Source organism: Rickettsia peacockii str. Rustic (genome assembly GCF_000021525.1).
Taxonomy (GTDB): Bacteria; Pseudomonadota; Alphaproteobacteria; order Rickettsiales; family Rickettsiaceae; genus Rickettsia; species Rickettsia rickettsii.
In genome coordinates this window covers 1-57671 of record NC_012730.1, presented here as the reverse complement: position 1 = coordinate 57671, position 57671 = coordinate 1, and the positions used below count along the sequence as shown (strand labels likewise).

Below are 57671 nucleotides of genomic sequence, written 5' to 3'. Positions count from 1 at the left end.
ATTTACCCCATAATTCTATATTGCCTATTTTAACATGTAAATTTCTTACCTGTGCTTGTAAATCTTCTGATATATCAGGAATATTATTATAGCCAAAAACTAAAGAATTAATATATAAACCCGTTCCACCTATTAATATAGGTAGCTTACCCCTGTCGGTTATTTCTTTTATTTTTTCTGTCGCAAGTTTTAGATATTTTATTACCGAGAAATCTTCTGTCATTGATAAGAAGTTATATAAGTGATACAAGATTTCAGTTTTGTAGCTTTTCGGAGGGGAGGCGGTAATAATAGAAATTTCCTTATAAACCTGCATTGAGTCGATATTAATGATTTCGCCGTTATAAGCTTTAGCCAGTTCATGACCTAAATAAGACTTCCCGCTAGCAGTCGGCCCGCATAATATAATTATACTCTTCTGCTTTGAAGAATTGTTTCTGCAAAACTTCGGATCACCTATTAAATATAAGCTGTGCGTACTCGCTCCTCGTTTTACATTCCCATTCTCCAAATCATTTGAGTATATTTCTTTCTTTGTCACTTGTTTAACTAAAAAATACAAACTTGTATCGCCATTGCAAGCCAGCATTTATGCTGGCGTGGCAAGCTCAGGAGTTTTTTTATATTATCTTATGAGATTGCCGCATCGTTGCTAACGCAACTTCTCGCAATGACGGAAAAACCTATCCATGTAACAACGCCTAGCAGGAATGACCTCATACCCTTAAACGGTTTCATTAGTATTTCCTAAAGTGTCAGTATTAGCATTACTATCTGCTGGTCCACTAAATGTTATTGTACCAAGTTTGTTGTCATAACTAATAGTTGGACCACTAAATAAGCCCGCATCACTGTAGTCAATGGTCAGACTATTTAAACCGTTAGATGCGGCTACGTCACTGTTAAGAGGATTATCATTAGGCTCAAGGTCTTTATGTTTTATTACTAATGGTGCCTCAATGTTAATATTTAATGTATTTACACCTATTGGCGTTATTGTAACTAATTTAGTATCAACAAATGAGTGATTGATATTTGAGATTTTTAACATATTATTTTTCTTTATATTAATTTAATGTAAGAAAAATATATAAAATAATATTTTAGAAAGCAATAATGTGTTAACAATTAATTAATAACCCGTATTTTTCAAGATATTTATTAATTATAGTGATTATTTCCTCTAAACCATTCTTACTATCTGATTCAGCCCTTGCAACTATAATAGATTCGGTATTAGAGCTACGCAAGAGCCACCAACCATGTGCAGTATTTACCCGTACACCGTCTATATCATTAAACTCTATTTTCTCTTCTAATGATTTTTCTTTAATCTCTTTAATAATTTGTAATTTTAACTCTGAAGGAACAACAATTTTAATTTCCGGTGTACTATAGCTTTTCGGTACATCCTCTATTATCTCATCTAGAGTTTTACTTGATCTACTAAGTAAATCTAAAAATCTAAGAGCTGCATAAATTGCATCGTCAAAACCAAAATATTTATCGGCAAAGAATATATGCCCGCTCATTTCGCCAGCGAGTAAAGCCTTTGTCTCAAGCATTTTGCTTTTAATAAAAGGATGACCTGTTCGCCATATGATAGGATGTCCTCCATATGATTTTATTTTAGCGACTATAAATTGGCTGACTTTTACATCAACTATTATAGTTGCGTTTGGATTTTCCTTTAAAATATCCTCAGCAAAAATGCATAAAATTTGATCACCTAATAATATTTTACCGCTTGAGCTTATAATGCCGATTCTATCACCGTCACCGTCAAAAGCTATACCAAGGTCACAATTTTGTTCTTTAACCACTTTTATTAACTCCTGCAAATTAGCAGGATTTGTAGGATCAGGATGATGACTTGGAAAATTCCCGTCAATCTTACTATGTATGATTATATTCTTGTTTGAGAGATGCTTTTTAAGTTCTTCAACAATATCGCCGGTTGCTCCATTGCCGCAATCCCAAGCCACTTTTAATTTTGGATTAATGTTTATTCCATCTAAAATACGTTTTAGGTATTTAGATTGTATATTATGGATTCCTGCTTTCGCAGGAATGACATAAGGGGATGCTGGTGTGGTATTGGAGTAGTTATCCAAAATCTTAGTCAATAACTCCTGTATCTGATCACCGAAAAAAGGTTTACCGTTTTGTAGTATTTTAAAGCCGTTATCGTCACGAGGATTGTGTGACCCCGTGACCATAATACTACCGGCGGGCGTAAAGTGTTTATCGGCAAAATATAAAACTGGTGTTGGAACTACGCCAATATTTATGATTTCAGCCCCTGCATTAGTTAATCCTAGTTCTAAAGCTTTACAAAGGGTAGGGGAGCTAAGCCGACCGTCTAAACCGACACAGATTTTATCGTTATCTTTCGTTATAGTCATCTCGGCAAAACCAAAGCCGATTTTATAAGCTACTTCTTCGGTTAAATCTTTAAGGCTATTGCCTCTTATATCATAAGCCCTAAAAATTTCTTTGTTAATTTGCATAGAAAACTGTTTTGAATATTATTACATGGCTCTTATGTCATTCCTACAAAAGAGCCTTGTTGCATGGCTCGGAAAACCTACTCGATGTTACCCCCGCGTAGGCGGGGATGACATAAAACAATCCATGCAACAACACCTGCAAGTCGCTCGCAATGACGAATTTGCATAGTCTAGAAACTAAAGCTCTCACCTAAATACACTTCCTTAACTTTCTTGCTATTTGCTATTTCCTTAGCACTTCCTTCTAATAATACTTTACCTTCAAAAATAACATAAGCACGGTCGACTATATCTAGAGTATCACGTACATTATGGTCGGTAATTAATATACCTATATTAAATTCACGTAAATAAGTAATTAGATTTTTAATATCGGAAATAGCAAGCGGGTCAATACCGGCAAGCGGTTCATCAAGCATGATAAATTTAGGCTCTATTGCAAGTGCACGTGCAATCTCAAGCCTACGCCTTTCACCGCCTGATAAGCTAGCAGCGGATAAATCTTTTAAATGAACTATCGAAAACTTCTCTAACAAATTATGGGTTTTTTGTTCAATTACTTCTTTATCATTGTTAGATATCTCAACTACAGCCTTAATATTATCTTCAACCGACAATTCCCGAAATATCGAAGGTTCTTGAAGAAGATAGCCGAGTCCAAGCCTTGCTCGTAAATAAATAGGCAAGTTGGTAATATTTATATCATTTAAAAGTAATTGCCCTGAGTCCAGTTTCATTAAACCGATAATAATGTTAAAGCAAGTTGTTTTACCGGCTCCATTCGGACCGAATAAACCAACTATCTCTCCTTGCTTTATATTCAGAGATATATCAGTTAATATATTCCTTTTTTTGTAGGATTTTGATATATTTTTAACGTGTAAGCTGTCCATCTTTTTTATTTGTTAAGATTTTGTTGCGTGGATTAATTTCCAACGTCATTGCGAGAAAATTACGTAAGTAATTGACGAAGCAATCCAGTTAAAAATATTAATCTTTAGCATTTTTTTAATTATTTTCTGGATTGTCACACTTCTTGCAATCGCTTGCAATGACGTACCAACGGTAAATAGCTCTATTTTTTAATAATATCTACATAGTAGATTAGTTTATTAGTTTTTAAAACATTATCGTCACGCTGTAATATTACATTACCAAGTAGAATAAGTTGTTTATTATCGCAAAAATATTTAGCACTATCTGCAAGTAATAATTCATTATTTATTTTTCTTTCTACAGTCAATTTAGTAGGGACAACTATATGATCAATAGTTTGCTTTTCATCTATTGTTTTATAAAAAATATATAATTCTTGCGTTCTAAGTATCGCATTATCGAAGTAAACAATAACATTTCCAAGATATGCTGCTTTTTGTTTGGTTCTATCAATAATTAAACTATCAGATGTGATATGTAAATTTGAAATATTTTTATCATTAGCATATATTATATTACTAATTATAAGAAGTAAAACAAGTTTAATAATAGACATCTTTCCAAACTTTGCTTCTAGAGGTAATTTAGACGTCGAATCGGTACTCGTATCCTCAAGTACTTCTTTGTACGCTGCGGTGCTACATTCCATGTCTCCTTTAAATTCCTCTCTATAAGCTGGTTTGGAAAGATGTCTAATCCGATAAATCGATGATTGTAGAGACATTACCTTTAAAAATTATAATATTATTTTCATCTTTTGTATTAAAACTATCCGAAGTAATTGAAGAGTTTTTGTAAAGTAACTTAGCAGGGGAATGACCGGTTATATTCTTATTTACTAAATCAATCCTTGCATCGTTAGTGTTAAATATGATCTTATCAAAAAAAAGTTTTACATCGTTTTTTAAATCTAATATGCTTGATTCTTCATCTAAAAAGCCTTCTTTCGCATTGATAATAAGAGTTTGGTCTTGATGTACGTTATAAATAGCATTTATTATATCTAGTTTATATTTGTTATTCGACTCTTTTATAGCTCGTTCAGTTTTAATCTTATACGCATTTAAATTTTTACTTACTCCTTCAAAAATTGAATCTTTCAATATAATATTATACTTTAAATCAAAATTTTTATTGTCTTTTAAACTTTTTTTTGTAACGTTAATATCGTTTTTTTCATTAATATAACCGCTTTTAATTAATATATACCCTATATATAAAATTCCAACTGTTATTAAAAGATATACAGATTTCCAAATTTTTTTTCGCCGTTTATAAGAAGAGGGCATAGATTTTAGCTAACCCCTATGCGTAGTAAATCATGAATATGAATAATGCCTATAATAATATTATCATCAACAATCGGTATATTAGTGATATTCTTGGCTTTCATTAAATTTAAAGCCTCTTTTGCAAATATTTCCGATGAGATATGAATAGGGTTTTTGGTCATAATGCTTGATGCTGTTTTTAAGTGGATTTGATCGTTAATATGACGACGTAAATCCCCATCGGTTATAATTCCCACCAAATTTTGGTTTTTATCTGTTACAAGCGTACAACCTAAACGTTTTTTATTCATAATAATTATAGTTTTGGCAAAGGAAGTATCTTCATATACTAAAGGTATTTCATCACCGCTACGCATTAGGTTTTTAATTTTTGTTAAATTAGCGCCGATTGTACCTCCCGGATGATAAATTTTAAAATCATCTTTAGTAAAGCCTCGTTTTTCATGTATAACAGTCATTAAAGCATCACCGAGTGATAGCATGATTAAAGATGATATAGTAGGAACTCCAATTACAGAAGCTTCCTGGTATTCAGGTACTATTAATAAAAAATCGCTTCTTTTAGCTAAAGTAGAATTTTTATTCATTGTCATTGCAGCAATTTTTATGGAAGAGTTCTTGCAATATTCAATTATATTAAATAGTTCTTTAGTTTCGCCGGAATTAGATAACATAATTACTAGATCATTTCTCGTCACCATACCTAAATCGCCGTGACTTGCTTCTGCCGGATGTAAATAAAAAGCAGGCATACCGGTTGAAGAAAAGCTAGCAGCTATTTTTCTTGCAATATAACCGCTTTTGCCTATGCCGGTTAGGATTATCCGTCCTTTGAAAGATAGTAAAAATTCTATAATTCTGTTAAAGTCTTCAGGGATATTTTCGGATAATTTTTCTAAAGCACTTGCTTCACTAGAAATAACCCTCTTTGCGATGATTCGGTAATTATTTGTGTTGGTCATTTATTTACTCATTGTCATACCGTGGCTTGTCCACGGTATCCAGCAAATTATTAGTATTATGAGCTATTTTTGTGGATACCCGAACCGTCATTGCGAGCAGCCATAGGCTGCACGGCAATCTCATGAAATAATAACAAACTCCTGAGATTGCTTCGTCAATTACTTCGTAATTTCCTCGCAATGACGATTAAGCTTCATATCAATTAAAATACTTACGTTCTGTAATTACTTCAGCAATTTCAGCATTATTATCTTCATTCCAAGCTCGTTTTTTACTAGAATCACGTCGCTGCTCAGGTTCTGAATTGTCCTTAGTATTATTAACATGAGTTTTTGGCTTTGTATTATTTGAAGATTTATCTTTATCGGCATTTTTAATAGTTAATTTTGCTTTGCCTTTATTATCAAAGCCTATTAGCTTAACTTTTACTATATCGCCTTGTTTTAAAACACTGCTAACCGTTTCTATTCTTTCTCCTGATACTTCACTAATATGAACAAAGCCATCTTTATTACCTACATAATTAATAAAAGCACCGGAATCTAAGACTTTCACTACCGTACCGTTAAATATTTCACCGATTTCAGGTTCAACGACAATAGCTTTAATTTTATCTAAGGCAACTTTTAGCTTATCTCTATCTGAAGCATAAACAGACACCGTACCGTCATCGCTTATATCTATTTTAGCACCGCTAGTTTCACAAATTTCCTTTATTACTTTACCGCTCGGTCCTATAATATCTCTAATTTTATCCTTATCTATTTTTATAGTAGTAGTAGAAGGAGCATTTTTACTTAGTTCGTTATTTGGTTTACTAATAACTTTATTCATTTGCTCCAGTATATGCAAACGACCGAGTCGTGCTTGCTCTAAAGCTACTTTCATTATTTTAAAATCTACTCCGGATATTTTGATATCCATTTGTAATGCAGTAATCCCTTCGCTAGTTCCTGCAACCTTAAAGTCCATATCACCGAAATAATCTTCATCGCCGAGAATATCCGATAATACGGCAAAATTTTTACCTTCCTTAACAAGTCCCATAGCAATACCCGCAACCGGTGCTTTTATCGGTACGCCGGCATACATTAAAGCAAGAGAACTACCGCAAACAGTTGCCATTGAAGAAGAACCGTTAGATTCCGTAGTTTCGGCAACTACTCTAATAGAATAAGGAAATTGTACTTTATTAGGTAATATTGGATTAATAGCACGCCATGCGAGTTTACCGTGTCCGACTTCACGACGACTAGGTGCTTTCATTGGCATTGCTTCATTTACAGAGTAGGGCGGAAAGATATAATTGAGCATAAAACGCTCTTTATACTCACCCTCTAAACTATCAACTATCTGCTCATCTAAACTAGTACCGAATGTAGTACTAACTAAGCTTTGCGTTTCACCTCTAGTAAATAAAGCTGAACCATGTGCGGAAGGTAGTAAACCTATTTCACAAGCAATTTGTCTTATATCCGTGGTACTTCTTCCATCGATACGTCTATTTTTTTCTAAAATCTCGTTACGTAATATATCTGATTCAATAGCTTTTAAAGCTGATTCGATTTGATAATTACTATATTTTTTATTTTCTATGTCGCTTACAAAATGTGTAAGAACTTTTTCAGGTATTAAATCTAAATTAGTGCTACGTTCTTGTTTAGATTTAATTGCAAAAGCTTGTTCAATTTCTTTTACAAATAACTTCTCAATTTCTTTCTTTAATGAAGCAGGATATAAAGCTTGCATTTCAAGTTTTGGTTTTTTAGCTTCTTCTGCTAGTTCTTTAATTATCTTTATTACCGGCTGAAAGCTTTCAAATCCAAATTTTACGGCTTCTAACATTTGTTCTTCAGAAAGTAAATGAGCTTCCGATTCAACCATCATTACTGAACCTGATGTTCCTGCAACTACTAAATCAAGCTGACTTGTTTTTAATAATGCAAGTGTCGGATTTAAAACAAATTCACCATTGATTAAACCTACTTTACTTGCCGCAACTATTTCTAGATAAGGAGCAGGGGATAGGCTAAGTGCAGCCGATGCACCGATAATTGCAAGTATATCTACCGGAGTTTCAGGATCATATGAAAGAACACTGCAAGTTACATGCGTTTCATTCACAAAAGCCGGATGAAATAATGGTCTAATCGGTCTATCTATTAAACGAGATACTAAAACTTCTCTATCTGATGCTTTTCCCTCATGTTTAAAAAAACCCCCTGGTATCTTACCGGCAGCATATGCCATTTCTCTATAATTAATTGTTAAAGGCAGCAAACCTATGCCCTCTTTTGCTTTGTTAGCTACTACTGCCGTACATAATAAAACGGAATTACCCATTTTTACCGTAACTGCCCCGTCAGCTTGCCTTGCTATTTTACCTGTACTAAGCTCAAGAACTTGCCCGTTCCATGTAACACTCTTAGTTATTTCGTTAAACATCTATTTATCTCATTTCATAATTTATATTTTATTGTATTCTACCACGTCATTGCGAGGAAAATTACGAAGTAATTCGACGAAGCAATCTCAGGATATTTGACGAGATTGCCACGCATCCTACGGCTGCTCGCAATGACGATTATCCAACTACTTAATCTTTCTAATTCCTAGCTTACTTATTAAATCTAAATATTTGCTAACATTATTCTTTTTAATATAGTTAAGTAATCTGCGGCGGCGCCCGACTAAAATTAATAATCCGCGTCTTGAAGTATGATCTTTATGGTTAGATTTAAAATGCTCGGTTAAATTATTGATTCTTTCAGTTAAGATAGCACATTGCACTGCACTTGAACCGGTATCATTTTCCGTTATAGCATATTCTTTAATTAATTTTTGTTTACGTTCTGTAGTAATCGACATCGATAATTTCTCCTTAAATATATAGACTTCCAGTTTTAAAAGAAGTCTTGTGTTAAATTAAATACTCGTAAAGAATTAAAGCAACTCTTGTTTAAGCTACCTATTGCAAGCAAAGTGCCTTTATAGCGAACCCACACAAGATCAATAGACATCTTGCCAAACTCTACTTCTAGAGGTAATTTGTACGTCAATCCGGTACTCGCATCCTCACGTACTAAAGTGTACGCTGTGGTGCTGCGTTCCGTGTTTCCTTTAAATTCCTCTCTATAAGCAAATTTGGCAAGATGTCTAAAGTCTTTTTCATAATTAAATAAACATTTCTGTCCATATTTAATTTGCTGTGCTTGGCTGTCAGTTGCATCAAGAACCAGGATGTCGTCCAGTATTGCTTCTATCTTTATACTTTTTTCCTCTAGGGCATTTTTGGTAATTTCGTCAGGCGATTTAATTCGGATAGCATTTTCTTCTTTAAATATTCCAACCTGAGTACGGCGTAATTCTATCACAAATCCTAAACTTTGCAAGGACAATGCCAAATCTTCTGCTAAAGTCCTTATATAAGTACCTTTTGAGCATTCCGTATAGTATGTAGCGGTAGCATTTTTCTCATCAAAATTTAAACATTTTAGATCATAAATAGTTGTATTTCGTGGCTTTAATTCTACTTTTTTTTCCTCTCTAGCCAATTTATAAGCTCTTACACCGTTAACTTTAAGAGCTGAAAAAGCCGGCGGTATTTGTGTTACGTTACCGATAAATTTAGAACATACGGCATAAGCTTCTTCTTGAGAAGGGACACAATATTTCGTTGCTATTACTTTACCGGCACAATCGCCGCTATTGGTTTGCATTCCGAATTTTACGGTAAAAATATAGGTTTTCCTAGCATCAATTAGCAGATGTATCAGTTTTGTAGCTTCACCTACGGCAAACGGTAATATTCCTTCCGCTTCTACGTCTAAAGTACCGGCATGTCCTATCTTGGTTCTACCGAGTATTTTTTTTACTATGCTAACAAGTTGAGCAGAACTTATACCTCTTGGTTTATAAATATTTAACCAATAATTACTCATTTTAATGTGATTTTAACTTGACTTAAATTTAGACAATCTTTAATATATAACTCTAGCCAATAGCAAGATAGGTTAGACCAAATAATGACAATTAACCCCAGTAATATAGAAAATTCTTCCTCTAAAATCAATAGCTATTTTTCTAAACTTGCCGATTATATCTGGCCTATAAAACGCCATGAAGTTTCTAAATTTTTATTCATCACTTTATTAATGTTCTGTATTTTATTTATCCAAAATCTAATCAGAGCTTTAAAAGATAGTATTGTTACTACTATGATCGGTGCCGAGATTATCTCGTTTTTGAAGTTTTGGGGAGTGATGCCGTCAGCTTTTTTAATGACTGCTATATATGTAAAGCTTGTTAATAAGATGAAAGCAGAAAATATATTTTATCTTATTATATCAATATTTTTAACATTCTTTGTTCTTTTTGCTTACGTTATTTTTCCAAATCATGAAATGCTGCATTTCAGTCCTGTAACCGTTCAAAATTTAACGGCAAGTTTACCTAATTTAAAATGGTTTATATTGCTTTTATCAAAATGGAGTTTTTCGTTATTTTATATAATAGCCGAATTATGGCCAAACGTAGTTTTCGCATTACTTTTTTGGCAGTTTGTTAATAATATTACTACAGTAGAAGAATCTAAAAGATTTTATCCGTTATTCGGTTTACTTAGTCAAACAGGTATTTATTTAGCAGGGCAGTTTTTAGAAAATCTAAGTAATATTAATGATTACGTAACTAATAAATTTGCATTGCAATCGTCTTTTCATACACTTTCTATACAAATTATACTAACTATAGTATTAATTTTAGGAATAATAGCTATTAAAACTTTTTGGTTGCTTAATCATAAAGTACTAGACAAAGAGCATATGGCGTTACTCAGGTTTAAAGCAAAGAAAAAATCTATGACTATTGCCGAAAGTTTTCAGATGCTTCTATCGTCAAGACATATTAGATTAATTGCAACTTTGCTTATCTGCTATGGCATTGCCATTAATTTAGTAGAAGGTCCTTGGAAAGCAGCAGCTACTAAAATTTATAAAACTCCAACCGAATATGCAGCTTTTATAGGAAGTTATTTGAGCTATACCGGAGTATTTACTATTTTATTTGTAGTACTTGGTTCAAATATAGTTAGAAGACTTGGCTGGTTTACGGCGGCTGTTATCACCCCTTTAATAGTTTTTATTACCGGTATATTATTTTTTGCCGTTAATAATTTTGAAAGATTTGCCGGCTTAATAATAGCAAATTTTATTCTAACCGATCCTGCTTTAATTGCTATAACAATAGGTGCTATTCAAAATGTGCTTAGTAAATCAAGCAAATATACCTTATTTGATTCAACAAAAGAAATGGCCTATGTTCCTTTAGATCCGGAAATAAAAATAAAAGGCAAAGCTGCTGCCGACGTGATAGGTACAAAACTCGGTAAATCTGGTAGTGCATTTTTACAATCATTGGTATTTATAATATTACCTTCCGCTAGTTATCAATCTATTTCCATCTGTTTAATGATTATATTTATAATTACTTGCTTAACCTGGCTTTGGGTAACTAAAGCACTCAATAAAGAATATAAAAATTCTATTAAATTTTCTCAATAATATTAGTTTTTTCTTGATATTACTAAAATCTCTATATACTGTCTTTGACAGTATAACTCAAACTGTGAAAAAAGGATATGTTATGTCATTCCCGCGTAGGCGGGTATCCAGAAAAAAGCGAAATAAATCGAGCTTTTAATTTAAAAATCTAGTGTGCTTAGACTTTTTAGTGACTGGATACCCGCCTACGCGGGAATGACATAAGAGGGTAAAGATCAATGTAACAACATCGGCTTGACTACGCATCACTTACAGTTTATGCTAATTAATTTTTGGTTAAATGAGAGGTTTTATGAGTAAAGACGGTAACCTAGATACAAGTGAATTTGATCCTTTAGCAAATAAGGAATATACAGAAGAACAAAAGCAAACATTAGAACAAGAGCAACAAGAATTTTTATCTCAAACTATAACCCCAGCACTAGAAGCTGACGATGGTTTTATCGTTACTTCTGCATCTTCTGCTCAATCTACCCCTTCAATGAGTGCTTTATCGGGTAATATCTCTCCTGACAGTCAGACATCAGACCCAATAACCAAGGCTGTAAGAGAAACAATTATACAACCGCAAAAAGATAATTTAATAGAACAAATATTAAAAGACCTGGCAGCCCTTACAGACCGTGATTTAGCTGAACAAAAAAGAAAAGAAATAGAAGAAGAAAAAGATAAAACATTAAGTACTTTTTTCGGTAATCCGGCTAATAGAGAATTTATTGATAAGGCTTTAGAAAATCCTGAGCTTAAAAAGAAATTAGAATCAATAGAAATAGCCGGCTATAAAAATGTGCATAATACATTTAGCGCCGCTAGTGGATACCCTGGTGGATTTAAACCGGTACAGTGGGAAAATCACGTAAGTGCAAGCGATCTTAGAGCAACAGTAGTTAAAAATGATGCAGGTGATGAACTCTGTACCTTAAATGAAACAACTGTTAAAACTAAGCCTTTTACTTTAGCTAAACAAGACGGTACTCAGGTTCAGATCAGCTCATATAGGGAAATAGATTTTCCTATAAAACTTGATAAAGCCGATGGGTCAATGCATTTATCGATGGTAGCATTAAAAGCTGATGGCACAAAGCCCTCCAAAGATAAAGCCGTATGTTTCACTGCCCACTACGAAGAAGGACCAAACGGTAAACCTCAACTTAAAGAAATAAGCTCACCAAAACCTTTAAAATTTGCCGGAACCGGAGATGACGCAATAGCTTATATAGAGCATGGTGGAGAAATTTATACACTTGCGGTAACACGCGGTAAATATAAAGAAATGATGAAGGAGGTAGAACTAAACCAAGGGCAGAGCGTTGATTTATCGCAAGCTGAAGATATTATAATAGGACAAGGACAAAGTAAGGAACAACCGCTAATAACTCCACAGCAAACAACAAGTTCATCGGTTGAACCACCTCAGTATAAACAACAAGTACCGCCAATTACTCCTACTAACCAACCACTGCAACCTGAGACTTCACAAATGCCACAGTCGCAACAAGTGAATCCAAATCTTCTTAATGCAGCTACGGCTTTATCAGGCAGCATGCAAGATTTATTAAATTATGTAAATGCAGGTTTAACAAAAGAAATTGATAGCAATAAACAAATTGATTTAATTAAAGAAGCAGCCACGGCAATTCTTAATAATGAGAAAAGTGATATTGCTGAAAAGCAGGCTAATATCATTGCTTTAGCTGAAAATACGGTCAATAATAAAAACCTCAAACCGGATGCAAAAGTAGCTGGAGTCAATGCAGTATTAGAAACCATAAAAAATGATCAGAATACCCCAGACCTAGAAAAATCAAAAATGCTTGAAGCTACAGTAGCTATCGTTTTAAATTCAGAGAATCTTGAGCCGAAGCAAAAACAGCAGATGTTAGAAAAGGCAGTAGATGTCGGTTTAAGTCTTAAAGATGATGCAAGTAGAGCTGCAGCAATTGACGGTATTAAGGATGTTGTAATAAAAAGTAACCTTTCTAATGCAATGCTTATAGCAGTAGGTGATAAGGTTAATGTCTCTGAATTAAGCAATGCGGAAAAACAAAAATTATTAGGTTCTGTATTAAAGAAAGGTGTAGAAGCCCAAGTTCTCAGTCCGGCACAACAACAATTGATGCAGCAGCATTTAGATAAGATTATGGCAGAACAAACTAAAAAAGATACAATAAAAAAAGTAAATGATATTTTGTTTGATCCTCTAAGTAATACTGAATTAAAAACAACAAACATACAAGCCATTATATCTAATGTTTTAGATGGTCCGGCTACAGCAGCAGTCAAAGGCGAAATAATTCAAGAAATTACTAACACAGTTGCAGGAAGCTCGCTTGAAGCTCAAGACAAAGCAGCGATTGTTAAAGGGGTAGGCGAGACTATAGCTACTCATAGTGATACCTCTTTATCCTTACCTAATAAAGCACTTATTATGGCATCAACGGAAAAAGGTATTGCAGAAAGTCAGACCAATTTACCTGATAGAGAGCTAATGACTAAAGGGTTAGTAGACGGTATTTATGAAGACAAAGGAGCTCCTGAAATAACTAAGGCAGTTTCTAGCGGGATCGATAATAGTAATATTAATGACTCTGAGAAAGAGGCACTTAAAAAAGCTAAAGATGCAGCGAGTGAGACAGCTTTAGATAGAGACACTCAAAATTTAACTGAAGGGTTAAAAGGACAGAATATAGAAGAACACAAGCCTCACGATGATATATATAACAAAGCTCGAGAAGTAATTAACGCTGTTAATCCTGTTATAGAAGCATTAGAAAAATCTAAAGAACCGGTAGTGTCGGCAGAAGAAAGAATTGTACAAGAAACTTCTAGTATATTAAATAATATCTCTAAGCTTGCAGTTGAGAAAGTCAATAATTTTCGTGCTATGCTTTCTCCAAATGGTAACCTTAAAACTCTTGAAGAAAAAAAAGAGGAATCAATAAAAAAAGTAGATGAGCTGGTAAAGGCATTTGGTACTAAATCTTCTACTGAAGAACAGCAAAGTTTCATTAAAACTAATTTAATTGATGATAAAACTTTATCTAAAGAGGTACGTTTACAAACTATAGATAAGTTATTACAAGAACAAAAACGAGCAGAAGCAATTGAAAACCCTAGTGTTAAAACGGAAGATGTAAGGGTAGTATCAGGAAAGTCTAAATTAAAACCTATAAGTAAAGATAATCCAGATATTGAAAAAGCTAAAATGGTAGTAGGAAGAGATAGAGTTAATATCAAAGGGAATATAAAAATTATGGGAACATTAATGAATGCAAGAGATATCATTCAGTCGGAAAATTTAAATAAATCAACACCTATTAAAAGAGAGTCTTCCCCTCCACAACGCTGATCAAGATTTGTATTCTGTATATTATCAAGGCAAGCAATGTGATTCCCGCTTCTGCGGGGATGACATAAATTATATCACAACGTAATCAGGATGGCAGCTTGCCGTTATGCATTAGTTTTTAGTTTTTCTTTCCAGCCAAACATTTTACTAAATTATTAACGGCTTGTTGTTCTTCTGTGCTATTAATTTTCATAAAATTTCTTGAAACTTCAATGCACATACGTTGATGTTGAGTATGTACGGGCTGCGGTTTATTAGCTTCTTCTAAACCTTCAAAGAAATAATCAATATTCCTATCTAAAGCTTCTGCGATTAGTACTAGCCTTCCTACAGAAATTCTATTAATTGCTTTTTCGTATTTTTGTAATTGTTGATGCGTAACATCAATTACTTCAGCCAGTTGTTGACGAGACAACCCCTTAGCGAGTCTTAAAGAATAAATTTTCTTGCCGATAAAACTATCGATTTTTTGTATAATATCGTTTTTTCTACCCATTATCCTCTCCTTGGTTACTCATTATATCTATATTTAAAAATTTTCTTTGAACAAAAATGATATTATCCTATATTATTATAAAACATGTGGTTATTAATAATTTAATACCGTTAAACTTATCCAAGTGTAAGTAGAAATAATACCATAATTAATATTATAAGCAACTATAAAATAACATTTTTTAAGTTTTTTGTAATCATTTGGTAAATAATTATTAAAGAATAAAATTATTTCTTATCAAATAAAAATATTATAAGAACTTTAAAATTATTTGTAAAATATGAATACCTTATGTTTTAAAAACTTATTTACTGAAGCATATTATTTACTGAAGAAATTAACAATTTATAAAAAATAAAATTTTGGTGCATTGTAGAAAAATATAAAATTAATGCAAGGAAAAAATTTCATTTCTATATTAATATTTCAAATCAAGGATAAAGTATAGTTTCATTTTAATTATAAATTAATTATTTACAGCGAACTTATTTAAGATTAAATATAAAATTAATAATAACAACTTAGCTTTTATAATGAGAAAAATTTTTAATTGTCTTTACGTAGCCTTATTTAGAACAATAGAAGATGATGGCGTTGAACATTCGGGATATATGTCATTCATGATACTTTTATCTATTTTCCCTTTCCTAGTATTCTTATTAGCTTTAACAAGCTTTTTAGGAGCTTCAGAACTTGGTCAAAATTTTATACAAATTTTTCTAGAGAGTCTTCCGGAACAAGCAACGGAATCAATAGAAAAAAGAATACGCGAATTACTAAGTGCTCCTCCTCAAAGTTTAATGAATCTTGCCATAGTAGGCAGTATTTGGACTGCTTCTTCTTTTGTAGAATGTTTAAGGACTATTTTAAATCGTGTATATCAAATAAAATCTCCACCCCCTTATATAAGAAGAAGATTACTTAGTATTATACAGTTTCTTATAATTAGTGCCTTGATTACCTTTACTATGTTTCTTTTAGTGGTGATTCCAATATTATTTACAAAAATTCCGATAATATTAGAGACCATTGAAAAATATAAGATCATTTTAAATTTTATAAGATATTTTTTAATTTTAATTTTATTATTTTTAGGTGCCTCATCTTTGTATTATATATTACCTAATGTAAAACTAAATTTTATTGATGTATTTCCAGGGGCTTTATTAACTGTGATATTATGGATAATAAGCGGCTATTTGCTTTCAACTTATATAGTCTACTATAATCAATTAAATCTAATGTATGGTTCACTTGGTAGTATAATAGTTACATTAATATTCTTTTATATTATAAATATGATATTTATCTATGGTGCGGAATTTAATTATCTAATGAAAAATTATGAAAATATAGAGTGAAGTGCAGCTTAAAGCACTTCATCAGAAAAATAAAATACTTAATTGAAACAATTTCGGCAGTTTTATATTTAATATTTTATATCAATCTTTATTTTAGTTGTAAAAAACAATTATTGTTTAGTTTTTAGGTTTTGTGAACAAAATACAAATTATTTAAAAAAATCCGGTTTAAATAACATAAAGCTCGCCTGAGATGATGTCGGTAATGGAGTTAAATTATATTGTGGATCGAAAGCATTCCCGTAAATTTTTTCTATTGTTTGGAGCGAACTTGGAGATTTCAAAGCCAACAATATTGACTTTAAAATAGTAAAAATTGCTATATATGGATCGGTTTCGGGGGAAGATAAGCAATGTTCTAAACGTTTGGGAAAAGCATTTGGAGTTCGTACGGCTATGCTTCTATTATTTCCACCGTACGATATATGCGTAGGAGCCATAAATTTTTTATTTATCCGTGAATAATCTAGAGTAGTAGGCATAAAAGCGAGTAGGGTGTCTAACATATAGTGACATAGCCCTTGTGCTGCTAAAATTATATAATAATCATTGAACTCGGAATGAAAATTAATATGAAAATGCATACTATTACCATAATCATCCAAAAACGGCTTAGGCGAAAAATCTATATAACCGTTTAACTGCTGTGCCATTTTTTTTAAAATAGTTTTCTCTAATATATTTTTTATATATTGTATTAAGTTTACAGAAGGGGGAAGATCTATTTCAAATTGGTTATTGCCTTTTTCTTTTTTTATTTTAGCAATTTTAAATCTAGCTAAGTATTTTCTTGAAAGTATTTCAAATTTAGCTATATCAATATTGTGACTTAAATAAAACTCTATTTCTACGCTAATAATAGGGATTAGGTTATAGTCTTGATGAAATTGTGCTATTATTTTTTCTAGCTGTTTATTTTTTTGTAAACGACCGGATAAAGTATTAATAAAACTATTATAATTAATATGGGATATTTTCATGGAAGGATTAATAAACGGATCAGTTTATTATAAAATTTTTGATAAAACATTCAATAATTCTAGTCATAGATATATAAAAAAAAATAACTCTATAAATGAAACAGAAATAGTTGAAAACAAAAAATCTATTACTACTTATTTTAAAGCACAAGATATTTTAATTTTAAACCAAGTACATGGCAATCAAATTGTTAATGCTGATGAGTCCATAATTACCGTACCTGAAGCCGATGGCAGCATTACAACTAAGAAAAATTTAGTATTAGCGGTACAATCAGCAGATTGTGTACCGGTATTACTTGCAAGCGGCGACGGTAAAATAATCGGAGCGGCACATGCAGGTTGGAAAGGAAGTATAAATAATATTATTAGTAATATAGTTACTAAAATAACAGAAAAAGGAGCAAAGAATTTAATAGCAGTGATAGGTCCTGCTATAGCTCAAAGTTCATATGAAGTTGATGATGAATATTATAAAGCTTTCTTAAGTAAGGATATTAACAATAAACAGTTTTTTATAAACTCTATAAAAGAAAATCATTATATGTTTGATTTACCGGCTTTTGTAGAGTTAAAACTTAAAGAAGCAGGCGTCAAAGATATAAAAAATATTGCTGAAGATACTTACACAAATCCGTTAAAATATCCAAGTAAAAGACGCTCATATCATTTGCAAGAACCTTATAATCAGAATATATTATCAGCTATCGTAATGAAATAATGGCATTGCTAAATAAATATTGATGGTTTGAAAAAGCTACACCATTGCAAGGAGGCGTTGTTGCATGGACACTGAGTCATCATTGTGAGCAGCCGTAGGCTGCGTGGCAATCTAGAAAATAATTAAAAAATTCTGTAAATTAGAATTTTTTACTGGATTGCTTCGTCAATTACTTTGTAATTTCCTTGTAATGACGGGAAAACCGGTCTACGCAACAATGCTCGCTCGCAATAACGATATCTATCTTTATTTAGCAATGCAAAAATAACTCTTCATTTATCGGAGTATATTAATGAATCAAGATAAACCTTACTATCAAATAGTTTATACACCAAACGATATTTTTAAAAAACAAGCAGAATATATAGACATTGTTGATGATAATATTCGTACTATTGTCGATAAAATGCTTCAGAATTTACATATAGCAAGGGCAGTGGGCTTGGGTGCTAATATGGTAGGAATATTAAAGCGTATAGCGGTAGTTGACCTACATGAAAATAATAAATCATCGCCTATAGTTTTTATTAATCCGGACATAACTTATTTTTCAGAAGAAAAACAAACTTTTATTGAGGGTTCTTTATCGTTTCCAGGCATTGAAGCATCTATTACACGATCAAAAGCAATCAAGGTAAAATATCTTGATTATAACGGTAATAAGCAAGAACTATCAGCAGAAGGCTTTTTAGCAACTGTAATTCAGCATGAAATAGATTATTTAAACGGCAAAACTTTCTTAGATTATTTATCAAAACTTAAGCGTGATATACTACTTAAAAAGATGCTAAAGCATATAAAACTCCATCCTCCACATATTCACGGTAGCGGTTGTAGGCATTAGATATTTTCTCAAACTGCGCTTCTAGAGGTAATGTATACATCAAGCCTAGACTCGTATCCTCACGTACTAGTTTGTACGCTGCGGTGACAAGTGCTTTCGTGTCTCCTTTAAATTCCTCTCTATAAGTGTTGGGAAAGATGTCTATTAAAGTTTTTGACATTTAAATTTAAAATATGTTATAACTGACTAGTTAATTAACTAGTTCATTATATGAAAAACACAATTACAGCCTTTGATGCTAAAACCCATTTTTCTAAATTATTAGACCGAGTTAGTAAAGGTGAAGAAATTTTAATTACTAAAAGAGGAAAAGCTGCTGCAAAAATTGTTCCTATTGATTCTCATAATAATATTGAAATAGCAAAGATTGCAGCTCTTAGACTTCGAAAACTTGCAAAAGAAATTAATTTACAACCATCGGATTTAGAAGTATGGCTAAATTACAAAAATGAGGGTAAGAAGTAAAAAATGGTCTCTTTTGTTTTAGATTCTTCAATTGCTTTATCATGGCTTATGCCTGATGAAGTAGCAAGCTTGGATATACTAGATAAAACCATAACAGAAGGAGCAATTGTCCCTGCTATTTGGGGGCTTGAGATTGGAAATGTATTATTATGTGCAGAGCGTGCAAAACGTCTTACTGCAAATCAACGTCACCAAGCAATTTATACTTTAAAGGATCTTTACATCAAAATTGATCAAATAACATTGGAACATATATGGTTTGAGACAATGGATTTAGCCGTACAATATGGATTAACACTTTATGATGCTAGCTATTTAGAGCTAGTATTACGCTGTGGGTTACCAATAGCAACACTTGATAAATCCTTAAAACAAGCAAGTAAAGCCGCTGGGGTCGTAGTATTGTGATCACATCTTCACAAGTCGTAGCCAAGCTGCCCAGTCACGCTTGCCTAAATCTTCTTCAAACGATAATAAGTCTTTTACCGTCTGCTTACATATTTCTACGGAAGGGATTATAAGCTCTTGTTCTTTTGTAGAATTTAGTAGGCATTGCGTTTTACAAGCTTGTTCTAAATGGTAAGTATAAAACATAGCTTCATGAATAGTTTTTCCGCAGGTAATAGCACCGTGATTACGAAGTAACATCACATAATTCTGTTTAAGGTCAGTAACAAGTCTACTACTCTGTTTGTCGGCATCTAGTACTAGAGAATTATAATTATAATATGATATTCTGTCGTAAAAATGTAATGCCCATTGACTGATCGGTAAAAGCCCGCATTTTAAAGCAGAAACGGCAATAGCTGCAGGAGTATGATAATGAAAAATAGCAGAAATATCAGGGCGTGTTTTATAAATACTACCATGAATAAAGTAACCGGTTTTATTATATTGATATTCTTCTCCTTCTAAAATTTGTCCGTCTAAACTAACTTTTAAAAGATTCTCTGTAGTTACTTCTTCAAATCTTAGTCCAAAAGGATAAATATAGTAAAAAACGGCATTTTTAGGTCTTGCGGATAGATGCGTATAAGTATGATCATCCAGCGATAAATACGCCATTATTCGGTAAGCGGCAGCTAAATTATATTTTATATCCATAATTGTTAAAATCTATATTGGTTTTATGTTATTCTCGCGTGATGTTGTTGCGTGAATCAGCTTTCCCATCTGAGCTACGGAAATTGCATAGCAATTGATGAAGCAATCTCAGAAGTCTGTTATTATTTTATGAGATTGCCACGCAAGTACTACAACTGCTGGCAATGATGGGGTAATATCTACACAACAAGGCCACACAGGAATGACATAGGAGCTGTGCAACAAATCCTCAACTCTATTTAAAAGGAGCGTATACCGCTTCTTCCTTTGTTTCTATAATCGCTTCTTTAGGAGCTTTTATGCATTCTTGTGAGGATTTCTTACCTAAATACGGTACTAGATTATAATTTAATATATAACATTGTAAATTATCTTTCTTACCGCTAAAGTTAAATTCAATTTTATTGCCTTGCTCCAATAGCTTTTTAACTTCTGTTGTTTGCTGGATAAAATTCTTTTGTTCTAAGTTTAAGTGTTTGATTCTTAGTATATTTTTTACTACGGAAAACGTAGAAACAGCAAGAAGCAGAAGGAATATAAATAACTCTTTATTACTTTGCTTGTGTAAGAAAATACTATTTTTAACATACGAAGCTGCAATCATTCCGATAGCTATAACATAACATCCAAGATATCTAAGTAACGATGCCCCTCTAATTGCCTCTTCATAACTAAAGTTAAAGAAATATAAATATAACCGCCACAAAGCAAAAATTATAAAACACGCAAACGTACTTATCAGGAAAAATTTATATTCTTTCAGCAAATCCGGTTTATATTTACGAATTCCGTACCATGCAGCTATACAAATAGTATATACAACTAAACTTCCTTCTTTTAATAAGAATAACAAGAGAAATTTACCGTAATTTAGTAATAATGATCTATGCTGTTCATTAAAATTTTCAGCAATATATACTAAATTGCTAAAACTATGTTCGCATCTGTCAAAAAAATCATGGGTGTTTTTAAAATAACTCATCCAAATAAAATTACACAAAATAGGTAAAGTAAGTAAAATCAGATACGTAATATAATCACTTGATTTTTTAGGCTTTTTATAAAAAATTGTATAATGAGCTATAAGAATTATCGAAGCAAAACTAGCAAGCCATGTTCCAATTTCTCGGAAAGAGGCAAGTAATATCGTAATAGGTAAAATAAGCAATAATGCTTTTTTCTTGTCTTCCGCAAGGATATAAATTGCAAAAATAGCTCCGAACATTAAGCCAATAGTACTATCGTTATATATTGAACGAATTCCGGTCGTATATAATACTACGCCGCAAAGTAAAAGTGAAAACAACATTCCGGTTTGCCACAATTTCTTATTTGCGGCTAAAGGAGCTAGAAATGCTAAATGTAATAAGAAATGAGCAAATAATACGTTACCGTCTGAATAACCTGAAAGTAGCAGCATAAAATAATGATAAACGGCAACTCCTCTTGGATAATGGGCATGAGTAGTAATAATGGAAGTTAACGAAGACTGATTTTCAAAAACACCGAAATATAATAATTCTTTAGTAAATATTCCCCAATGTGAGAAATCATCATAAGAATGCAGCGATGCATCTCTGGTATAAAGAAAAAACAAAAGAATCAATAAAGTAAATACAATGATTTCAATTATATTTTCTCTAGATTCCTGCTTCCACAGAAATGACATGAAGGAGGTATTATTGCGTAGATCAAGAAATGCGTGCGGTGTCATACCGTGGCTTGACCACGGTATCCAAAAATATAACTTAAAAATACTAAACATTTTTAACTGGATCCCGCGATCAAGTCGCGGGATGACAGGAGCGGAGCCACCCCCTACAACAACGCCTATAAAATGCAGGAATGACATGAAAGCTAAAAATATACCGATGAAATAATATATATATGTTGTAGCCGGTAATAGCTTTAACATAGCAAAACAATATAAAATCGGTACTAATATGCTGATTGTTATGGGAATAGCGAAAGTCAATTTTGTTTTGAAATATTTGGCAAAAAAAGATGAAAACCCAAAAATGCTTAATATTGGTATTATGATCATATTAATTTGTAAATATTGTAAATAATTTTTTGGTCATTGCGTGAACCGGTAAAACCCACTGTGTCACCCCGTGGCTTAACCACGGGGTCCAAAAAACAATAAAAAATACTAATAATTTTAGTATTTTTAACTGGATCCCGTGGTCAAGCCACGGGATGACAGAGGTGCAATTGATTCACGCAACAAGGCCACGCGGAAATGATATAGAACGAAAATGTCCGGTACTATAGGTATCCAATACCCGCTCGCAACAACGCCTTTATCACCCGTGTTTAATTTTAGCTTGTGCTGCGGCGATTCTTGCTATAGGGATACGGTATGGAGAACAAGAAACATAGTTTAAATTCATTCTATGAAAAAATTCTATAGAGGCAGGGTTCCCTGCATGTTCTCCGCAAGCTCCGAGTTTCAAATTAGCATTACTGCTTTTTCCACGTTTTATAGCAATTTCAATTAATTCTCCTACTCCTTCTTCATCGAGAGTAGTAAATGGATCGGATTCAAAAATCTTTTCTTCTAAATAATATGGAAGAAAAGAGGCAATATCATCTCTAGAAATTCCATATGTAGTCTGAGTTAAATCATTAGTACCAAAACTAAAATAGTCAACTTCCTTAGCTATTTTCTTACTGCCGAGTGCTGCCCTGGGTAGTTCTATCATAGTACCGAGCGTAAAGGAAAACTTATAGCTATAACGTTGCTCTAATTCCTCTATTACCGCATAAATATCCATTTTAAGCTTTTTTATTTCACCTACATTGCTAATTAAAGGAATCATTAATTCTAAGTTGCATTCTATATGTTCTTTTTTATGTAGCTCAAAAATAGCTGTAAAAATTGCTTCAATTTGCATTTGGTAAATTTCTGGCGAACATATACCAAGTCTACATCCACGGTGACCGAGCATAGGATTTACTTCATGCATAGCATGAAGACGTTGATTAATCATGGATAAAGGTAGATTTAAGCTATTGGCTAAATTCTTTTTATCTTCTTCGGTGGTAGGTAAAAACTCATGTAACGGCGGATCAAGTAATCTAATATTTACCGGTTTATCTTTCATTACTCTGAATAAAGCTTTAAAATCCTCAGTTTGCAGAGGTAATAATTTCTGCACGGCAAGCTTTCTCCGTTCTATATCAGGAGCAATAATCATGTCTCTTACTAAAGGAATTTTATTTTTATCAAAAAACATATGTTCGCTACGACATAAACCTATACCTTGAGCTCCAAACTTTACAGATACTAAAGCATCGTTAACTGTTTCAGCATTTGCACGAACTTTTAAGCTACTAATCTCGTCTGCCCAATCTAAAATTAATTTTGATTCCTCACTGAAAGTAGGTTGAATTAACGGCATTTCACCTAAGAAGATTTTACCGCTACCTCCGTCAATCGTTATAATATCACCTTGTTTAATAACTATGTCGCCTGCTGTTAATATTTGCTTTTTCTCATCTATAGATAAATTACTTGTACCGCAAACACAAGGCTTCCCCATACCTCTTGCCACAACTGCAGCATGTGAAGTCATTCCCCCTCTAATAGTTAAAATACCTGAAGAAACATGCATTCCGTTAATATCCTCAGGACTAGTATCATGGCGTACTAAAATTACTTTATGATGATGAGATAATTTTTCGGCATCATAAGGTGAGAATACTGCAATACCTGTTGCAGCCCCAGGAGAAGCAGGTAGCCCCTCAGCAATAGAAGTAAGCCCCTTACTGTAATCAATTCTTGTATGTAATAATTGATTTAATGATTCCGGATCGATTCGCATTAAGGCTTGTTCTTTAGAAATAAGCTTTTCTTCTACCATTTGTACGGCAATATTAATAGCAGCGATGGCTGTTCTTTTTGCAGTACGTGTTTGCAAAATATATAGCTTATTATTTTCTATAGTGAATTCTATATCCTGCATATCTAAGTAATGTTCTTCAATCTTTTGTGCAATTTGTGATAACTCCTTAAACACTTCCGGCATCATTGCTTGCATAGAATTTGAATCATTTGCAATAATAGGCATAGGTGTTCTAGTTCCCGATACTATGTCTTCACCTTGAGCATTTATTAAAAACTCTCCAAAGAGCTTTTTTTCTCCTGTAGAAGGTGATCTAGTAAAAGCAACTCCCGTAGCTGAAGTTTTACCTAAATTACCGAAAACCATTGCTTGGATATTAATAGCCGTACCAAAATCCTCCGCAATATTATTGATTTTTCTATATATAACCGCTCTATTACTCATCCAAGAATGTAGCACCGTTTTAATTGCCGATTCTAACTGTTCATAAGGATCATTAATTAGTTGCTTAGTATACTTAATATGCAACCGTTTGAAATCATCAATAATTTTTTCTAATAATTCTACGGTAATATCGCTATCTTTATGAATATCGGCTTGCATCTTATGCTTTTCGTAAATTTGTTCAAATAGATCACTAGGTATAGATAATACCGTTGAACCGTACATTTCTAAAAATCTTTTGTAACTATCAAGAGCAAATCGTTTATCACCGCAGGAATCCGCAAGAGCATTACACACTTCGTTATTCATTCCAAGATTAAGGATAGTATCCATCATTCCAGGCATTGAAACCGTAGAGCCCGAACGCACCGATAACAATAAAGGATTGCTTGTACTGCCGAAAATTTTACCGGTAATTATTTCAAGTTCAGTGATAGCTTTTTTTAACTCGCTTTGAAAGTTTTTAGGAAAGTTATTATTGTGGGTATAAAAATAATTACATAGCTCTGTAGTTATTGTAAAACCATCAGGAATAGGTAGTTTTAGGTTGGACATTTCGGCAAGACCAGCACCTTTGTTACCAAGTATATTTTTCATGCTAGCGTTTCCATCACTACCATTACTGCCAAAATAATAAATTAATTTTTTCATATCATATATCAAAATTTGCTAACAATTTATGTGTTTAGGAGCATTAAATACATATTTATACAGTATGAAAAAAATAGTAGCAACGTTAAATTAAGAATATCTTTAATAAAATAGTTGAAATTTTAAATTTGTTATTATACTTATTAATTTAATTATATTCTGTGTACAAAAGTCAAATTTTCAAAAAAAATCTTATTAATTTTCGCTAAAAAATATCTCAAAATAGCAAATCAATTAGAAACCTTCACAGAACCTAATAAGTTAATTGAACTTATTCTAAATGTTATTGACTAATTTAAGAAAATTGACCATAATTCTAAATGGTCGTGCAGTTACGTGATAATATAGCAAAGCTATAGATCACGAGGAAAGTCCGGACTCTATAGAGGTATGGTGCCGGTTAACCTCCGGCAGAGTATTATTACTTTAGGGACAGTACCACAGAAAATACACCGCCAAGTATGAATACGAAGATCAACTTCAAAAAGAGCTAGGAGTTCACAGGACGAGGAACGGATCGTATACTTAATACGTGAGTACCGTAGTACTTGTGAAATGACGCAGCCAATTTTTGCAGTTGATCGAGTATTTTTGGTAAGGGTGAAAAGGTACGGTAAGAGCGTACCGGTAAGTTGGTAACAAATTACGCATGGTAAACCCCACCAAGAGCAAGATCAAATAGGCGTTACAGAACTTATCAAGTTCCCGGGTTATCTCTAGCCGGCTTGTAATGCGGGTAGATCGCTTGAGGTAAACGGTAACGTTTATCCTAGATAAATAACTGCAATGAATTGATATTCATACAGAATCCGGCTTATAGACCTTATTGTCATCCCGCGACTTGATCGCGGGAGCTTAGAAAATAGCTTAACAAATATTGATAGATCCTGCGATCAAGTCGCGGAATGACTAGGACTGTAACACAATTTAATGAAAAAGTTATATCATAATCCTATTTGTCCTCTTTCAAGACAAGCCCGTGTCTTCTTAAAAGCATTAGATATAGAATTTACTACGATTAAAGAAGATTATTGGCAATTCAATAAAGATTTCTTAAAAATAAATCCTGCCGGAACTTTACCTATTTTAGCAGAATCATACGGCTTATTTGTGGTAGGTATTTATCCTTTTGTTGAATATCTTAATAGCAAATATCCGAATTTTAATTTTTTAGATGAAGATATTGATATTTGTTGCGAAATTAGACGATTATTCTTTTGGTTTAACGATAAATTTTATCGTGAAGTTACTAAGATTATTATCGATGAAAAAGTTATAAGATCAATTGCTAAAATGAGCAGCCCACGAACCGAGTTTTTACGTGTTGCAAAAAATAATTTAAATTATCACTTAGAATATATAACTTCTTTACTAGAAAAAAGAAGTTATCTTGTATCGGATTCACTAACTATTGCCGATATTGCCGCAAGTTGTCACTTATCGGTACTCGATTATTTCGGTGAGATTTATTGGGATAAATGGACGCTTATCAAACATTGGTATTCACTAATTAAATCAAGACCGGCTTTTAGGTTATTACTACAAGATAGAATCCCTGGCTTTACCCCTCCAAACTATTATACAGATTTAGATTTTTGAATAGACTTCTTCGGAAACTCTACTTCTAGAGGTAATTTGTGCGTCAATTCGCTGCTCGCATCCTCTCACGTACTTCTACGTACGCTGCGGTTCTGTTGTGCTGCGTGTTTCCTACAAATTCCTCTCTATAAGCGCGTTTCCGAAGAAGTCTAATATATAATTTAATAATTTGATTCTTTCCGTATCATGAGCTTTTAGTATTTTATGAATATTATTAAGAGATTGATTTTTTATGAGTGCAGGCTCATATTCAAGATGAACTCCACTTAAAATAGCTGTCCCGTCGCCGTAAGTACATTTTATTATTGCAGCCTGAGAATCCTCATAACTTGCTATTATTTCAGTATCTTTGGTATTTTCTGCATCAATAAAATATCCACCGCCATTATAAAAAGCATAACAATCCTTAATATTTAAATTAAGTGTTGGATTTATTTTTAGATAAGCGGCTCTTGCTCCTTTATGTGAGTTGTAATAATAAGGAGCAAGCAATGGTCCTCTAACCGTTCCATTGAAAATCTTTAATTCTCTTTTACTTATAACCTCTATATTTGTTCCTTTAGCAAATTCTACATAGTTACCGCTGTAGTAACTGCCTGCACATATCCCAAGAAAATTACCACCGTTTTTAATATAATTCTTTATATTAGCATTTCCTTTGCCTTGCAATTTTTGTACATAGTATAAATCTCTTCCACCGAGTAAAATAAGTAATAAGGTGTTTTGAACCCACTTTTCGTCTATAATTTCTTGTGCAGTAATATAATCTACGTTATGCTTTGGAGCATAAAGTCTTAAGGTATGCACGCAATGCTTAATACTTTCTTTTGAAACTCCTAGATCATTATAAATTTTTATTTTCATTTTTATATTCTTGACAAGGACATTATATAATTCTATTTAGTGTAATTACTTAAAAATAAATCATGCGGTAATTTTATGCAACTTAATTCAATCTCACTACCGTTAACCACAAGGCAAGCAATAGAAATAGTTTTAGGAGTGGCATTACTTACTATTTGTTCACAAATAGTAATACCTATAAAGCCTATATTTATTTCATTGCAAACCGTTGCAGTGATATTCATCGGACTTACATATAATAAGACTACCGCACCTTTAACAATATTATCTTTCATAACTCTTGGAGCAATGGGAATCCCTGTGTTCGGAGAATTTTCAAACGGTTTACGAATATTATTCGGTCCTACCGGAGGATATCTAGCAGGTTTTGTAATTGCCGTATATGTTATGGCTAGCTTAAAAGATAAAATTTTTACTTCTAATCAATGGTTAATCAGATATCTTTATGTTTGATCGGTAATATAATTATTATGAGTTTAGGCTGGATGTGGCTCTCTACACTCTTAGGAGCAAGCGGTGCCTTTTACGGCGGCGTATTACCTTTTATAATACCGGGAATAATTAAATCAGTGCAGTAAAACCAAAAACTCGATGAACTTCAGTATTGCCTAAAAACAGTTGATCTAAAGTTTCGATGTCATTCCCGCGCAAGCGGGAATCCGCTACTTTTAAGCTTTCTAAAAGCTTGATTTATCTCGCTTTACCCTGTTTCGAGCCATGCAAAAACACCACCTTTGCAGGAATGGCATCGATCTTTAAGTTGACAACAAATATGGTATAACTCTATCATTCATGAAAAAAATCAATAACAATGCTAATTCCGCATTTTCCGGTGCCGACCTGGAAAAATAACATTAAATATGATCTTGAAAATATAGCAAGACTTTTAAGAGCCTTAGGTAACTCTCATTTAAGGCTTCCTCCCGTCATACATATAGCAGGTACAAACGGTAAAGGTTCAAGTAGTGCTATGCTTAAAAGCATCTTTACGCTTGCCGGTTATAAGGTACATTGCTATACATCTCCTCATTTATTAGAATTTAATGAACGAATCGTAGTAGCAGGTGAGAAAATCTCGGATAATGAATTATGGCAGGTTTGTGAGCAGGTGAGGGTAGCAAGCGAAAAATTTAATATTGAACCTAGCTTCTTTGAAGGTACTACGGCAGCAGCGTTTCTAGCATTTGAGAAAACAAAAGCCGATATATTAATTTTAGAGACGGGACTAGGCGGTCGGTTAGACGCAACAAATATAGTAGAACAACCGTTAATTACTTTAATTACACCTATTTCATATGATCATATGCATATGCTGGGTAATACATTACCCCTAATAGCAGTTGAGAAAGCTGGTATTATGAAGTCTTGCGTTCCTTGCGTTATAAGTATGCAAGTTTTGGAAGTTTATGAAACATTATTTGCCAAGGCTGAAGAGTTAGAAGTACCGAGTTTCTGTTATGAATATGATTTCGGTATTAAAAAGACGGACAACGGATTTATTTATTCATCACGAAATTTTACCTATGAGTTTCCGACTCCTTCGCTACTTGGTGATCATCAATTAATAAATGCTGCAAGCGTTATTGCCTTAATAAGCCTTATTAACAAACAATTTAATATTAATAATGAGGTTATTGCTAAAGGATTACAAAATACTATTTGGCCTGCTAGAATCGAAAAAATAGAACCGAAAAAATATTCTAAATTAATAGGTGATAATGTTCAAATTTGGATAGACGTAGCTCACAATAATAGCGGAGCTCAAGTTTTGGCAAATTGGATGCGTGATAATTTAAAATCATCGATATATTTAATACTCGGTATGACTAAAAATAGGAATATTGAGGAATTTTGCTCTTACTTTAAGGATTTGACAATTAAAGGTTACGGCGTTAAAGTTTTATCCGAACCGCTAAGCCATAGTGCAGAAACAATAAATTTGGAAGGCAGAAAGAGTGGTATTGATTTTAGCGAAAGCGACTCACTCGAAGAAGCGATTAGTGATATAAAGAAGATAAACGGCGATAATAAAGCAAATATTATAATAACCGGATCGCTTTATTTAACTTCCGATTTTTATAAGTTACTATGATGTCATGCCTGCGTGGATACTAAATCGTCATTGCAAGCAACTGCAAGGAGCGTGGCAATCTCATAAAGTAGGACTCCTGAGATTGCTTCGTCAAAATTTTCAATTTTTCCTCGCAATGACGTATTGATTCTCGCTATAAATATATAAAAACCAACATAGGAGAAAATAACATGACCTATTGCAACAAATCTAATCAAACCTCATATCCTTTTATCTTACCTGATTTACCTTATGAGAAAGAAAGTTTTAAACCACATTTTACTCTCGAGACTTTTGATTATCATCATGGTAAGCATCATAATACTTATGTACAAAATCTAAACAATTTACTCAAAGATAAAGAAGAATTACAAAAAAAAGATTTAGAAGAAATAATAGAATGGTCATCACAAAACTCAAATGCGGCTATTTTTAATAACGCAGCCCAAATATGGAATCATACCTTTTTTTGGCATTCAATAAAGCCGCAGGGCGGAGGTAAGCCAAGCGGTAAAATATTAGAACAAATTAATAAAGATTTCGGTAGTTTTGAAGAGTTTTGCGAACAGTTTAAGCAAGAGGCAGTAGGGCAATTCGGTAGCGGCTGGGCATGGCTTGTATATCACGATAATAGGTTACAAATTATAAAAACCGCTAATGCCGGTACACCTATAGCACACGGTATGAAGCCGCTTCTTGCATGTGATGTATGGGAACATGCTTATTATATTGATTATCGTAACAAACGACCTGATTATGTTGACATATTTATTAAGCATATGATCAACTGGAAGTTTGTAGAAGATAACTTAATAAAATAAAACTATGGCTGATATAAAGGTAAGAAAACATCCTATTATTAATAATCTGAAGCAAGAGTCACAAACTCCTGTAGTTAATGAGCAATCTGATATATTAGAGGAGTTAAAAGACCTAAAAAAATTCAACAATCTTCTAGCAATCAAACAAAAACATTGCAGGAGTTAGAGCAAGCACAGAAAGCTCCTATCGAATATATAGCTTTTAGTGGAGGAGGAGCTAAGGGAGCAATATATTCCGGAGCTTATGAGACAGCAAAAAAAGCTGGTATTTTAGATAATGTCAAGGCGGTAGCAGGTTCTTCCGCTGGTGCTATAACTGCCACAGTGATAGCTCTTTGGACACCCGCCTGAGCGATTTGAAGAAATTTCTAAAAATACAAATCTGCAAACTTTACTTGGAAAAAAAGGATTTTCTGCGGATATAGTACAGTTAAATAAAGACGGTAAACCTTTATATGCTCTATTAGAACTTGTTATTAAAGAAAATATAGGAAATTTTTTACAGAGATCAGATATAGTAAATGTTAAAGATGATAAAGCTCTTGATGAATTAAGAGAAAGATACAACCAAAAAGACGGTAAAATATATTTTAAGGATATAGCGTTACTGCGAAAATACAATCCAGTGCAGTATAAAGATTTAGTAATTATGGCAACTCAGCAAGAGACAAGTGAACTAACTATTTTCAATAGCTTTGATACGCCAAATGTTGAAATTACTTTAGCTTGCTGTGCTTCTGCTTCTATACCGCTTGTTTTTAAGCCGGTAGAAATTGACAGTAAAAAATATATAGACGGCAGATATAGAGATAATATACCGACAAAATATTTTAAAGGCAATGAACTGGAATTTGATACAAAAGCAATAACTGATAATATGGAGGAGATTACCTTAGCTAAAAAACAAGGTAGAACTCTAGCTATGGCTTTTGGTACGGGTATGGAAGCTGATGCAAATATTGCTATATATAGTGCAAAAAAATTTGAAAGCCCAAGTGATATCGTAAAGTTTTTAGCTGATATATTATTTAAGACACTTGCAAAAGTAGGAGGAAAATTTAAATATACTGAAACTCTAAGAGCAACTAATGAACAGTTACGTGAAAATGCTTTAAACACTGCTGTTTTAGATACTACCGGAATAGATACTTTGGATTTCAAAGATGCACAAAAATATTCTAATTATTTGCATACTAAAGGATATTGTCAAACTAGAGAACATTTGAATAATCATGACCTTGGCAAAGAAGCAGATAAAATATTTGACCATCAAAAATTTCTACTATAATGTTTATGAAGTTTATGATAATAAAAATCTACATAAAACATTTGGCACTAAATTGTTAGAAATGTTTATTCAGTCAAAAGAAAATAATACTTCTAAATGGCAAGAAGGAGTTATTGAAAATCATGATGATCAAGCAAAGATGTTATTATCATTTTGTAAAACCGGAGCATTAAACGAAAAAGAATTAAATGAAAAGCTTAAAGAATATGTAATTATTGCTGCAACTAGTCGTAATAATACACTAAAAGCCGATACAAACTCATTGAACGCTTTATTGTATACCTTAAATGATACTGCTGCTTCAAGTCAAATAAAAGATAGTTTCATTGAGGTACTTGGAATAGATAAAAATAAAGATGCAAGATTTGATAAAACTAAAACCTTTGATGAAAATATTGCTAAGTTTAAATTTACTAAACAAGATTTAGAAAGCTTTATAACTAAGAGTAAAAGCGAAGCACCAAAAATTCAAAGCAAACATAGTGTAGCTACAAGTCATGTCAGTAGGGGGCGAGTTAGGTGTTTTTATGTCATTCCCGCTTTCGCAGGAATGACATCAAGCGGGTTTTTCAAGCCATGCAACAAAGCTCGCCTTTCCTCGCAATGACGGCTACTCAAAAAAATGAATATCGGTAAATTTAAACTAATTGTTTTTGACAAGCTAGACAGTACAAACTCTGAGGCTATGAAAATGGCTCAGAATGCTAAAGTTGATTCAAACTATGCAGTACTTGCCAAATCTCAAACTAATGGACGTGGTAGAAGCGGCAAAAACTGGCAGTCTAGGTCAGGTAACTTACATGTAAGTTTACTAATAAAGCCTGATAAAGAGCTAGAATTATTGCCGCAATTATCTTTTGTTACGGCACTTAGCGTTTATGATAGTATAACCTCTTTATGTCACTCCCATAGTTCTCTATGTCATTCCCGCTTTCGCGGGAATGACATAAGGAACGAAAATAACATTATACAACTAAAATGGCCCAATGATGTATTAATTAACAGTCGGAAAATTGCCGGTATACTTCTTGAATCTGTTAAAGTAGAAAATAATTATTACCTTATTATCGGTATCGGCATTAATATTACCTATCACCCTGATAATATCGACCAGCCTACTACTAGCTTAATAAGCGAAAATCTACCACCTATGGAACCGCAAGCTTTACTTGAGATATTAATAGAAAATTTTGAAGAATATTATCAAATTTGGCATAATAACGGTTTTCCTTTTATTAGAAAAAAATGGTTAGAATATGCTTATAAGTTATATGAAAATATTAGCGTTAAATATCAAAATGATATAGTAACCGGTCTTTTTAAAGATATCGATAATACCGGCAGAATAATATTGCAACTACCGTCCAAAAAAATAATCTCTTTTTCCACTGCCGAACTTTTTTTTAGCAAAAATATTACTAAATTTAAATTGTAGATTTAATTTTTGTTAACTTCTACTTAAGCTCCAATTTAACAAGGTAATAAATATATGCCCCAAGAGAATAACAACCCAAGTTATCTGTCTCAAGCGTTTTTAACAAATGCATATGAGCCATTAAACGAATTTAAAAAACTTTCTTCTAATAACATTCGTACATTAATGCAAGATTTTATAAAATTGAAAAAGCTTTTAAATGTACACTATTTACGGGTAATAATAACGCATGTGAAGGTTTAGTAGAATTATATGACGCAGTAATAAAAAATGCCTAATTAGGAACTTCAAAATATAAATATAACACACTTTAGAGATATTATGGTCTTAGTCGGAAGAGAACTTAAGCATGAACAATGTATAAATACCTCCTTATTGTCAGTAAATATTAATGAAAAATTTCTCAAACCAAGTATTGTTACTCACGTCAAAACTATTGAAATATGTCAACAGCAAAATAGTGAAGATCCTTTCGCAATTAACGAGTCAGAAATATTTAATCAAAAATGCAAGGTTAAGCAGTACGGAATTTGAGCAATTTAATAGCTTTTTTAAAGCAAGATGTGGCAGTAATTTTGCTTTGAGATTTAGGAATTATGCAGATTATAGAGGAATTAACGAAGTTATTGCTAAAGGGGACGGTAATTTAAATAAATTTCAGCTAAGGAAGATATATGGCGATCCTATTGCTCCTTACGAACGAGTTATCACTAAACCGGTTAATAATAGTGTCATTCTATACATTAATAATGTAAGAACTATGGGCATTGTAGATTACAACGATGGTATAGTGACCTTACCAAGTCCCTTAGGTCAAGATGTAATTTTAACTGCTTATTTTACTTTTGACGTAGCAGTTAGATTTAGTATAGATAGTTTTTGTAATGACGGTTCTATAGCGTTATACAACATAGAGTTAGTGGAGGTGATTATATGAGTATTGCGATTGAAGAGGTAATTACAAAGCTTACGAATTTTGTTTATTGTTTTCAAATTAAGCGAGCTAGCGGTGAGGAATTAAACTTAACAAATAGCGATCATGCTATAAAAAGTGAAGAGAGAGTTTTTTTACCGAATTCCAGTTTAGATTTAAAAGAAGCAGAATTTAACGATTCCGCACAAAACCATATAATCATTGAAGGTATTTTTGAGGAAAACGGCTATTATAACGGCGGTCAAATTATATTCAGCAAAATCGTTTTAACAGTAAAGTGCTAAGCAATTTCGGTGATTTGATTATATTAGAGGATATTATACCGGATTATGTTAAAGATGCCGAGGAAGTAAAAATTACTGCCGGATGTGATAAAAATTTTATAACCTGTTGCAATAAATTTAATAATGCTATAAATTTTAGGGGCGAACCGCTAATACCAAAAACAGATTTTATAAATTTAGTATAATCAATGAAACAAAGTTTTATAAAACTAGTATATGCAGAGCTACAGAATATAATAAATATGAAAAGCTCCACACAACAGCAAAAAAAAAGAAACGCAATTAATTGATTATTTTAAAAAAGTTGAAAGTAATATATTATATACATTTCAAAAAATAAAACAGGGATATGAAAGAGACTAAACATTTTTTTAACAAAAATAATAGATTAAATAAAGGTTATGCTAAGACTTTTAGTGTAAACGAACCTGATAATAATTTTTACCGTAAAAAATTTGAACATATATTACCGCCAATTGATTTAATCAGTGAGTATGAGAGTATTTATCCCGGTACTTTACAGGAATTAATGCATATGGCACAACAAGAGCAAGCTCATAAGCATGCTATAGACCTAAAAAACTTGAAAATACAGGCAAGAGTCGCTAAATTAACACGAATCTGTTTATTAATATTTGGAATTTGCCTTGTAGTTTCAATTTTTTTTAAAACTTTCTAAATAAAATTAAAGATAAAATATTTTATTTACTTGTAATTTTAAATAAAATAAGTTAAATGCAATATATATTTATTTATAAACATAATACGGAGACATTTTATTTCTAAAAATAATTTTCCTAAGGCTAATAGAGAAATCAGAGCTAGAGAAGTGCGTTTAGTAGGCGAAAACGGCGAAATGCACGGCGTCGTAAATATTAGAGAAGCATTAGATATGGCGGAAAGAGCCGGTCTTGACTTAGTCGAGATATCACCGAATGCTGTACCCCCTGTCTGTAAAATTCTAGATTTTGGTAAGTTTAAGTACGAAAGCAAAAAACGTTTGCATGAAGCACGCAAAAAACAAAAAATCATCGTACTTAAAGAAATGAAATTTAAACCTAATATTAGTATAGGTGATTTTGAAACTAAGTTAAGAAAAATAAAAGAATTTTTAAAAGACGGAGATAAAGTAAAAATTTCTTTATGGTTTAAGGGACGAGAGATTCTTCATAAAGAGGTCGGTCAAGAACTATTTAAACGTATAGAAGTAGGGCTCGAAGGACTCGTTAAAATCGATCAGCATGCTAAAATGGAAGGTAAACAGATGATAATGATCGTTAGCTCTGATATTAAGGTGCAATAGCTACTCAAATCGTCATTGCGCGTGAACGTAGAGAGTGTGGCAATCTCAGGAATTTTACTGTTTCATGAGGTTGCCGCGTCGAGGCTTGGCCTCTCCTCGCAATGACGTGTAATAACAACAATAAAAAGTCAAATCTAAATAAGTTATGCCGATTAAAATTTTAATGCCTGCTTTATCTCCAACTATGACGGAAGGAAATCTAGCTAGGTGGTTAAAAAAAGAAGGGGACAAAGTTAATCCTGGAGAAGTAATTGCTGAAATTGAAACCGATAAAGCAACGATGGAAGTAGAAGCAGTAGACGAAGGTATACTTGCCAAAATAGTTATCCCACAAAATAGTCAAAATGTACCTGTTAACTCTTTAATTGCCGTGTTAAGTGAAGAGGGAGAAGAAAAAACAGACATTGATGCGTTTATTGCAAAAAATAATAGTGTATCACCGTCACCGAAAACAGATGCTAATCTTCCGAAACCCCACGAGAATATAACTAATGTAGAAGAACAGGTAACAGTTATAAAACATGATGCTAGTAAAATATTCGCCTCACCGCTTGCAAAAAGACTTGCAAAAATGAGAAATATTAGATTTGAGAGCGTGAAAGGTAGCGGTCCGCACGGTAGAATAGTCAAACAAGATATCTTATCATATACTCCTAACACTGCTCATAATAAAATAGTTAGCAGAAATCCTGAAGAATATCGTTTAGTACCAAATAATAATATCCGCAAGATTATAGCCAAGCGTCTGCTTGAATCTAAACAAACAGTTCCACATTTTTATTTATCTATAGAATGTAATGTCGATAAATTGTTAGATATAAGAGAAGACATTAATAAATCTTTTTCTGAAGATAAATCAACAAGGATATCGGTTAATGATTTTATTATTTTAGCAGTAGCCAAAGCTTTACAAGAAGTGCCAAATGCCAATGCTAGCTGGGGAGAAGATGCAATTAGATATTACAATAATGTCGATATTTCAGTAGCGGTAGCGATTGAGAACGGGCTTGTTACACCGATAGTTAAAAATGCCAATCAAAAAAACATTCTAGAACTATCTCGTGAAATGAAAGCATTAATAAAGAAAGCAAAAGATAATAAATTAACCCCTGAAGAATTTCAGGGCGGAGGGTTTACCATTTCTAACCTCGGTATGTACGGTATTAAGAATTTCAATGCTATAATTAACCCACCACAAAGTTGTATAATGGGCGTCGGAGCTAGTGCAAAACGTGCTATAGTCAAGAATGATCAAATAACTATAGCAACAATTATGGACGTAACTCTTTCTGCCGATCACCGAGTAGTAGACGGAGCAGTCGGTGCTGAGTTCTTGGCAGCATTTAAAAAGTTTATAGAGAGTCCCGTTTTGATGTTGATATAAGTCGTCATTACGAGCAGCCATAGGCTGCGTGACAATCTCGTCAAATATCCTGAGATTGCTTCGTCGCAACTTTCAGTTGCTTCTCGCAATAACGTTGAAATCTAACCCATAAACAAATCACAATAAAATAACATGCGTTTTTCAGATAATTTAGCAAAAATTTTAGACAAATACGAAAATTTAGGCAACACACTATCTTCCGGCATTATGGGAGACGAGTTTGTTAAGGCATCTAAAGAATATGCAGAACTTGAAGATGTTGTAGCAAAAATTAAAGAATATAATAAGGCTAAATCTGAGCTTGAAGAAGCAAATAATTTTAAGCTAGAAGTGGGACTTGATAATGCCACTTTAGAAATGATTGAAGACGAAATATACACTCTTGAAAATTCGTTACCAAAACTTGAAAGAGCCGTAAAAATTGCTTTATTACCAAAAGATGATGCGGATAGTAAAAGTGCTATTATTGAAGTTAGAGCAGGAAGCGGCGGAGAAGAAGCGGCACTTTTTGCTGCCGTACTTTTTAATATGTATCAAAGATATGCTGAGTTAAAAGGATGGCGTTTTGAGATATTAGCAATTTCCGATACGGGAATAGGCGGTTATAAAGAAGCATCGGCGTCAATAAAAGGCAAAGATGTATTTTCTAAGCTCAAATTTGAGTCAGGCGTTCATAGAGTACAGAGAGTACCGGAAACGGAATCACAAGGACGTATTCATACTTCGGCAGCAACGGTTGCAGTACTTCCTGAGGCTGAAGAGGTTGATATTAAAATTGAAGATAAAGACTTAAGAATCGATACTTATAGAGCTTCAGGGGCTGGTGGACAGCACGTTAATACTACCGATTCTGCCGTACGTATAACTCATATCCCTACCGGTATTACCGTAGCCTTGCAAGATGAGAAGTCACAGCATAAAAATAAAGCAAAGGCGTTAAAAATTCTACGTGCTAGAATTTATGAAGAAGAACGACGTAAAAAGGAACAAGAAAGAGCCGATAGCAGAAGAGGGCAGGTAGGTTCGGGAGATCGTTCGGAGCGGATACGTACTTATAATTTCCCACAGGGAAGAGTATCCGACCATAGAATAAACTTAACACTTTATAAGATAGACGAAGTAGTTAAAAACGGACAATTAGATGAGTTTGTTGAAGCTTTAATTGCAGATGATGAAGCTAAAAAACTTTTGGAGATATAAGTGTATATCGTCATTGTGAGTAGGCATTGTTGCGTGGATCAATTTCACCTCTGTTCACCCCGTGGCTTGACCACGGGGTGAACAGAGGTGAAATTGATCCACGCAACAATGCCTACTCACAATGACGATATACAGCAAAAATACAGCCTAATAAACAAATGAAACCACAAGCATCTATAAACGGTAAAATCTGGCAGCAAAAACTGATTAACGAAGATATAGTCACCGAGTTATGTCGTAGTTTCAAAATTAGTGATTTACTTGCTAGGATAGTATCATTAAGAGTAAATAATCTAGAGGAAGTAGAAAATTTCTTGAGACCGAAAATCAAAAATTTATTACCTGATCCTTTTCATCTACTTGACATGGAAAAGGCTGTAGATAGAACTGTTACAGCTATTTTAAATAACCAAAAAATATGTATCTTTGCCGATTATGATGTAGACGGTGCTACTTCAGCCGCTTTACTTAAAAATATTTTTAGAGATTTAAATATACTATGTGATATTTATGTTCCTGATCGTATAGCTGAAGGATACGGTCCAACTCCTTTTGCTATGCAAAAAATTAAAGATAACGGCACAGAATTATTAATTACGGTTGATTGCGGTGCTATGGCACATGAAGCCCTAAAATACGCAAAAGACGTTAACCTTGATGTTATAGTAATCGATCATCATATAGCTACGGAAATATTACCGGATGCAGTAGCTATAGTAAATCCAAATCGTATTGATGAAAAAAGCGAATATAAACATTTGGCAGCCGTAGGAGTTGCTTTCTTATTTGCAACTGCAATATTATCGAATTTAAAGAAGCAAAATTATTTCACGCAAACAATGCTTCAGCCTAATCTAATGCAATATCTAGATTTAGTGGCTCTTGGTACTGTTTGCGATATGATGAAATTAACAGGCTTAAATCGTGCATTTGTTGCAAGCGGATTGAAAGTAATACAACAAAGGCAAAATATAGGGATTAAAACATTATATGATATGGCAGGGCTTCATGAAATACCAAAATGTTATCATTTAGGGTTTATTCTAGGTCCGCGTATCAATGCAGGCGGTAGAGTAGGAAAGTCAAGTTTAGGGGCTCATCTCCTATCTACTAGTTGTTCTAATGAAGCAAATAAATTAGCTAAAGAACTTGAAAAACACAATAATGAGCGTAAAGTAATTGAGTTATTAATGATAGAAGAAGCGATGGAAATTGCTTTGACACAACAAGATAGTAGTTTATTATTTATCGTAAAAGAAGGATGGCATCCAGGCGTTATAGGAATCGTTGCCGGCAAATTAAAAGAAAAATTTGATAAGCCGGTGGCAGTTATAGCTTTAAATGACGGGATTGGTAAAGCTTCATGCCGTTCTATTTTAGGTATTGATTTTGGTGCTGAAATTATCAATGCTAAAAGCAAAGATTTGCTAATAGCAGGCGGAGGTCATGCTATGGCGGCAGGTTTTACCGTAACGGCTGAAAAATTACAAGAATTACAGAATTTTTTTAATAATGCTTTTAGAATTAGTATAACTAAACTAGAAAATTATAAGCATGCGGAATATGATATTGATTTAACGGTTAATAGTGTGAATTTCCCTTTAATGGAGGAATTAAACACTTTAGAGCCTTTCGGTCAAGAAAATCATGAGCCTATATTTAAATTTGATGATTTATTTGTATTAAAAGCGGATATCGTTGGAAGTAAGCATATTAAATGTATGCTTGTTCCAAATAAGCGAGGCTTTGGTAATAAAGCCTTATCTGCTATTGCTTTTAATTCGGTAGGAACTGCATTTGAAGATGTTTTATTAAGCCCTAAAGCAAAAAATATTGCCGCAATAGGAACGTTAAAAACTAATAATTGGCAAGATAATTATACTATTCAATTAATTATAAAAGATATACTTCTAAAAGAGTAGATAGACTAAGTATATATAATAACAACTTAAAAAATAATAATTTATGAGAAATTTAAAGAAAACAAAAAATACTACAATTTCTAAAGACTTAGCAGAAGTACAAGAGCATTATCAAGATTATCCTTATCCTTTCAGAGACCCAAATCAAGAACAAGAATATTTATTTGCAACATGCGGTGAGTTCTTAGGAGAATTAAACCATTTTCTATATCAAGGAAAAGAAAATTTTAATAATAATTTTAGATGCTTAATAGCAGGCGGCGGCACCGGTGATGCGACTATTTATCTTGCCGAGCAGTTAAAAGATAAAAATGCCGAAATAATATATCTAGATTTCAGCAAGCCTAGCATGGAAGTAGCACAAAAACATGCAGAAGTACGAGGTCTTAGAAATATTAAATGGATTAATGATTCAATATTAAATATACCTAATCTAAAACTTGGAAAATTCGATTATATAAATTGTACCGGCGTGCTTCATCATTTAGCAAATCCTGATGAAGGTTTAAAAAATCTAAAAGATTCTTTAAAGCCGACCGGCGGTATGGGTTTAATGGTATATGCTAAATACGGACGTACCGGTGTTTATCAAATTCAGGATGTAATGAAAATGATAAATAAAGATACTAAAAGCCGTATCGAAGAAGTAATGAACGGGAAGCTAATTCTAGATAATTTGCCTGCTACTAACTGGTATAAAAGAGGTTGGGAGTTATTTTCAGATTACCAAAATTTCGGTGACGTCGGAGTTTATGATATGTTCCTGAACAAATAGGATAGAGCCTATTCCGTTCCTGAGTTATATGAATTCGTAGAAAAAGCAAGCTTAAATTTTGTTGATTATCTTGATCCTTTAGAGAAAATTTTATTAAGACCGGAAAATTATATAAAAGATTTTTCACTTCTACAAAAAACTAAAAAGATGGATAAAGTAACTAGAGAAGCAATTTCCGAAATACTTACCGGTAATATTACTAAACATTCATTTTACGTATCAAATCAAAAAGATAGTGTAGCCTCTCTTGATGACCTTGATAATATACCGTACTTCCATAATATTGCCAATTTTGCTAAACAAATTTATGAGCATTTGGAATCTAATCCTTCAGCAGTAAATAATGCTATTAATTTTACTATTAATAATGGGATATTAAATAATGTTAATATCTCAATGTCGATATTGAGAAGCACTAAATATATTTTTAAATATATGGTAGAAGAGAAAAGTTTAAGAGAAATATTTGATGCGGTACGCAACGAATTAAACCAAGAAATAAGCAATGAGGCCTTATTAAATGAAGTTAAAAACGTATGCATACCATTACTTAATACAAATGTGTTATTGTTAAAATCAAAGGATTGCTAGAGTTACGTGGATTGATTCATCCGTCATTGCGAGAAGAAGGTTACCAGGGTCGTCATGAGCTACGCAGCCGTAAGCTGTGCAGCAATCTCATGCAATAATAATAAACTCCCAAGATTGCTTCGTAATTTTCTCGCAATGACCATTTACCGATTACCTGCTCGCAATGACGATTTGGGTTGACAATGTGCTATTAACGTTGTTAGTATGCTTTTACATACATAGCCAGCTCTTATAAGCTAACAAGATAAATAATTCTTTAAACCGCAAGAATACATAAAACTTTCTAAAAATCTAATTTGATTCCTAACTTAAATAAGTATATTACTTACCTTTAAACTTGATTGCTAACTCAACTTTTCAATTATAATCTATTAATAATAAAATAATGAACACAACTAATAAAGAATCCACAACAGAACTTAACAATACCGAATCCAATAACAATTATAATAATTTTGCAGAGAACGGTAATATTATTAATTTAAAACAATTAAAACGTAAATTACCGGAGGAACTACAAGCTCAAGCAGAAGAATTAAAAATTGAAAATATTAATTCATTACTTAAACAAGAATTAGTTTTTGCAATTTTGAAAAAATCCGTAGAGCAGGGAGTTTTAATAGTGGGAGAGGGGGTACTTGAAGTACTACCTGACGGATTTGGTTTTTTACGTTCGCCGGAAGTAAACTACTTAGCAGGCCCTGATGATATTTATATTTCTCCTAGTCAGATTCGTCGCTTTGGTCTGCGTACCGGTGATACTGTAGAAGGTCAGATCAGAGCTCCAAAAGCCGGAGAACGTTATTTTGCTTTACTGAAAGTCAATAGAGTAAATTTTGAAGACCCTTCTAAAGCTTATCATCGTGTTCATTTTGATAATTTAACCCCCTTATATCCTGATGAAAAATTAGGATTAGAACTTGAAAATAATAGTAAAGATAGTAAGGATTTTAGTACACGGGTTATTGAACTTGTTGCCCCTATGGGTAAAGGACAACGTGCATTAATAGTAGCACCGCCTCGTACAGGTAAAACCGTACTATTACAAAATATAGCACATGCAATTACAACCAATAATCCGGAAGTATTTTTAATAGTACTGTTAATAGACGAAAGACCTGAAGAAGTAACCGATATGCAACGTTCCGTGCGTGGGGAGGTTGTTAGCTCTACTTTCGATGAACCGGCAAGTAGGCACGTGCAGCTTGCAGAAATGGTTATCAAAAAAGCAAAGCGTTTAGTAGAACATAAAAAAGATGTGGTAATTTTAGTAGATGCGATAACACGTTTAGCTCGTGCTTATAATACCGTAGTGCCGTCATCAGGTAAAGTATTAACGGGCGGTGTTGATGCTAATGCTCTTCAGAGACCTAAAAGATTTTTCGGAGCAGCAAGAAATATTGAAAACGGCGGTTCGCTTACTATAATCGGTACGGCTTTAATTGAAACCGGTTCTCGTATGGATGAGGTAATTTTTGAGGAGTTTAAAGGTACAGGTAATTCCGAGATAGTTCTAGATCGTAAGATTGCCGATAAGCGTATTTATCCGGCTATTGATATAACTAGATCAGGAACTAGAAAAGAAGATTTATTAGTAGATAAAATAATATTAAATAAAATGTGGGTTCTTCGTCGTATTATCGATCCAATGGGTAGCAGTGAAGCAATAGAATTTTTACTCAAAAAACTTGAAAATACTAAAACTAACGGTGAGTTTTTTGAGATGATGAAGAGTCCTGAACGTCCTAAGAACGGTCTATAGTCAATTGATACCTATATTGTGCTTCGTTGTGCGTCGGCCTCACCCTATTATATTATAGGCTTCGCTCCTCACGCCTGTCACAGTATAGGTCTGCATTTAGTATTCTAAAAAAGTATATAAGATCATGAGTATAACACCTGATTATTTAATTGAAAGAAGACAAATAAAATCTCGTTTGTTAATTTGGAAGCTAGCAGCTATTATTTTAATTGCGATCGTATTCTTACTAGTCGGTAAAGATTTTGCTCCAAAAGAGGTGTTACCTATTAATAGTAATGAAGACTATATAGCTTCCGTATTAATGAAATAATTCTTGAAGACGAAAAGCGTGACAAAAAACTCAAAAAAATAATCGATGATTCTCATATTAAAGCGTTAATAGTTAACGTAAATTCTCCCGGCGGTACGGTAAGTCGGCGCTGAAAAAATTTATAATATTCTGCGTAAAATATCCGCAAAAAAGCCGGTAGTGATAGTTATGGGAACAATGGCTGCAAGCGGCGGTTATTTAATCTCTCTTGGAGGTGATTATATTATCAGCCATAACGGAACTATTACGGGTTCAATCGGTGTAATACTACAAACAGCCGAGGTAACGGAGCTTGCTCAAAAATTGGGGATTAAGTTTAATAATTTCAAATCGGGTGAATTAAAAGCTGTCCCAAATCCTACCGAAAAACTGACGGAAGCAGTGCGGGTAGCCATTATGGACAATATAGAAGATACTTATAATTTCTTCCTTGAACTTGTTTCAGAGAGGCGTAATCTTCCTATAGAAGAAGTAAAAAAGCTCGCAGACGGACGAGTATATTCAGGTCGTCAGGTTTTAAAGTTAAAGCTTGTGGATGCTATAGGCTCGGAAGATACTGCATTAAAATGGTTACAGGAAGTTCAGAAAATTAATGTTAATCTACTAGTTAAAGATTATCAATTAAAACCAAAATTAATGGACATAATACTTGAAGATTTTGATAGTATAGCACCTAGTTTTTTTAAAAATAGTTTTAACGGAATCAAAGCGATTTTTTAATAATGATTACTAAGAATTATTTAATAGATAAAATACATGATAAGCTGAATTATCTTTCTAAAGAAGATGTTAAAGATTCAGTAGATTTAATTTTAGATTATCTAAACGAATCTCTTAAACAACAAAAGCGTATCGAAATCAGAAATTTCGGTAATTTCTCTATCCGCAAACGCAAATTTCCTGAAAGCGAAAAATTCTATAATACGGTTTATTACAGAATGCCTAAAAATTTATTTAAGGAATAAATTTCCATGGCTCTTCATACTGAAGATTTAGAACTCTTCAAAAAAATATTATCGATAGATGGGAAGCTGATTATTCAAGCACTTAATATAGACTCTTTTATATATCACGATATTATAGGTAATGGGCAATATGATTCTTTTTTTGAAGCATTATATAATTACTTAAATGATAGTACACCAACAATCATGCCTTTAGTATCTGAATAAGAAAGAATATTATCCTATTGTTGAAGAATTATGTAATGAATCTTTAAAGGAAAAAACATCATCAATAATGATATATTTAGAAAAAGAATCTGATAATCACCCTCTACCTAGATGGGAATATGAAGAAACTTTAGAATATTATTTAAAAACTAGAAAAAATTATGATAAGCTTAAACCTGAACCCGAAATAGAAAGAAGCAAAGATGAACCTAATTTAAATTATGCAGAATTAGATTTAAAATATTATGAAGAATCTTTAGACTATTACTGAAAGGTTATAGGGTAGGGTAATAAAATTTTCCTCTCACTTGACATTATAATAATAGGCAGCTATCTTAAGTGTAAAATTAAAACAGGGTATTTATGATAAGGTATTTAATAATTTTATTTGCTTCTATAGCTTTAATTGGCTGTACCGGTCCAAAAACTACGAAACCCAAAGAAGTAGTAGAGCTTGACGGTGATCCAAGCTATACAATTATGCAAACAATCGATAGTACTAACAGAAATATCGCTAGCACTACTTCATCTCTTCCGAGTACTCCGGCTAGATAGAAATGTTTGCTATTATTTCTTCTGCTAAAACTCTAAATTTCGAGAAGTTAGCTCCCAAGACGGAGCTGACGATTCCAATGTTCCTTACGTTAACTAATAAACTACTTTCTACACTCCAAAGCTATTCTGAGAATCAATTATCGAAAATAATGAATATAAGTGCAAAACTTGCACATATAAATAAAGAAAGATTTAAGGATTTTGATAATCAAGAGAGTAAAGCGGCTATTTTTGCTTATGCAGGAGATGTTTTTAATAATATACATATAGAAAAATTAACTAATCATGCATTAAATTTCTTGCAATCACATTTGCTTATTATATCAGGACTTTACGGAGTCTTAAAACCGCTAGATACTATTAAGCCGTATAGATTAGAAATGGCAACAAAATTAAATGAAATAAATTTAACAAACTTTTGGCAAGATGAAGTCACTAATTATATTAATAAAATTCTTGCTAAACAGGAAAATAAATATTTACTCAACCTAGCATCACAAGAATATTCATCTGTAATAAACCCAAATAAACTTAAATATCAATTAGTTAACGTTCATTTTAAAGAAAATAGGAACGGTAAATTATCAACAATCGGTATAAATGCTAAAAAAGCTCGAGGGGCGATGGTCAAGGTTATTGCTAACAACCTAATTGACTCACCTGAGCTACTTAAGAATTTCTCATATTTAGGTTATGCATTTAGTACTAAACACTCATCCGATAACGAATTGGTGTTTATTAAGAGTTAAAATAGTAGGGGTGAAATACCAATAGAAATGCTTCAAGTTATTAACTTTAATTAAAAAATTAGTATTTTCTTTACAAAATAGTGGGTTTACTTTATAATACATGCCTATTTATTAATAAGTATTTATTATGATAAAAAATTTATGATAAAAAATCCTAAATCTTCAGCAGTCTCAAAATTTAATCCTATAGCATCTAAGTTAAAGCCCGATTGGTGATCAGGGAGTTAGAAACACCGTCAACAAGAACAGCTGAGTAGTTTTTAGGCTTAAAGTTAATACTCTAAGCCCTGAACATGACTACCTACCTCCCCGACCGTAAAATATCGAGGAATAAACCAATTTAACGGTAATTTTACCGCCTGTTGATGGAGGTTTCTATACTCCAGAACAACCTTAGCTGTTCTAAGATGATTCTAAGCAAAACTTTAAACAAGTCAATATTGCTCGCATGACTCGTTTTATGTCATTCCCGCTTTCGCGGAAATGACATCGAGTGGGTTTTTCGAGCCATGCAACAAAGCTTACAGTCGTTTGCAATGACGATATCAATCTTTATTTTGCAATACCTTTTATGCTATCTGTAAAACAAGATTAAAGCGAATAGCGGGTTATCCACTCGCGTTGTTATAATACAAGGCTATCATTAATCGTTTACTCCTAGTCCTGCAAGCATTATATTCTCTATTCTCATCACATAGTCATAAGTTGCAGAATAACCTGAATTTATTAATGCTTCTTTTTGTTCAGCTGTGATATCAAAACTTAAAGCTGATATATTATGATCATCAATAAAAACTGTTCTATCATGATTCTGAAAACAACTTATCAAGTCAAAGCTTGTGAGAACTTCAGCTAATGCATATAGTTGATCCACAACAGTAGTAGTATCCACAAACGGTTTAGGTTCTGTACCATTCTGATAAGCTTCTAATATTTCTTTATTGATTGGTTTAAACCCAAGAGTTTTATAATTTTTATTATCTGTTTGAGGGAGGCTTCGTGCTGCAGTTTTATCATCAAACACCTCAACCAGGTAATTATTCGTAACTCCACCATCCACATATGTTGAAACTACTCCTTGGACAGTTTTTTGTACGGGCTGAAAATATATAGGAAAAGCCCCTGAAGCGTATACGAATTTTACGACTTTCTCATCAGGAGCATTTTCATAAGATAGAATTTCCGGAAATACTGTCATGTAGCTGTTTAAAAGTAATATCGGGGTCAAATCCCTTGTTTTTTAATATTGCCTTAAAAATTCTTCTAGATATTTCTCAGAATTTAACCCTCCGTAGAATACAAGATTATACACTTGGTCCTATTTACTAGTATGATCTGAAAATTTATTAAAATCAATTTTCTTAAGTATATCCTCAATTTCTTCCGGTTGATATCCTAGTGCTATGGAGAAAGCAGCTATTGCACCACCGGAAGCTCCAACTACTTTCTGGATATTTTTTTAAACAATCTTTGTCTTTTAATGCCTTTAGAGCCCCTGCATACGCGATGACTTTTACTCCACCACCTACAAAGGCTAAGTTCTTTATTTCTAACATTTTCAATACCTTGATTTAGTTAATATAATTTAGGCTTTATTAAAAGACATTAGATTATTAATATTTTTGTAAAAATTGATAAGATTTGTACTAAAATAGCTACTTCTATTTCAAAAAAGCTTTATAATTCAGTAACAAAAAATAGCTACAATATATTAATTTAATTCTTCTTAATAAAACGTAAATTAATATTTGTGACTTTTTATCTATTTTTTTCCTAGATCTTACAATCAAGTAGACGTTGTTGCGTGGATCGGTTTTTCCGTCATTGCGAGGAATTTGCATAGCAATTGACGAAGCAATCTCAGGAGTTTGTTATTATTTCATGAGACTGCCACGCAGCCTACGGCTGCTCGCAATGACGACATCATTCTTTACTTAGCAATACCTTTTATTCCACCTGTAAATTTTGTTGCATAATAAAACTATCACTTATATACTGTCGCTAATGATTAATTTGCTTAAAGTTATATGGTAAGTAGTAATTTTTATAAAAATCTAGGGCCACGAAAACTAACAGCAATTATAGATTTTTTACACGATATTATAGCACCTCCTAAGATTCATGAAGATATAGCTATTCATGATATTAAAATTCTGCAGGAAGCATCACCAAATGATATTAGCTTTTTAAGCAATCCTAAATACTCCGAATTTTTAAAAACTACCAAAGCTGCTGCTTGTATAGTGCCGAAAAATTTTACGGGAGAAGCAAATCCAAATACTGTTTTATTACACGCCCAGAACTCATATTTTGCTTATAGCAAATTAATAGATTTTTTTTATGCTCCTATTAAATCATACCCTACTAAAATAATGAAATCCGCTATTGTTGCAGATTCGGCGACTATCGGAAAAAATTGTTATATAGGTCACAATGTAGTTATTGAAGACGATGTTATTATAGGTGATAATAGTATTATAGAAGCTGGAAGTTTTATAGGTAGAGGAGTAAATATCGGCAGAAACGCTAGAATAGAACAACATGTTTCAATAAATTATGCAATTATAGGCGACGACGTCGTAATACTTGCAGGTGCAAAAATTGGACAGGACGGGTTTGGATTTTCTACCGAAAAAGGCGTACATCACAAAATATTTCATATAGGAATAGTTAAAATCGGCAATAATGTTGAAATTGGTGCAAACACTACTATTGATAGAGGATCACTTCAAGATACAATTATAAAAGATTTATGCCGCATAGATAATTTAGTACAAATAGGGCATGGCGTCAAAATAGGTAAAGGCTCTATTATCGTAGCACAGACAGGTATAGCAGGAAGTAGCACGATCGGTAAATATTGTGCTCTTGGAGGGCAAGTAGGAATCGCCGGACATCTAAATATAGGCGACGGGGCACAGGTAGCGGCACAAGGCGGTGTAGCACAAAATATAGAAGCAGGTAAAATTGTCGGCGGCAGCCCTGCAATTCCTATTATGGATTGGCATAGACAATCTATTATTATGAAACAATTACTAAAGACCTCTAATAGCAAATTAAAAAAGTAGCTTGCTATTGAAAAGAGCTTTGTTGTTGCATGAATACCTGAGTCGTCATTGTGAGCAGCCATAGGCTACGGTGGCAATCCAAAAAAATTAGAAAAAAGTGCTGATTTTAGTACTTTTTACTAGATTGCTTCGTCAATTATTTCATAATTTCCTCGCAATGACGGAAAATTTACATTAAAGAAGAGATCTAAATAAATGATCATAGATATTACCGAAATCATGGATTGGATACCTCATCGCTATCCATTTTTATTAGTAGATAGAGTACTTAAAATCGATCCTAACAAATCAATAACAGGTATTAAAAACGTTACTGTTAACGAACCGCAATTTACAGGACATTTTCCGGCAAGGCCTGTTATGCCCGGTGTTCTAATGGTTGAGGCTATGGCACAATTAGCTGCTATATTAGTTGCTAAATCTTTAGGTTCTACTAAGAATAAAGAAGTGTTTTTAATGACTATCGAAAATGCAAAATTTCGTAGAATTGTTCAGCCGGGGGATACTATGCATATCCACGCTGTTATTGATCAGCAAAGAGCTAACGTATGGAAATTTTCAAGTACGGTTACGGTCGAAGGTGAAATAGCTGCAGAAAGTAAGTTTACCGCAATGATTAAAGATAAAACATAGGGACATAGTGTCAAATTCTAATATCCATACTACAGCTGTAATTGCAGAAGGTACAAAGCTTGGTAACAACGTAAAAATCGGACCGTATTGTATTATAGGTCCTAAAGTTGTGCTTCATGACAATGTCGAGCTAAAATCCCATGTAGTAATTGAAGGGATTACCGAAATCGGCGAAAATACCGTAATCTATCCTTTTGCATCAATAGGTCAACCTCCACAAATCTTAAAATATGCTAATGAGCGATCAAGCACGATAATTGGCTCTAATAATACTATTAGAGAATATGTTACGGTACAAGCAGGAAGCCAAGGCGGCGGAATGATGACAAGAGTAGGAAATAATAATTTATTTATGGTCGGCGTCCATATAGGTCATGATTGTAAAATCGGCAATAATGTAGTATTTGCTAATTATGTAAGCCTAGCAGGTCATATTGGGGTAGGTGATTATGCAATAATCGGCGGACTGTCTGCCGTACATCAATATGCTAGAATCGGTGAATATTCGATGATCGGCGGGCTATCGCCGGTCGGAGCAGATGTAATACCGTTTGGGCTTGTAAGTAGCAAACGTGCGGTGCTTGAGGGCTTAAATCTAATCGGTATGAATAGAAAAGGGTTTGATAAAGTAAAGTCTTTAAGTGCTTTAAAAGCTATCGAAGAAATCTTCTCAGGTGAAGGTAATTTTGCTGAGCGTATAAAACAAGTTGCTGAGAAATATAACAATAATTCTATAGTAATACAAATTATCGATTTTCTTAATCAAGATAGTAGTAGAGCATTTTGTCGTTTTGAGAAGTAAATTTATTTAACTAGCGATATGTAACACTTTGTGTTACAATTAAATATTATAAGGAGGATAAAAATGACAAAAAGTATTACGACTAGTATACGCTTAGAAATAAATTTAAATAAAAACTTGAAAAAGCAACTTATGATTTACACCGTGAAAAAAGCTGGATAATTAGGTGAAGCAATACGTATATATCTTAAACAACTAGAAAATTCAGACCTAGCCAAAGAAGCTAAACGTCAATCCTTATTAGCTAGTAAAGAAAACAATCCTGATGCCAACTTATGGTTAAAACACAATGAAGAAAGTTGGTTAGATGAATGGAAATAATAGAAATTAAAAAAAGATATATTGTTGCTTGGTGTAATATCTGGAGATTATGGTAAACCTCGCTCCGCTGTTGTTGTTCAATCTAATTTATATAAAAATCATCCCAGTATAACAGTTTGCCTTCACAACGGATTTAATAGATGCCCCACAACTTTTCACCTGTTATTGACTCCTACAGAGCTAAATGGTTTTAATTTAGAATCTCATATTATGGTTGATGAAATTAGTGCTATAAGAAGTGATAAAATTCAAAAAAATTGGTGAATTATCACCTGAAACAACTAGAAGAGTTAATTGAAGCTATTATATTAAATTATGGATGAATTAGCCACTAATTTTCTCATTTTTTCTTGCAAAGAGTTTTGGCGTAAACGAGTTTTCAAGCTCTTAAAATCAACTATTTCTGCATTTTGATTTTGCTGGCTACATGCAAAAATATATTTCTGCTCTCCTTTAACTTTTTGAATACATTGTCCGCAAATTCCTTTCATCATACATTGCATCGATGAATTAACGCTAACTATTATTTTTGTATTTTCACTGAATATTTCATTTTTTAGACTTTGCAATTCTTCTATTATTTCAGGAGAAGCATTAATTATTACTATATCCACTAAAACTAATTTACGGATTTTTATATCAGGATAGGTAACAAATATAACTTCATTATTATTTTCTTTTAGAACTTTTAATAAGCCTATATTACCGACTTCGAAATCAACAATAACTATTTTTTTATTTTGAGGTATTTCTAGCGACGAACCTGTCGGTCCCATTAAAACTACTTTCTCATTTTCGGATAATGTTTTACATAAGCTAGTAGATTTACCGACTTCAAAAACTATAAAGCTAATTAAGCCTTTTTCTACATCAATATCGATAGGGCTTAAGGCTACAGGCTCTATTAACTTAGCAGCATCTTCAGAATAATTTTGTAAGCGAAAAAACTGTCCGAACTTAAAATTTTTAGCAGCAAGCGGCGAATGAATTATCAACTCAAAAGTTTTATCATCTAAAATATTTATTTTATTAACCCTAGAAGTCAGCAAATAATCAAGCTGCGTACAAAAATCTTTATAACTACCTTTAAAGCTAGGATTATTATTTATAAGCTTTTTGTTAATAGCATCGTACCCTTCTTTGGTACTAGCAAGAGCCTTCACTACACTACCCGAATATTTAGGATTACAATCACCGAAATAGCTATATTTATCCTCATCGAATTGAGTGTTATTTTCTATACCGATTGCCATAATCACGGTTTTGGTTTTGATGTCATTGCGAGGAAATGCGTAGCATTGACGCGGCAATCTTGTTAAGTCAAACTCCTGAGATTGCCACGCAGTCTTTGACTGCTCGCAATGACGGTTTCGATTCTCAAACTCCACAGATTCCACATGACCGTATTTATCAATATTAATCCTTAAAGGTTGCATATTTTCCTTAAAATCAACACCGAGTGCTAATGCATATATTAGCTCCTCGTGATTTAATTTATATGCCGGCGAATCTTGTAATCTTCCACGATAGTAGACAGTAGCACCCCCAAGCTTATTAAAAACCTTTCTTAATTCTTCATTATTCTTAGCTTCTTTAAACAATTTTGCATGAGCAATAAATTCTTCAGCTATTTCTTTATCTTCCTCCGTTAAATCTTTTTCTATATAATCTTCGGCAAATTCCTCTACTTGTTTTTTATAGTAATATAAACTTTCCGTTGCTGCGTCTAAGGAAGTAAGACCGCCGCCTATTACCGCAATCGGCATCCTAATTACCATATTAGTACTAGAATTTTTCAAAAATGCCCCTCCGTTTTGCAAAGTCATTAAGAAATCAGAAGCCGTTTTTACGCCCTTAGCTTCAAAATTTTCTATATCCAAAACTTTCGGCTGACCTGCTCCAATGCAAAAAGCTATATAATCAAAACCCAAATCGAAAGCTTGTTCTTTCGTTATATTAAAATCTAAAGCTACTCCGTCATAATATTTGAAATTATTATTTCTCTCTAATATTAGCCGCAATATATCGAGATTGTTTTTATCCCACCGAACAGTAATCCCATATTCCGCTACCCCTCCAAATCCTCTTGGCATTCTTTCCGATAACAAATTTTTATATTCATGCCAAAATTTTATAGGCTTATGAACGTCAAAAGGCAGTAGAGTAATTCTTAAACCGTCAATAGCCACAACATTATGACCTGACCGTAATAAATAATAGCTAAGACTAAAACCTGCAGGACCAAGACCGGTAACTAAAATATTATAATTAGTAGGTTCTTTCGGAAGCGGTGCATAAATATTAAGCGGATTCCAACGAGTAAGCAGTAAATATATCTCTAAGCCGTAAGGTAATTTAAGTGTTTCTTCTAAAATATTTGATTCTATTAATGGGATATTTACCGGATCTTGCTTTTGGTAAATACAAGCTTTTGAGCAATCATTACAAATTCTATGACCTGTTGCTGCAACCATCGGATTATCAATAACGATAATAGCAAGAGCACTTAGGTTAAAACCTTGTGCCTTAACATAGTTCATTTCAGAAATTTTTTGTTTTAACGGGCAGCCTTGTTTTAAATCCGTCATTGCGAGCGACTGCAAGGAGCGTGGCAATCTCGTCAAATCTCCTGAGATTGCCACGTCGCTTCGCTCCTCGCAATGACGATTCTGAGGTTGCAGTAATCCCTTAGAACAGCTATCCTTATCTTGCTTATGGCAATAAATACAATAATGAGAATGGTTTAAAGCTTCATCTAGATTTAAAAAAGAATCTGTATAGTCAAAATCTACTCTCTCATTTTTTTGATATTTTAATATTTTTTTATCGTCTATTAGATTTTCTTTATCTAGTTTTTGTGGGAGGTTGAATAGGATGTTATCCTGTGGCTTGATACTCTCACACAAATAAACCCTATACGCAGCATACCTAGCTGCTATGTCTAATTCTTCTGCAAAACTTTCTTCTGCCTGTTGCCATATAATTATTTGTTTGGCAAATTCTCTAGAAGTAAAATTCGCACCTATTAAATCAGTTAGTTTTAAATACACATCTTCAAAATCAATATCTTTTATTTTTTCCAGTGGATATTTTTTTACGGCAACACGTTGAACAAATTTTCTTTTACATTCATAAATAATATCAAAATCTTTATATTTTAACCTTGATATCGTTATTTCTTTTGAAATACAAAATAACTCTGCTAAAAAATCGTCTAAATGAGGGGAAATTTTTAGCAAAAATTCGGAATAATCTTTTGGAATAATGGAGAGAGGAGTCGATCTAAATAACATTAAATCTTTATGCAAAGATCTATCAGCTTTAAAGAGATAATCTAAAAATATTTGATCTAATTTTTTAAGTCCGGTTAAATCTAATTCATTAAAATTTAGATTAAAACCAAGTTTCATAAATAATAAATAACTCTTTTAGAAAATTGTCTATAAATTAAATAACTGATACAAACAGTAATAAATGCAACTATAATAGACTTAACTATCAGCATCATACCTGGTAATGTTCCGTCAATCACCAACGCTTGTACGGGTCTTATAACTAAAAAGAACGGATTAAATTCAAAATATATCTTTTTAGACTCCGGAATTAGCGAATATGGATAAACTATAGGTATACTCCAATAAATAACTCCAAGAATAACACTCAACATTTGCGGAATATCTCGAATATACGGCGTTAAAAATGCTACTGCGATAGAACCGCTAATCACACATATTATTAAGGGCAAAATTAATATCGGCATAAATATTATTTGCCAAGAAAATTTTTCTGGAAATAATAAAATAAAAGCAAAATACATTGCCGAAAATGAGCAAATTAAAGTATATAATTGCCCTAAGCTATCCGCAACAGGAAAAAAAGTCTTAGAAATTCTAACTTTTTTTATTATTTGATCACGTGTAACTAAAGAACTTGAACAAATCGTTAAGCTGCTTACTATAAAACTCCACAAAGGAATACCACCGACTAAGTTCATTACCATAAATTCTCTCGGCTGTTTTAATAAAAAACCGAAAAAATATGAAATTACCATTATGTGAATAAAAGGCTGAATTAAACTCCATAAAGAACCTAAAAAAGAATCTTTATTTTGCCTAATTATAGAAGCTTTAACTAGTAATGCTATTGCCCGCCAGTATTTTTTAGAAAAAAAATACTTTATCATTTATGAATTTCCTTGTTGTTGGTTATAGATTTTAAACATTTCCGATGGTGTACCATCACCTATAATATTGCCGTCTTTTAATAAAATACATCTATCGCAATTATCTTTTATAATTTCTTCTTGATGGCTTACTATTATTGAAATAGGAGTATTTTTAAATTTATTCTTCATTAAACTAAGAGATTTTTCTATAAAATAGCTATCGCCTGCCGCAAAAACTTCATCAAGTAATAGAATCTGCGGATTTTGAAATATCGATACAGAAAAAGCAAGACGTGATAACATACCGGAGCTATAAATTTTTATCGGTAAATCAATTTTACTACCAAGTTCTGAAAAATCTATAATTTCTTTTTCAATTTTTTTGCTATATTTATCCAGCATATTATTATATAGCATTAACATTTTTATATTTTCACGACCAGTTTGCTCAGACTCAAAACCAACTCCCATATCTATAATTGCCGCAATATCTCCATGAACTTTGACTGTACCGGATTTTAACGGATATATTCCGGCGATTAACTTTAGAAACGAACTTTTTCCCGAACCGTTACTCCCTATAAAAGCTATTTTTTCTCCCTCATAACAAGAAAAATTAATATTGTTTAATATAGGTATATTTGGAGAAAGAGAGACTCCTTTTTTCAAGAAGAAATGCTTTAAACCTTGAGCTCTTTTATGAGTATCAATACCTTCAACATAACCATTAGTTATCTCTATAAATACTTTTGGATAGCTAAGTGACATAAAATAAATATTAAATAGATTTATTAATCCAATCTAAAAGAGAATTTTTTTGTTGCAAACCTATTTTAGTATCTTTTTGTTCACCATTTTTAAATAACATTATCGTTGGAATACTACGAATACCGTATTCTGAAGGAGTGTTAGGATTTTCATCAATATTCATTTTAAGTACTTTTACTTTGCCTTGTAATTCTTTACTGATTTCATCTATTATCGGTGTTAACATTTTACACGGTCCGCACCATTCTGCCCAAAAATCAACCAGTACAGGTAAATCCGATTCTAATACTTCCTTTTTAAAAGAGCTATCCATTACGTTATTTGCCATAAATTCCTCTATGTTTTTGTAGCATTGTCCATATGGCTTTTATGTCATCCCCGCGTGTAGGCGGGGATGACATCGAGTAGGTTTTTCAATCTATACAACAAAGTCGCTTTTAGCTAGGAATGACATAGTGTTGCTTTCGGATTCATATGGACAACATCTATATTTATAAATAAAATTATAAAGTACAGGCTTCTACTTGTAAATAATGAAAATCTTTTTATTTATTATATTTATTTTTTCTATTATAATATATTCGCATTATTAAAGCTGCTGTTTCCTCTATTGATCTAGTCGACACATCAATTACCGGCCAATTTCTTTGATCACAAATTTTTCTGACTTCTAGGCACTCTTTTTGTACTATATTAAAATCCGTATAGCTTTTATTTTCGTTAATTTGTAATAGATTTAATCTAGCTTCTCTTATCTCAATTAACCTATTTGGATTAATAACGAGTCCTACTACCAATTGATCTATATCTTTTTCTATAAAATCAGGAAAGGGGCAATTATAAACATAAGGAATATTGGCAGCTTTTAAACCGTTATACGCTAGAAATACGGAAGTCGGTGTCTTAGAAGTTCTAGAAGGACCTATTAATATTATATCAGCCTCTGATAATTCATTAAGCATTTGTCCGTCATCATGTCTTATAGCATAATCTATGGCATTAAGTGTATCAAAATAAGTTTTATCAAATTTATAATTATTGTAATTCTGTTCTTTTTCTATTTCAATACCTGAAAAAACAGACATTTCTTTAATAATTTTACCTATTACAGAAATACATGGAATTTTTAATTCATAGCAAAATTTCGTTAAAGTTTTTCGGAGTTCTTGATCGGCAATCGTATATAATACTATCCCATGTTTATATTCTATTTTACTTAATACTTCATTTAGCAATTCCAAATTTCTAATCATTGGCCAATGATATAATTTTGGTTTTACGGAAGTAAATTGTGCAAGGGCAGAATTTGCTGCATATTTTGCAGTTTGCACGGAAGAGTCTGAAACTAAGTGAATAATTAGCTTTGTCAT

The 57671-nt window shown here is 32.7% G+C and carries 53 protein-coding genes, 1 other RNA gene and 7 pseudogenes (1 of these 61 running past the window's edge); 37 read left to right on the top strand and 24 right to left on the bottom strand.

The features are described 5' to 3' along the window. The 10 genes from miaA to truB all read right to left on the bottom strand — a co-directional run. Nucleotides 1-589, bottom strand: partial view of a tRNA (adenosine(37)-N6)-dimethylallyltransferase MiaA gene (gene miaA / locus RPR_RS00330; RefSeq protein WP_085065578.1) — the 5' portion only. The gene continues 503 nt to the left of window position 1, outside the view; the window shows 589 of its 1092 coding nt (coding positions 1-589); it begins with the start codon at nt 587-589; its stop codon lies beyond the left edge, outside the window. Nucleotides 590-724: 135 nt separating this feature from the next. After that, the gene (locus tag RPR_RS00325; RefSeq protein ID WP_012736367.1) at nt 725-1051 is read right to left on the bottom strand and encodes a hypothetical protein; all 327 of its coding nucleotides are present in this window, start codon (nt 1049-1051) and stop codon (nt 725-727) included. A gap of 70 nt (nt 1052-1121) precedes the next feature. Continuing rightward, the gene (locus RPR_RS00320) at nt 1122-2510 is read right to left on the bottom strand and encodes a phosphomannomutase/phosphoglucomutase (RefSeq protein ID WP_012736366.1); all 1389 of its coding nucleotides are present in this window, start codon (nt 2508-2510) and stop codon (nt 1122-1124) included. Between the two features lie 170 nt (nt 2511-2680). Further along, nucleotides 2681-3403 (bottom strand): LPS export ABC transporter ATP-binding protein, encoded by a 723-nt coding sequence (gene lptB / locus RPR_RS00315; RefSeq protein WP_004995684.1) that lies wholly within the window; start codon nt 3401-3403, stop codon nt 2681-2683. A gap of 182 nt (nt 3404-3585) precedes the next feature. Continuing rightward, on the bottom strand, nt 3586-4002 hold the full coding sequence (locus RPR_RS00310; protein WP_410526305.1) for an LptA/OstA family protein: 417 nt from the start codon (nt 4000-4002) through the stop codon (nt 3586-3588). Between the two features lie 136 nt (nt 4003-4138). After that, nucleotides 4139-4735 (bottom strand): LPS export ABC transporter periplasmic protein LptC, encoded by a 597-nt coding sequence (gene lptC, locus RPR_RS00305; RefSeq protein ID WP_012736364.1) that lies wholly within the window; start codon nt 4733-4735, stop codon nt 4139-4141. Between the two features lie 5 nt (nt 4736-4740). Further along, the gene (locus tag RPR_RS00300) at nt 4741-5700 is read right to left on the bottom strand and encodes an SIS domain-containing protein (RefSeq protein ID WP_012736363.1); all 960 of its coding nucleotides are present in this window, start codon (nt 5698-5700) and stop codon (nt 4741-4743) included. Between the two features lie 199 nt (nt 5701-5899). Next, nucleotides 5900-8146: a polyribonucleotide nucleotidyltransferase gene (gene pnp / locus RPR_RS00295; RefSeq protein ID WP_012736362.1), complete on the bottom strand. Its 2247-nt coding sequence runs from the start codon at nt 8144-8146 to the stop codon at nt 5900-5902. Between the two features lie 147 nt (nt 8147-8293). Continuing rightward, nucleotides 8294-8569 carry a 30S ribosomal protein S15 gene (gene rpsO, locus RPR_RS00290; protein WP_012736361.1) on the bottom strand — a complete coding sequence of 92 codons (276 nt, stop codon included), beginning with the start codon at nt 8567-8569 and terminating at the stop codon, nt 8294-8296. A gap of 35 nt (nt 8570-8604) precedes the next feature. Next, entirely contained in the window at nt 8605-9642 is a 1038-nt protein-coding gene (gene truB, locus RPR_RS00285; RefSeq protein ID WP_012736360.1) for a tRNA pseudouridine(55) synthase TruB, read from the bottom strand. A gap of 84 nt (nt 9643-9726) precedes the next feature. On the opposite strand from truB, the gene tlc4 reads away from it, so the two are divergent. Both tlc4 and RPR_RS00275 read left to right on the top strand, forming a co-directional pair. Then, entirely contained in the window at nt 9727-11262 is a 1536-nt protein-coding gene (tlc4, locus tag RPR_RS00280; protein WP_012736359.1) for an NTP/NDP exchange transporter Tlc4, read from the top strand. A gap of 292 nt (nt 11263-11554) precedes the next feature. Then, nucleotides 11555-14611, top strand: a complete 3057-nt coding sequence (locus RPR_RS00275) for a Sca4 family spreading effector (protein WP_012736358.1) — start codon at nt 11555-11557, stop codon at nt 14609-14611. Between the two features lie 118 nt (nt 14612-14729). Here the strand turns inward: RPR_RS00275 and RPR_RS00270 are convergent, their stop codons facing one another. Next, nucleotides 14730-15107 (bottom strand): helix-turn-helix domain-containing protein, encoded by a 378-nt coding sequence (locus RPR_RS00270; RefSeq protein ID WP_010977292.1) that lies wholly within the window; start codon nt 15105-15107, stop codon nt 14730-14732. A gap of 533 nt (nt 15108-15640) precedes the next feature. Here RPR_RS00270 and RPR_RS00265 point away from each other — a divergent pair. Then, nucleotides 15641-16468 (top strand): YihY/virulence factor BrkB family protein, encoded by an 828-nt coding sequence (locus RPR_RS00265; RefSeq protein ID WP_010977294.1) that lies wholly within the window; start codon nt 15641-15643, stop codon nt 16466-16468. A 149-nt stretch (nt 16469-16617) separates the two neighbouring features. Here the strand turns inward: RPR_RS00265 and RPR_RS00260 are convergent, their stop codons facing one another. Further along, complete coding sequence (locus tag RPR_RS00260; RefSeq protein WP_012736357.1) at nt 16618-17448, bottom strand: glutamine synthetase family protein; 831 nt, start codon at nt 17446-17448, stop codon at nt 16618-16620. Between RPR_RS00260 and pgeF the strand changes: the two genes are divergently transcribed. The 5 genes and pseudogenes from pgeF to RPR_RS00235 all read left to right on the top strand — a co-directional run bounded on the left by pgeF (nt 17447) and on the right by RPR_RS00235 (nt 19886). Further along, a complete protein-coding gene (pgeF, locus tag RPR_RS00255; RefSeq protein ID WP_012736356.1) occupies nt 17447-18169 on the top strand; it encodes a peptidoglycan editing factor PgeF in 723 nt (240 codons plus the stop codon). The two genes, RPR_RS00260 and pgeF, sit on opposite strands and share 2 nt — an antisense overlap. Nucleotides 18170-18240: 71 nt before the next feature. After that, nucleotides 18241-18353 (top strand): annotated as a pseudogene (locus RPR_RS08780) (lytic transglycosylase domain-containing protein); the annotation flags it as partial. Between the two features lie 108 nt (nt 18354-18461). Further along, entirely contained in the window at nt 18462-19013 is a 552-nt protein-coding gene (gene def / locus RPR_RS00250) for a peptide deformylase (RefSeq protein WP_012736355.1), read from the top strand. 210 nt (nt 19014-19223) lie between these two features. Then, complete coding sequence (locus RPR_RS00240) at nt 19224-19478, top strand: type II toxin-antitoxin system Phd/YefM family antitoxin (protein WP_004995655.1); 255 nt, start codon at nt 19224-19226, stop codon at nt 19476-19478. Nucleotides 19479-19481: 3 nt separating this feature from the next. Then, a complete protein-coding gene (locus RPR_RS00235) occupies nt 19482-19886 on the top strand; it encodes a type II toxin-antitoxin system VapC family toxin (protein ID WP_004995653.1) in 405 nt (134 codons plus the stop codon). Here RPR_RS00235 and RPR_RS00230 read toward each other — a convergent pair whose 3' ends face one another. Continuing rightward, nucleotides 19887-20582: a class II aldolase/adducin family protein gene (locus RPR_RS00230; RefSeq protein ID WP_012736354.1), complete on the bottom strand. Its 696-nt coding sequence runs from the start codon at nt 20580-20582 to the stop codon at nt 19887-19889. It abuts the gene before it with no gap. Nucleotides 20583-20817: 235 nt separating this feature from the next. After that, entirely contained in the window at nt 20818-22497 is a 1680-nt protein-coding gene (locus RPR_RS00225) for a hypothetical protein (RefSeq protein WP_343230979.1), read from the bottom strand. Nucleotides 22498-22525: 28 nt separating this feature from the next. Here RPR_RS00225 and RPR_RS09650 point away from each other — a divergent pair, with 28 nt between their 5' ends. Beyond that, complete coding sequence (locus tag RPR_RS09650) at nt 22526-22651, top strand: hypothetical protein (RefSeq protein ID WP_012150863.1); 126 nt, start codon at nt 22526-22528, stop codon at nt 22649-22651. Nucleotides 22652-22888: 237 nt separating this feature from the next. On the opposite strand, the gene ppdK is transcribed toward RPR_RS09650, so the two are convergent. Further along, nucleotides 22889-25525, bottom strand: coding sequence for a pyruvate, phosphate dikinase (gene ppdK / locus RPR_RS00215; RefSeq protein WP_012736352.1), 2637 nt, complete (start codon nt 25523-25525; stop codon nt 22889-22891). Between the two features lie 316 nt (nt 25526-25841). Here ppdK and rnpB point away from each other — a divergent pair. Together rnpB and RPR_RS00205 are read left to right on the top strand one after the other, a co-directional pair. Beyond that, nucleotides 25842-26358: RNase P RNA component class A (rnpB, locus tag RPR_RS00210), an RNA gene on the top strand. Between the two features lie 97 nt (nt 26359-26455). After that, complete coding sequence (locus tag RPR_RS00205) at nt 26456-27124, top strand: glutathione S-transferase family protein (protein WP_012150865.1); 669 nt, start codon at nt 26456-26458, stop codon at nt 27122-27124. Here RPR_RS00205 and RPR_RS09645 read toward each other — a convergent pair. After that, a pseudogene (locus RPR_RS09645) lies at nt 27112-27293 on the bottom strand (palindromic element RPE1 domain-containing protein); the annotation flags it as partial. The gene RPR_RS00205 and the pseudogene RPR_RS09645 overlap by 13 nt on opposite strands. Next, a complete protein-coding gene (locus tag RPR_RS00195; RefSeq protein WP_012736351.1) occupies nt 27236-27988 on the bottom strand; it encodes a BPL-N domain-containing protein in 753 nt (250 codons plus the stop codon). The gene RPR_RS00195 and the pseudogene RPR_RS09645, both read right to left, overlap by 58 nt. A 75-nt stretch (nt 27989-28063) precedes the next feature. Between RPR_RS00195 and RPR_RS00190 the strand changes: the two are divergent. The 21 genes and pseudogenes from RPR_RS00190 (at nt 28064) to RPR_RS00070 (ending at nt 46544) form a co-directional block, all read left to right on the top strand. Further along, nucleotides 28064-28566 (top strand): annotated as a pseudogene (locus RPR_RS00190) (biotin transporter BioY). A 233-nt stretch (nt 28567-28799) separates the two neighbouring features. Next, nucleotides 28800-30080 carry a folylpolyglutamate synthase/dihydrofolate synthase family protein gene (locus RPR_RS00185; RefSeq protein ID WP_012736350.1) on the top strand — a complete coding sequence of 427 codons (1281 nt, stop codon included), beginning with the start codon at nt 28800-28802 and terminating at the stop codon, nt 30078-30080. Between the two features lie 170 nt (nt 30081-30250). Further along, a complete protein-coding gene (locus RPR_RS00180) occupies nt 30251-30880 on the top strand; it encodes a superoxide dismutase (protein ID WP_012736349.1) in 630 nt (209 codons plus the stop codon). Between the two features lie 4 nt (nt 30881-30884). Then, nucleotides 30885-32679: pseudogene (locus tag RPR_RS09640) on the top strand (patatin-like phospholipase family protein); the annotation flags it as partial. A 111-nt stretch (nt 32680-32790) separates the two neighbouring features. Beyond that, nucleotides 32791-33603: a biotin--[acetyl-CoA-carboxylase] ligase gene (locus tag RPR_RS00160; protein WP_012736348.1), complete on the top strand. Its 813-nt coding sequence runs from the start codon at nt 32791-32793 to the stop codon at nt 33601-33603. Nucleotides 33604-34063: 460 nt separating this feature from the next. After that, nucleotides 34064-34540 carry a TIGR02217 family protein gene (locus RPR_RS00145; RefSeq protein ID WP_012736347.1) on the top strand — a complete coding sequence of 159 codons (477 nt, stop codon included), beginning with the start codon at nt 34064-34066 and terminating at the stop codon, nt 34538-34540. Continuing rightward, nucleotides 34537-34821 carry a DUF2163 domain-containing protein gene (locus RPR_RS00140; RefSeq protein WP_012736346.1) on the top strand — a complete coding sequence of 95 codons (285 nt, stop codon included), beginning with the start codon at nt 34537-34539 and terminating at the stop codon, nt 34819-34821. The genes RPR_RS00145 and RPR_RS00140 overlap by 4 nt, the downstream gene beginning before the upstream one ends. A 14-nt stretch (nt 34822-34835) precedes the next feature. Further along, entirely contained in the window at nt 34836-35006 is a 171-nt protein-coding gene (locus tag RPR_RS00135; protein ID WP_016916830.1) for a phage BR0599 family protein, read from the top strand. Nucleotides 35007-35170: 164 nt separating this feature from the next. Then, nucleotides 35171-35500 (top strand): DUF2335 domain-containing protein, encoded by a 330-nt coding sequence (locus RPR_RS00130; protein ID WP_012736345.1) that lies wholly within the window; start codon nt 35171-35173, stop codon nt 35498-35500. Between the two features lie 63 nt (nt 35501-35563). Further along, nucleotides 35564-36124 carry a translation initiation factor IF-3 gene (gene infC / locus RPR_RS00125; RefSeq protein WP_085065573.1) on the top strand — a complete coding sequence of 187 codons (561 nt, stop codon included), beginning with the start codon at nt 35564-35566 and terminating at the stop codon, nt 36122-36124. A gap of 145 nt (nt 36125-36269) precedes the next feature. After that, a complete protein-coding gene (locus RPR_RS00120; protein ID WP_012736343.1) occupies nt 36270-37508 on the top strand; it encodes a pyruvate dehydrogenase complex dihydrolipoamide acetyltransferase in 1239 nt (412 codons plus the stop codon). A 132-nt stretch (nt 37509-37640) separates the two neighbouring features. Beyond that, the gene (prfA, locus tag RPR_RS00115; protein ID WP_012736342.1) at nt 37641-38708 is read left to right on the top strand and encodes a peptide chain release factor 1; all 1068 of its coding nucleotides are present in this window, start codon (nt 37641-37643) and stop codon (nt 38706-38708) included. Nucleotides 38709-38866: 158 nt separating this feature from the next. After that, nucleotides 38867-40630, top strand: coding sequence for a single-stranded-DNA-specific exonuclease RecJ (gene recJ / locus RPR_RS00110; RefSeq protein WP_012736341.1), 1764 nt, complete (start codon nt 38867-38869; stop codon nt 40628-40630). A gap of 43 nt (nt 40631-40673) precedes the next feature. After that, a pseudogene (locus tag RPR_RS00105) lies at nt 40674-41996 on the top strand (class I SAM-dependent methyltransferase). 385 nt (nt 41997-42381) lie between these two features. Continuing rightward, nucleotides 42382-43758, top strand: a complete 1377-nt coding sequence (gene rho, locus RPR_RS00100) for a transcription termination factor Rho (RefSeq protein ID WP_012736340.1) — start codon at nt 42382-42384, stop codon at nt 43756-43758. A 124-nt stretch (nt 43759-43882) separates the two neighbouring features. Then, a pseudogene (gene sppA / locus RPR_RS00095) lies at nt 43883-44788 on the top strand (signal peptide peptidase SppA). A gap of 2 nt (nt 44789-44790) precedes the next feature. After that, nucleotides 44791-45033 carry an HU family DNA-binding protein gene (locus tag RPR_RS00090; RefSeq protein WP_012150884.1) on the top strand — a complete coding sequence of 81 codons (243 nt, stop codon included), beginning with the start codon at nt 44791-44793 and terminating at the stop codon, nt 45031-45033. A 6-nt stretch (nt 45034-45039) separates the two neighbouring features. Beyond that, complete coding sequence (locus tag RPR_RS00085) at nt 45040-45240, top strand: hypothetical protein (protein ID WP_085065572.1); 201 nt, start codon at nt 45040-45042, stop codon at nt 45238-45240. Between the two features lie 67 nt (nt 45241-45307). Beyond that, complete coding sequence (locus RPR_RS00080) at nt 45308-45511, top strand: hypothetical protein (RefSeq protein ID WP_016916841.1); 204 nt, start codon at nt 45308-45310, stop codon at nt 45509-45511. Between the two features lie 92 nt (nt 45512-45603). Then, nucleotides 45604-45795 carry a hypothetical protein gene (locus RPR_RS00075; RefSeq protein WP_085065571.1) on the top strand — a complete coding sequence of 64 codons (192 nt, stop codon included), beginning with the start codon at nt 45604-45606 and terminating at the stop codon, nt 45793-45795. Between the two features lie 2 nt (nt 45796-45797). Next, on the top strand, nt 45798-46544 hold the full coding sequence (locus RPR_RS00070; RefSeq protein ID WP_012736339.1) for a YaaA family protein: 747 nt from the start codon (nt 45798-45800) through the stop codon (nt 46542-46544). Between the two features lie 643 nt (nt 46545-47187). Here the strand turns inward: RPR_RS00070 and RPR_RS00065 are convergent. Together RPR_RS00065 and RPR_RS09840 are read right to left on the bottom strand one after the other, a co-directional pair. After that, the gene (locus RPR_RS00065; protein WP_228368857.1) at nt 47188-47772 is read right to left on the bottom strand and encodes a patatin-like phospholipase family protein; all 585 of its coding nucleotides are present in this window, start codon (nt 47770-47772) and stop codon (nt 47188-47190) included. A gap of 90 nt (nt 47773-47862) precedes the next feature. After that, nucleotides 47863-47949: a hypothetical protein gene (locus tag RPR_RS09840; RefSeq protein ID WP_350223204.1), complete on the bottom strand. Its 87-nt coding sequence runs from the start codon at nt 47947-47949 to the stop codon at nt 47863-47865. A gap of 622 nt (nt 47950-48571) precedes the next feature. On the opposite strand from RPR_RS09840, the gene lpxD reads away from it, so the two are divergent. From lpxD to RPR_RS00030, 5 genes and pseudogenes are all read left to right on the top strand, one after another. Further along, nucleotides 48572-49612 (top strand): UDP-3-O-(3-hydroxymyristoyl)glucosamine N-acyltransferase, encoded by a 1041-nt coding sequence (gene lpxD, locus RPR_RS00050; protein WP_012736337.1) that lies wholly within the window; start codon nt 48572-48574, stop codon nt 49610-49612. Nucleotides 49613-49807: 195 nt separating this feature from the next. Further along, on the top strand, nt 49808-50245 hold the full coding sequence (gene fabZ, locus RPR_RS00045; RefSeq protein ID WP_004997000.1) for a 3-hydroxyacyl-ACP dehydratase FabZ: 438 nt from the start codon (nt 49808-49810) through the stop codon (nt 50243-50245). 7 nt (nt 50246-50252) lie between these two features. Further along, on the top strand, nt 50253-51047 hold the full coding sequence (gene lpxA / locus RPR_RS00040) for an acyl-ACP--UDP-N-acetylglucosamine O-acyltransferase (protein WP_012736336.1): 795 nt from the start codon (nt 50253-50255) through the stop codon (nt 51045-51047). Between the two features lie 63 nt (nt 51048-51110). Beyond that, nucleotides 51111-51368, top strand: a pseudogene (locus RPR_RS09635) (CopG family ribbon-helix-helix protein). 24 nt (nt 51369-51392) lie between these two features. After that, nucleotides 51393-51632, top strand: coding sequence for a type II toxin-antitoxin system PemK/MazF family toxin (locus tag RPR_RS00030; protein ID WP_012736335.1), 240 nt, complete (start codon nt 51393-51395; stop codon nt 51630-51632). Nucleotides 51633-51676: 44 nt separating this feature from the next. Here RPR_RS00030 and RPR_RS00025 read toward each other — a convergent pair whose 3' ends face one another. The 5 genes from RPR_RS00025 to RPR_RS00005 form a co-directional block, all read right to left on the bottom strand. Further along, the gene (locus tag RPR_RS00025; protein ID WP_012736334.1) at nt 51677-54778 is read right to left on the bottom strand and encodes an FAD-dependent oxidoreductase; all 3102 of its coding nucleotides are present in this window, start codon (nt 54776-54778) and stop codon (nt 51677-51679) included. After that, nucleotides 54775-55551, bottom strand: coding sequence for an ABC transporter permease (locus RPR_RS00020; protein WP_012736333.1), 777 nt, complete (start codon nt 55549-55551; stop codon nt 54775-54777). Before RPR_RS00020 ends, RPR_RS00025 begins: the two co-directional genes overlap by 4 nt. Then, nucleotides 55552-56301, bottom strand: coding sequence for an ABC transporter ATP-binding protein (locus RPR_RS00015; protein WP_004997012.1), 750 nt, complete (start codon nt 56299-56301; stop codon nt 55552-55554). A gap of 10 nt (nt 56302-56311) precedes the next feature. Next, on the bottom strand, nt 56312-56629 hold the full coding sequence (gene trxA / locus RPR_RS00010) for a thioredoxin (protein WP_004997015.1): 318 nt from the start codon (nt 56627-56629) through the stop codon (nt 56312-56314). A gap of 217 nt (nt 56630-56846) precedes the next feature. Next, entirely contained in the window at nt 56847-57671 is an 825-nt protein-coding gene (locus RPR_RS00005; protein WP_012736332.1) for a pyruvate, water dikinase regulatory protein, read from the bottom strand.

Coding starts and splice junctions, on each gene's coding strand:
- RPR_RS00325 (WP_012736367.1), bottom strand. CDS start 1,051: ATGTTAAAAATCTCAAATATCAATCACTCATTTGTTGATACTAAATTA.
- RPR_RS00320 (WP_012736366.1), bottom strand. CDS start 2,510: ATGCAAATTAACAAAGAAATTTTTAGGGCTTATGATATAAGAGGCAAT.
- lptB (WP_004995684.1), bottom strand. CDS start 3,403: ATGGACAGCTTACACGTTAAAAATATATCAAAATCCTACAAAAAAAGG.
- RPR_RS00310 (WP_410526305.1), bottom strand. CDS start 4,002: ATGTCTATTATTAAACTTGTTTTACTTCTTATAATTAGTAATATAATA.
- lptC (WP_012736364.1), bottom strand. CDS start 4,735: ATGCCCTCTTCTTATAAACGGCGAAAAAAAATTTGGAAATCTGTATAT.
- RPR_RS00300 (WP_012736363.1), bottom strand. CDS start 5,700: ATGACCAACACAAATAATTACCGAATCATCGCAAAGAGGGTTATTTCT.
- pnp (WP_012736362.1), bottom strand. CDS start 8,146: ATGTTTAACGAAATAACTAAGAGTGTTACATGGAACGGGCAAGTTCTT.
- rpsO (WP_012736361.1), bottom strand. CDS start 8,569: ATGTCGATTACTACAGAACGTAAACAAAAATTAATTAAAGAATATGCT.
- truB (WP_012736360.1), bottom strand. CDS start 9,642: ATGAGTAATTATTGGTTAAATATTTATAAACCAAGAGGTATAAGTTCT.
- tlc4 (WP_012736359.1), top strand. CDS start 9,727: ATGACAATTAACCCCAGTAATATAGAAAATTCTTCCTCTAAAATCAAT.
- RPR_RS00275 (WP_012736358.1), top strand. CDS start 11,555: ATGAGTAAAGACGGTAACCTAGATACAAGTGAATTTGATCCTTTAGCA.
- RPR_RS00270 (WP_010977292.1), bottom strand. CDS start 15,107: ATGGGTAGAAAAAACGATATTATACAAAAAATCGATAGTTTTATCGGC.
- RPR_RS00265 (WP_010977294.1), top strand. CDS start 15,641: ATGAGAAAAATTTTTAATTGTCTTTACGTAGCCTTATTTAGAACAATA.
- pgeF (WP_012736356.1), top strand. CDS start 17,447: ATGGAAGGATTAATAAACGGATCAGTTTATTATAAAATTTTTGATAAA.
- RPR_RS00260 (WP_012736357.1), bottom strand. CDS start 17,448: ATGAAAATATCCCATATTAATTATAATAGTTTTATTAATACTTTATCC.
- def (WP_012736355.1), top strand. CDS start 18,462: ATGAATCAAGATAAACCTTACTATCAAATAGTTTATACACCAAACGAT.
- RPR_RS00240 (WP_004995655.1), top strand. CDS start 19,224: ATGAAAAACACAATTACAGCCTTTGATGCTAAAACCCATTTTTCTAAA.
- RPR_RS00235 (WP_004995653.1), top strand. CDS start 19,482: ATGGTCTCTTTTGTTTTAGATTCTTCAATTGCTTTATCATGGCTTATG.
- RPR_RS00230 (WP_012736354.1), bottom strand. CDS start 20,582: ATGGATATAAAATATAATTTAGCTGCCGCTTACCGAATAATGGCGTAT.
- RPR_RS00225 (WP_343230979.1), bottom strand. CDS start 22,497: ATGTTAAAGCTATTACCGGCTACAACATATATATATTATTTCATCGGT.
- RPR_RS09650 (WP_012150863.1), top strand. CDS start 22,526: ATGCTGATTGTTATGGGAATAGCGAAAGTCAATTTTGTTTTGAAATAT.
- ppdK (WP_012736352.1), bottom strand. CDS start 25,525: ATGAAAAAATTAATTTATTATTTTGGCAGTAATGGTAGTGATGGAAAC.
- RPR_RS00205 (WP_012150865.1), top strand. CDS start 26,456: ATGAAAAAGTTATATCATAATCCTATTTGTCCTCTTTCAAGACAAGCC.
- RPR_RS00195 (WP_012736351.1), bottom strand. CDS start 27,988: ATGAAAATAAAAATTTATAATGATCTAGGAGTTTCAAAAGAAAGTATT.
- RPR_RS00185 (WP_012736350.1), top strand. CDS start 28,800: ATGCTAATTCCGCATTTTCCGGTGCCGACCTGGAAAAATAACATTAAA.
- RPR_RS00180 (WP_012736349.1), top strand. CDS start 30,251: ATGACCTATTGCAACAAATCTAATCAAACCTCATATCCTTTTATCTTA.
- RPR_RS00160 (WP_012736348.1), top strand. CDS start 32,791: ATGAATATCGGTAAATTTAAACTAATTGTTTTTGACAAGCTAGACAGT.
- RPR_RS00140 (WP_012736346.1), top strand. CDS start 34,537: ATGAGTATTGCGATTGAAGAGGTAATTACAAAGCTTACGAATTTTGTT.
- RPR_RS00130 (WP_012736345.1), top strand. CDS start 35,171: ATGAAAGAGACTAAACATTTTTTTAACAAAAATAATAGATTAAATAAA.
- RPR_RS00120 (WP_012736343.1), top strand. CDS start 36,270: ATGCCGATTAAAATTTTAATGCCTGCTTTATCTCCAACTATGACGGAA.
- prfA (WP_012736342.1), top strand. CDS start 37,641: ATGCGTTTTTCAGATAATTTAGCAAAAATTTTAGACAAATACGAAAAT.
- recJ (WP_012736341.1), top strand. CDS start 38,867: ATGAAACCACAAGCATCTATAAACGGTAAAATCTGGCAGCAAAAACTG.
- rho (WP_012736340.1), top strand. CDS start 42,382: ATGAACACAACTAATAAAGAATCCACAACAGAACTTAACAATACCGAA.
- RPR_RS00090 (WP_012150884.1), top strand. CDS start 44,791: ATGATTACTAAGAATTATTTAATAGATAAAATACATGATAAGCTGAAT.
- RPR_RS00085 (WP_085065572.1), top strand. CDS start 45,040: ATGGCTCTTCATACTGAAGATTTAGAACTCTTCAAAAAAATATTATCG.
- RPR_RS00080 (WP_016916841.1), top strand. CDS start 45,308: ATGATATATTTAGAAAAAGAATCTGATAATCACCCTCTACCTAGATGG.
- RPR_RS00075 (WP_085065571.1), top strand. CDS start 45,604: ATGATAAGGTATTTAATAATTTTATTTGCTTCTATAGCTTTAATTGGC.
- RPR_RS00070 (WP_012736339.1), top strand. CDS start 45,798: ATGTTTGCTATTATTTCTTCTGCTAAAACTCTAAATTTCGAGAAGTTA.
- lpxD (WP_012736337.1), top strand. CDS start 48,572: ATGGTAAGTAGTAATTTTTATAAAAATCTAGGGCCACGAAAACTAACA.
- fabZ (WP_004997000.1), top strand. CDS start 49,808: ATGATCATAGATATTACCGAAATCATGGATTGGATACCTCATCGCTAT.
- RPR_RS00025 (WP_012736334.1), bottom strand. CDS start 54,778: ATGAAACTTGGTTTTAATCTAAATTTTAATGAATTAGATTTAACCGGA.
- RPR_RS00020 (WP_012736333.1), bottom strand. CDS start 55,551: ATGATAAAGTATTTTTTTTCTAAAAAATACTGGCGGGCAATAGCATTA.
- RPR_RS00015 (WP_004997012.1), bottom strand. CDS start 56,301: ATGTCACTTAGCTATCCAAAAGTATTTATAGAGATAACTAATGGTTAT.
- trxA (WP_004997015.1), bottom strand. CDS start 56,629: ATGGCAAATAACGTAATGGATAGCTCTTTTAAAAAGGAAGTATTAGAA.
- RPR_RS00005 (WP_012736332.1), bottom strand. CDS start 57,671: ATGACAAAGCTAATTATTCACTTAGTTTCAGACTCTTCCGTGCAAACT.